This window comes from Methylobacterium sp. P1-11, assembly GCF_008329595.1.
In the GTDB taxonomy this organism is placed as follows: domain Bacteria; phylum Pseudomonadota; class Alphaproteobacteria; order Rhizobiales; family Beijerinckiaceae; genus Methylobacterium.
Genome location: NZ_NPKS01000016.1, coordinates 1 through 57,003, shown reverse-complemented (window position 1 = coordinate 57,003; position 57,003 = coordinate 1). Strand labels below are relative to the sequence as shown.

General features: G+C 69.6%; 50 protein-coding genes, 1 tRNA gene and 1 other annotated feature (1 of these 52 only partly in view). Of the genes, 34 read left to right on the top strand and 17 right to left on the bottom strand.

Going from position 1 to position 57,003, the window contains the following annotated elements; genetic code table 11:
- Together CIW48_RS17330 and CIW48_RS17325 are read left to right on the top strand one after the other, a co-directional pair.
- Positions 1-654, top strand: partial view of a PQQ-dependent sugar dehydrogenase gene (locus tag CIW48_RS17330; protein ID WP_149311883.1) — the 3' portion only. 630 nt of this gene lie to the left of the window's left edge; 654 of the gene's 1,284 nt are visible here — the last part of the coding sequence; its start codon lies off the left edge, out of view; the stop codon is at positions 652-654.
- Between the two features lie 223 nt (positions 655-877).
- Positions 878-1,195 (top strand): cytochrome c, encoded by a 318-nt coding sequence (locus CIW48_RS17325; protein ID WP_149311882.1) that lies wholly within the window; start codon positions 878-880, stop codon positions 1,193-1,195.
- Positions 1,196-1,248: 53 nt separating this feature from the next.
- On the opposite strand, the gene lepA is transcribed toward CIW48_RS17325, so the two are convergent.
- The 3 genes from lepA to CIW48_RS17310 all read right to left on the bottom strand — a co-directional run bounded on the left by lepA (position 1,249) and on the right by CIW48_RS17310 (position 4,431).
- Entirely contained in the window at positions 1,249-3,051 is a 1,803-nt protein-coding gene (lepA, locus tag CIW48_RS17320; RefSeq protein ID WP_149311881.1) for a translation elongation factor 4, read from the bottom strand.
- Positions 3,052-3,347: 296 nt separating this feature from the next.
- Entirely contained in the window at positions 3,348-3,548 is a 201-nt protein-coding gene (locus tag CIW48_RS17315; RefSeq protein WP_010682254.1) for a hypothetical protein, read from the bottom strand.
- A gap of 61 nt (positions 3,549-3,609) precedes the next feature.
- A complete protein-coding gene (locus tag CIW48_RS17310) occupies positions 3,610-4,431 on the bottom strand; it encodes a DUF2470 domain-containing protein (RefSeq protein ID WP_246695290.1) in 822 nt (273 codons plus the stop codon).
- Between the two features lie 305 nt (positions 4,432-4,736).
- Here CIW48_RS17310 and CIW48_RS17305 point away from each other — a divergent pair, with 305 nt between their 5' ends.
- From CIW48_RS17305 to CIW48_RS17290, 4 genes are all read left to right on the top strand, one after another.
- Positions 4,737-5,447 (top strand): response regulator transcription factor, encoded by a 711-nt coding sequence (locus CIW48_RS17305; RefSeq protein WP_020094607.1) that lies wholly within the window; start codon positions 4,737-4,739, stop codon positions 5,445-5,447.
- A gap of 17 nt (positions 5,448-5,464) precedes the next feature.
- Positions 5,465-7,270 (top strand): sensor histidine kinase, encoded by a 1,806-nt coding sequence (locus CIW48_RS17300; RefSeq protein WP_149311880.1) that lies wholly within the window; start codon positions 5,465-5,467, stop codon positions 7,268-7,270.
- Positions 7,270-7,710, top strand: a complete 441-nt coding sequence (locus tag CIW48_RS17295) for an aldolase (RefSeq protein ID WP_091778837.1) — start codon at positions 7,270-7,272, stop codon at positions 7,708-7,710. Before CIW48_RS17300 ends, CIW48_RS17295 begins: the two co-directional genes overlap by 1 nt.
- Positions 7,711-7,885: 175 nt before the next feature.
- Positions 7,886-8,287 carry a PTS sugar transporter subunit IIA gene (locus tag CIW48_RS17290; protein ID WP_010682249.1) on the top strand — a complete coding sequence of 134 codons (402 nt, stop codon included), beginning with the start codon at positions 7,886-7,888 and terminating at the stop codon, positions 8,285-8,287.
- 10 nt (positions 8,288-8,297) lie between these two features.
- Here CIW48_RS17290 and CIW48_RS17285 read toward each other — a convergent pair whose 3' ends face one another.
- The 7 genes from CIW48_RS17285 to CIW48_RS17255 form a co-directional block, all read right to left on the bottom strand.
- Positions 8,298-9,185 carry a DMT family transporter gene (locus CIW48_RS17285; protein ID WP_149311879.1) on the bottom strand — a complete coding sequence of 296 codons (888 nt, stop codon included), beginning with the start codon at positions 9,183-9,185 and terminating at the stop codon, positions 8,298-8,300.
- 322 nt (positions 9,186-9,507) lie between these two features.
- On the bottom strand, positions 9,508-10,821 hold the full coding sequence (gene hslU, locus CIW48_RS17280; protein ID WP_091778841.1) for an ATP-dependent protease ATPase subunit HslU: 1,314 nt from the start codon (positions 10,819-10,821) through the stop codon (positions 9,508-9,510).
- A gap of 100 nt (positions 10,822-10,921) precedes the next feature.
- Complete coding sequence (locus CIW48_RS17275; RefSeq protein WP_149311878.1) at positions 10,922-12,418, bottom strand: SulP family inorganic anion transporter; 1,497 nt, start codon at positions 12,416-12,418, stop codon at positions 10,922-10,924.
- Positions 12,419-12,477: 59 nt separating this feature from the next.
- Positions 12,478-12,533: a sequence feature (sul1 is cis-regulatory element that is thought to sense ions involved in sulfur or methionine metabolism; They are found in Alphaproteobacteria), on the bottom strand.
- Positions 12,534-12,711: 178 nt separating this feature from the next.
- On the bottom strand, positions 12,712-14,382 hold the full coding sequence (locus CIW48_RS17270; RefSeq protein ID WP_149311877.1) for a methyl-accepting chemotaxis protein: 1,671 nt from the start codon (positions 14,380-14,382) through the stop codon (positions 12,712-12,714).
- 154 nt (positions 14,383-14,536) lie between these two features.
- Positions 14,537-16,225, bottom strand: coding sequence for a CHASE3 domain-containing protein (locus tag CIW48_RS17265; protein WP_149311876.1), 1,689 nt, complete (start codon positions 16,223-16,225; stop codon positions 14,537-14,539).
- Positions 16,226-16,751: 526 nt separating this feature from the next.
- A complete protein-coding gene (gene hslV, locus CIW48_RS17260; protein ID WP_149311962.1) occupies positions 16,752-17,279 on the bottom strand; it encodes an ATP-dependent protease subunit HslV in 528 nt (175 codons plus the stop codon).
- 113 nt (positions 17,280-17,392) lie between these two features.
- Positions 17,393-18,163 (bottom strand): SGNH/GDSL hydrolase family protein, encoded by a 771-nt coding sequence (locus tag CIW48_RS17255; protein WP_246695289.1) that lies wholly within the window; start codon positions 18,161-18,163, stop codon positions 17,393-17,395.
- A gap of 368 nt (positions 18,164-18,531) precedes the next feature.
- On the opposite strand from CIW48_RS17255, the gene CIW48_RS17250 reads away from it, so the two are divergent.
- The 3 genes from CIW48_RS17250 (at position 18,532) to CIW48_RS17240 (ending at position 20,437) form a co-directional block, all read left to right on the top strand.
- Positions 18,532-19,770 (top strand): MSMEG_0565 family glycosyltransferase, encoded by a 1,239-nt coding sequence (locus tag CIW48_RS17250; protein WP_149311874.1) that lies wholly within the window; start codon positions 18,532-18,534, stop codon positions 19,768-19,770.
- On the top strand, positions 19,763-20,041 hold the full coding sequence (locus CIW48_RS17245; RefSeq protein ID WP_149311873.1) for an MSMEG_0570 family nitrogen starvation response protein: 279 nt from the start codon (positions 19,763-19,765) through the stop codon (positions 20,039-20,041). The genes CIW48_RS17250 and CIW48_RS17245 overlap by 8 nt, the downstream gene beginning before the upstream one ends.
- 96 nt (positions 20,042-20,137) lie before the next feature.
- A complete protein-coding gene (locus CIW48_RS17240; RefSeq protein WP_149311872.1) occupies positions 20,138-20,437 on the top strand; it encodes a hypothetical protein in 300 nt (99 codons plus the stop codon).
- A 161-nt stretch (positions 20,438-20,598) separates the two neighbouring features.
- On the opposite strand, the gene selB is transcribed toward CIW48_RS17240, so the two are convergent.
- Positions 20,599-22,539 (bottom strand): selenocysteine-specific translation elongation factor, encoded by a 1,941-nt coding sequence (selB, locus tag CIW48_RS17235; RefSeq protein ID WP_246695296.1) that lies wholly within the window; start codon positions 22,537-22,539, stop codon positions 20,599-20,601.
- 359 nt (positions 22,540-22,898) lie between these two features.
- Between selB and CIW48_RS17230 the strand changes: the two genes are divergently transcribed.
- The 14 genes from CIW48_RS17230 to CIW48_RS17165 all read left to right on the top strand — a co-directional run bounded on the left by CIW48_RS17230 (position 22,899) and on the right by CIW48_RS17165 (position 38,636).
- Entirely contained in the window at positions 22,899-24,416 is a 1,518-nt protein-coding gene (locus tag CIW48_RS17230) for a CYTH and CHAD domain-containing protein (protein ID WP_149311870.1), read from the top strand.
- A gap of 89 nt (positions 24,417-24,505) precedes the next feature.
- Positions 24,506-25,672: a carboxylate-amine ligase gene (locus CIW48_RS17225; protein ID WP_149311869.1), complete on the top strand. Its 1,167-nt coding sequence runs from the start codon at positions 24,506-24,508 to the stop codon at positions 25,670-25,672.
- 227 nt (positions 25,673-25,899) lie between these two features.
- Positions 25,900-26,361: a tellurite resistance TerB family protein gene (locus CIW48_RS17220; RefSeq protein ID WP_149311868.1), complete on the top strand. Its 462-nt coding sequence runs from the start codon at positions 25,900-25,902 to the stop codon at positions 26,359-26,361.
- A gap of 116 nt (positions 26,362-26,477) precedes the next feature.
- Entirely contained in the window at positions 26,478-27,734 is a 1,257-nt protein-coding gene (locus tag CIW48_RS17215) for a Zn-dependent hydrolase (RefSeq protein WP_173009299.1), read from the top strand.
- A gap of 199 nt (positions 27,735-27,933) precedes the next feature.
- Positions 27,934-29,217 (top strand): beta-ketoacyl-ACP synthase, encoded by a 1,284-nt coding sequence (locus tag CIW48_RS17210; RefSeq protein WP_149311866.1) that lies wholly within the window; start codon positions 27,934-27,936, stop codon positions 29,215-29,217.
- On the top strand, positions 29,214-29,981 hold the full coding sequence (locus CIW48_RS17205) for an SDR family NAD(P)-dependent oxidoreductase (RefSeq protein ID WP_149311865.1): 768 nt from the start codon (positions 29,214-29,216) through the stop codon (positions 29,979-29,981). Before CIW48_RS17210 ends, CIW48_RS17205 begins: the two co-directional genes overlap by 4 nt.
- Before the next feature lie 32 nt (positions 29,982-30,013).
- On the top strand, positions 30,014-30,304 hold the full coding sequence (locus CIW48_RS17200) for an SH3 domain-containing protein (RefSeq protein ID WP_173009295.1): 291 nt from the start codon (positions 30,014-30,016) through the stop codon (positions 30,302-30,304).
- Positions 30,305-30,312: 8 nt separating this feature from the next.
- The gene (locus CIW48_RS17195) at positions 30,313-31,335 is read left to right on the top strand and encodes a zinc-binding dehydrogenase (protein ID WP_149311863.1); all 1,023 of its coding nucleotides are present in this window, start codon (positions 30,313-30,315) and stop codon (positions 31,333-31,335) included.
- Between the two features lie 139 nt (positions 31,336-31,474).
- The gene (locus CIW48_RS17190; protein WP_149311862.1) at positions 31,475-32,491 is read left to right on the top strand and encodes a lipid A biosynthesis lauroyl acyltransferase; all 1,017 of its coding nucleotides are present in this window, start codon (positions 31,475-31,477) and stop codon (positions 32,489-32,491) included.
- Between the two features lie 7 nt (positions 32,492-32,498).
- A complete protein-coding gene (locus tag CIW48_RS17185) occupies positions 32,499-33,266 on the top strand; it encodes a DUF1223 domain-containing protein (RefSeq protein WP_149311861.1) in 768 nt (255 codons plus the stop codon).
- Positions 33,267-33,556: 290 nt separating this feature from the next.
- On the top strand, positions 33,557-34,273 hold the full coding sequence (locus tag CIW48_RS17180; protein ID WP_149311860.1) for a DUF1194 domain-containing protein: 717 nt from the start codon (positions 33,557-33,559) through the stop codon (positions 34,271-34,273).
- Positions 34,274-34,305: 32 nt separating this feature from the next.
- A complete protein-coding gene (locus CIW48_RS17175) occupies positions 34,306-35,814 on the top strand; it encodes a M81 family metallopeptidase (RefSeq protein ID WP_149311859.1) in 1,509 nt (502 codons plus the stop codon).
- A gap of 120 nt (positions 35,815-35,934) precedes the next feature.
- Complete coding sequence (locus CIW48_RS17170) at positions 35,935-37,005, top strand: malate/lactate/ureidoglycolate dehydrogenase (protein WP_149311858.1); 1,071 nt, start codon at positions 35,935-35,937, stop codon at positions 37,003-37,005.
- 107 nt (positions 37,006-37,112) lie between these two features.
- A complete protein-coding gene (locus CIW48_RS17165; RefSeq protein WP_149311857.1) occupies positions 37,113-38,636 on the top strand; it encodes an altronate dehydratase family protein in 1,524 nt (507 codons plus the stop codon).
- 37 nt (positions 38,637-38,673) lie between these two features.
- Here the strand turns inward: CIW48_RS17165 and CIW48_RS17160 are convergent, their stop codons facing one another.
- Positions 38,674-39,720, bottom strand: coding sequence for a saccharopine dehydrogenase NADP-binding domain-containing protein (locus CIW48_RS17160; RefSeq protein ID WP_149311856.1), 1,047 nt, complete (start codon positions 39,718-39,720; stop codon positions 38,674-38,676).
- Between the two features lie 141 nt (positions 39,721-39,861).
- Here CIW48_RS17160 and CIW48_RS17155 point away from each other — a divergent pair, with 141 nt between their 5' ends.
- The gene (locus tag CIW48_RS17155; RefSeq protein ID WP_149311855.1) at positions 39,862-40,674 is read left to right on the top strand and encodes a hypothetical protein; all 813 of its coding nucleotides are present in this window, start codon (positions 39,862-39,864) and stop codon (positions 40,672-40,674) included.
- Between the two features lie 367 nt (positions 40,675-41,041).
- Positions 41,042-44,728 (top strand): trifunctional transcriptional regulator/proline dehydrogenase/L-glutamate gamma-semialdehyde dehydrogenase, encoded by a 3,687-nt coding sequence (gene putA, locus CIW48_RS17150; RefSeq protein WP_149311854.1) that lies wholly within the window; start codon positions 41,042-41,044, stop codon positions 44,726-44,728.
- 15 nt (positions 44,729-44,743) lie between these two features.
- On the opposite strand, the gene CIW48_RS17145 is transcribed toward putA, so the two are convergent.
- The 3 genes from CIW48_RS17145 to CIW48_RS17135 form a co-directional block, all read right to left on the bottom strand.
- On the bottom strand, positions 44,744-46,336 hold the full coding sequence (locus CIW48_RS17145) for an ABC transporter substrate-binding protein (protein ID WP_149311853.1): 1,593 nt from the start codon (positions 46,334-46,336) through the stop codon (positions 44,744-44,746).
- A 149-nt stretch (positions 46,337-46,485) separates the two neighbouring features.
- Entirely contained in the window at positions 46,486-46,779 is a 294-nt protein-coding gene (locus CIW48_RS17140) for a DUF2218 domain-containing protein (RefSeq protein WP_091778894.1), read from the bottom strand.
- A gap of 258 nt (positions 46,780-47,037) precedes the next feature.
- The gene (locus CIW48_RS17135; protein ID WP_149311852.1) at positions 47,038-48,483 is read right to left on the bottom strand and encodes an FAD-binding oxidoreductase; all 1,446 of its coding nucleotides are present in this window, start codon (positions 48,481-48,483) and stop codon (positions 47,038-47,040) included.
- Between the two features lie 137 nt (positions 48,484-48,620).
- Here CIW48_RS17135 and CIW48_RS17130 point away from each other — a divergent pair, with 137 nt between their 5' ends.
- From CIW48_RS17130 to CIW48_RS17120, 3 genes are all read left to right on the top strand, one after another.
- On the top strand, positions 48,621-49,316 hold the full coding sequence (locus tag CIW48_RS17130) for a fumarylacetoacetate hydrolase family protein (protein WP_149311851.1): 696 nt from the start codon (positions 48,621-48,623) through the stop codon (positions 49,314-49,316).
- A 13-nt stretch (positions 49,317-49,329) separates the two neighbouring features.
- Positions 49,330-49,794 (top strand): NUDIX domain-containing protein, encoded by a 465-nt coding sequence (locus CIW48_RS17125; RefSeq protein WP_149311850.1) that lies wholly within the window; start codon positions 49,330-49,332, stop codon positions 49,792-49,794.
- Positions 49,795-49,901: 107 nt separating this feature from the next.
- Positions 49,902-49,976, top strand: a tRNA-Gly gene (locus tag CIW48_RS17120).
- 347 nt (positions 49,977-50,323) lie between these two features.
- Here the strand turns inward: CIW48_RS17120 and CIW48_RS17115 are convergent.
- Together CIW48_RS17115 and CIW48_RS17110 are read right to left on the bottom strand one after the other, a co-directional pair.
- Positions 50,324-51,316 (bottom strand): DUF808 domain-containing protein, encoded by a 993-nt coding sequence (locus tag CIW48_RS17115; RefSeq protein ID WP_149311849.1) that lies wholly within the window; start codon positions 51,314-51,316, stop codon positions 50,324-50,326.
- Between the two features lie 175 nt (positions 51,317-51,491).
- The gene (locus CIW48_RS17110; RefSeq protein ID WP_246695288.1) at positions 51,492-51,740 is read right to left on the bottom strand and encodes a hypothetical protein; all 249 of its coding nucleotides are present in this window, start codon (positions 51,738-51,740) and stop codon (positions 51,492-51,494) included.
- Between the two features lie 796 nt (positions 51,741-52,536).
- Here CIW48_RS17110 and CIW48_RS17105 point away from each other — a divergent pair.
- From CIW48_RS17105 to CIW48_RS17080, 6 genes are all read left to right on the top strand, one after another.
- Positions 52,537-52,827, top strand: a complete 291-nt coding sequence (locus tag CIW48_RS17105; RefSeq protein ID WP_149311848.1) for a hypothetical protein — start codon at positions 52,537-52,539, stop codon at positions 52,825-52,827.
- A 137-nt stretch (positions 52,828-52,964) separates the two neighbouring features.
- On the top strand, positions 52,965-54,119 hold the full coding sequence (locus tag CIW48_RS33305; RefSeq protein ID WP_246695287.1) for a hypothetical protein: 1,155 nt from the start codon (positions 52,965-52,967) through the stop codon (positions 54,117-54,119).
- 50 nt (positions 54,120-54,169) lie between these two features.
- Positions 54,170-54,574 (top strand): lysozyme inhibitor LprI family protein, encoded by a 405-nt coding sequence (locus CIW48_RS17095; RefSeq protein ID WP_149311847.1) that lies wholly within the window; start codon positions 54,170-54,172, stop codon positions 54,572-54,574.
- A 49-nt stretch (positions 54,575-54,623) separates the two neighbouring features.
- The gene (locus CIW48_RS17090) at positions 54,624-54,944 is read left to right on the top strand and encodes a YbjQ family protein (protein ID WP_149311846.1); all 321 of its coding nucleotides are present in this window, start codon (positions 54,624-54,626) and stop codon (positions 54,942-54,944) included.
- A gap of 169 nt (positions 54,945-55,113) precedes the next feature.
- Positions 55,114-55,569 (top strand): lysozyme inhibitor LprI family protein, encoded by a 456-nt coding sequence (locus CIW48_RS17085; RefSeq protein ID WP_149311845.1) that lies wholly within the window; start codon positions 55,114-55,116, stop codon positions 55,567-55,569.
- Between the two features lie 384 nt (positions 55,570-55,953).
- A complete protein-coding gene (locus CIW48_RS17080; protein WP_173009294.1) occupies positions 55,954-56,190 on the top strand; it encodes a DUF805 domain-containing protein in 237 nt (78 codons plus the stop codon).
- Positions 56,191-57,003 lie beyond the last annotated feature (813 nt).

Here is a 57,003-nt window from a genome sequence, read left to right as displayed (position 1 = left end):
GGCCAGCCCTACAACGTGCCGCCTGCCGAGAAGATGGACCTCTACAAGAAGACCGGCATCGGCGGCATCATCCGCATCGACGCCGACGGGAAGAATCGCGAAGTCTACGCGACCGGCATCCGCAACTCGGTCGGGATGGACTTCAACACCGACAAGTCGCTGTGGTTCACCGACAACCAAGTGGACGGCATGGGCGACGACAAGCCGCCGGGCGAGCTGAACCGCGCCGCCAAGGCGGGTGAGAACTTCGGCTTCCCGTGGTTCGGCGGCGGCTCTGTCCGGACGGTCGAGTACAAGGACCAGACCCCGCCGGCCGACGCGGTCGCCCCGCAGGCCGAGCTGCCGCCGCACGCGGCCGATCTCGGCATGACCTTCTACAACGGCAAGCAGTTCCCGGCCGCCTACAAGGGCGGGATTTTCATCGCCGAGCATGGCTCGTGGAACCGCACCGAGCCGGTGGGCGCCCGGGTGATGTTCGCCAAGCTCGGGGCCGACGGAAAGATCGAGTCGGTCAAGCCGTTCGCGGAGGGCTGGCTCACGGGCGACGGCGAGTATCTCGGCCGCCCGGTGGACGTGGCGGTGATGCTCGACGGCTCGCTGCTGGTCTCCGACGATTCCGCCGGGGCGATCTACCGGATCTCCTACGAGAAGTAGTTTTTTGTGACGGGGCGCCTTTCCCGAAGGGAGGCGCCCTTGTCGCGGACGAGCGCGGCGCGCCCCCTCTCCCGTGCGGGAGAGGGCTGGCGTGGGGGACGCGCGCTGTCCGGCCGGACCTGATCCCTCACCCTGTCCCTCTCCCGCACGGGAGAGGGGATCCGTGCTCCGTTCGGCGGCGCGCGGTCCAGTCTCCACCGGTCCGAGAGTTCGAGCCCGCCCGATGATCCGCTTGCTTCTCCTCCTTGCCTCCACGCTCGTCCCGCTCTCGGCCCAGGCCGGCGACGCGGCCGCGGGCAAGAAGCGCGCGACCGCCTGCCAGACCTGCCACGGCATGGACGGGCTCTCGAAGCTGCCGGAGGCGCCGAACCTCGCCGGGCAGGTGGAGCCCTACCTCGTGAAGGCGCTCACCGAGTACCGCGACGGCAAGCGGCAGAACGAGATCATGAACGTGGTCGCGAAGGAGCTGTCGGACGCTGATATCGCCAATCTGGCGGCCTACTATGCAGGCATCCAGATCGACGTGCTGCCGCCGAACTGAGAACAGCGCGACTCTCCCTCCCCCGGCGAGGGGAGGGGGCAGTGCGGAGTGGATCAATCGTCCATCTTCAGCGCCGCGATGAACGCTTCCTGCGGGATTTCCACGCGCCCGAACTGGCGCATCTTCTTCTTGCCTTCCTTCTGCTTGTCCAAGAGCTTGCGCTTGCGCGAGATGTCGCCGCCGTAGCACTTGGCGGTGACGTCCTTGGACAGCGCCTTGATCGTCTCACGGGCGATGATCTTGCCGCCGATCGCCGCCTGGACGGGGATCTGGAACAGGTGGCGGGGGATCAGGTCCTTCAGCTTCTCGCACATGGCCCGGCCGCGCGATTCGGCGCGGGTGCGGTGGACCAGCATCGACAGCGCGTCGACCGGCTCGGCATTGACCAGGATCGACATCTTCACGAGGTCGCCCTCGCGGTAATCCGACACGTGATAGTCGAAGGAGGCGTAGCCCTTCGAGATCGATTTCAGCCGGTCGTAGAAATCGAACACCACCTCGTTCAGCGGCAGGTCGTAGACCACCATGGCGCGCTTGCCGACGTAGTTGAGGTCGATCTGGACGCCGCGGCGATCCTGGCAGAGCTTCAGCACGCCGCCGAGATACTCGTCGGGCGTCAGGATCGTGGCGCGGATCCAAGGCTCCTCGATCGACTCGATCTTCATGATGTCCGGCATGTCGGCCGGGTTGTGCAATTCCTTGATCTCGCCGTCGCGCATCTTGAGGCGGTAGACCACCGACGGCGCCGTCGAGATCAGGTCGAGGTTGAACTCGCGCTCCAGCCGCTCCTGAATGATCTCCAGGTGCAACAGCCCGAGGAAACCGCAGCGGAAGCCGAAGCCGAGCGCGGCCGAGCTCTCCATCTCGTACGAGAACGAGGCGTCGTTGAGGCGGAGCCGGCCCATGGCCGAGCGCAGGTTCTCGAACTCGGCCGCGTCCACCGGGAACAGGCCGCAGAACACCACCGCCTGGACTTCCTTGAAGCCCGGCAGCATCTCGGTGGTCTGGCGCTTGTCCTCGGTGATCGTGTCGCCGACGCGGGTGTCGGCCACCTCCTTGATCGAGCCGGTGAAGAAGCCGACCTCGCCCGGGCCCAGCGCGTCGATATCGGCCATCTTCGGCCGGAACACGCCGATCCGGTCGACGCCGTAGACGGCGTCGGCACCCATCATCCGGATGGTCATGCCCTTCTTGAGGGTGCCGTCGATGATCCGCACCAGCACGACGACGCCGAGATAGGCGTCGTACCAGCTGTCCACGAGGAGCGCCTTCAGGGGCGCGTCGCGGTTGCCCTTCGGCGCGGGCAGGCGGGTGACGATCGCCTCCAGCACCGCCTCGATGTTGAGCCCGGTCTTGGCCGAGATCGGCACGGCTTCGGAGGCGTCGAGGCCGATGACCTCCTCGATCTGCTCCTTCACCCGGTCCGGCTCGGCGGCCGGCAGATCCACCTTGTTGAGGACGGGCACGATCTCGTGGTTGGCGTCGAGCGCCTGGTAGACGTTGGCGAGCGTTTGCGCCTCGACGCCCTGCGAGGCGTCGACCACCAGCAGCGAGCCCTCACAGGCGGCGAGCGAGCGCGAAACCTCGTAGGCGAAGTCGACGTGGCCGGGTGTGTCCATCAGGTTCAGGACGTAGTCCTTGCCGTCCTGCGCCTTGTATTCCAGGCGCACGGTCTGCGCCTTGATGGTGATGCCGCGCTCCTTCTCGATATCCATCGAGTCGAGCATCTGCTCGCTCATGTCGCGGAGCGCGACCGTGCCGGTGGCCTGGATCAGCCGGTCGGCCAAGGTCGATTTGCCGTGGTCGATATGCGCGACGATCGAGAAGTTGCGGATGGATTCGATCGGGGCTGTCATCGGCATTCCGTTCGGGCGCGCGCCGGCGCGCACCGTCTGACGTCGGGGCGTGTTCGGATGGATCGGCTCCCGCGCGAGATAGCAGCGCTGCGGGTAGGCGCCAAGCGCGGCCTAAGCGCCCGAGGCCAGGCGCAGATGGATCGAAGGTCCCGCGCCGCCACTCCGGGGCCGGCTGCGCGTCCCCGTGGGAACGGCAGACATGGGATCGGTCGCTCCGACAGGCAAAACGACGGGGGCCGGATCATGCCGGCCCCCGGTTCAGGGACAAGTCTGTCGCTGGGATCCGTCCGGTCCGCTCAGCGGCCGCGGTCGCGGATCAGGCGCTCGATCTCGGCTTCGCCGTGGGAGCGCGCCTTGGCCTCGGTCGGATGCTTCCGGTCAGAGCGCTGGTGCAGCTTGCCGTGCTTGCGGATGCTCCACTGAAAAAGCGAGCCGCTCTCGCCGACCGGTTCCACATCGAGGCTGAAGGGGTAGGTATCTGTCTGGGTGTCGCTCATGCGCCCGATATGGGGCACCCAGCGACCTTTCGCCATGCCTGATCGTGAAGTCCTTGCGCCTTCATGTGTGCGCACCGGTCGTGCGCGATCGCGCGGCCATGGCAACGAGGCTTTTGCGCAGCGCACCCATGTCGGTGACGCGTTCCGGATGGACAACCCGGATCGTGCGCTCGCCCGCGATCAGATCCAGACCCTCCGGGTCCAGGCCGGTGAGCCGCCAGGGCAGATCGGCCTCGCCGCCGGCGCCGACGGCATAGAGCGCCAAGGCGTCGGCGTGATCGGCGTTCATGTGCTCCACAGCGCCGCGCTCGCCGGCCACGATCGCCTGCGCGTCCGAGAGATCGAGGAGCAGCTGGTCGCGGGTCAGCGTCGCAGCCTTGGCGAAGCCGCCGTTGAGATGGCCGGTGCCCGGTTCGAGGGTGAAGAAGCCGAAATCCGGGAAGTCCGCATAAAGCTTGGCCTTCGGGTGGCGGGCCAGGAAGCGTTCCCGGATCCGCGGCTCGGCACTCTGCACGGCGCGGCCGACCACCGTCAGCCGGGGATGGGCGAGCGGGTCGCCCTTGCCCCCTTGCGAAAAAAGCAGCGAGCAGCGCGGATCGGCCAGCAGGTTGCGGGTATGGGCCGACAGCCGCGACAGCAGCATCAGCGGGGTGCCGTCCGCGTCGGTCGCCATGGTCACGAGGGAGGCGAACGGGGTGCCGTCCGGATCGAGGGTCGCGAGCGCACCGGAGCGGATGCTGCGCAGCAGGGTGCGCGCCAGCCCGATGGCATCGAACGGCGCCGCCTCGGCCGGCAGCGGCCGGGCCGGGCCGCTCGGACCCGGTCCGGTCTCGATGGTCGCGCCCGGAGCCTCGCCCCCTGTCCCGCCCCCCGTCTCGCTCATGCGCGAATCCTTTTCGGTTCGAATTGCCGCCGCATTCCGCCGCCACGTTAGCGGCGTGGCGCAGCGCGCGCGAGGCGTCCAAGCCGCGTCAGATGGGCCGACGCGCCCAGAGTGTTACGGCCAAGCTATGACCGCCGCTCGCTTTTTCCGATCGGTCGTACTAAAGCACCTGTCCCTTTGCGTGTGCCGGGCTGCGCCGAAACCGCCCGGTTCGCGTTATTGTCTGCCCCTCGGGGGCCGGGATGTGGCGCGGCCTGTGCGAAGAGCCGGGACCGCGCCTGAGCCCGTTTAGTCAGGGACCGCGCATGCCGACTATCGCCCTCGTCGACGACGACCGGAACATCCTCACCTCTGTGTCGATCGCGCTGGAGACCGAAGGCTACCGCATCCAGACCTACACGGATGGCGCCTCGGCCCTGGACGGTCTGCGCCATTCGCCGCCCGATCTGGCGATCTTCGACATCAAGATGCCGCGCATGGACGGGATGGAGCTTCTCCGACGCCTGCGGCAGAAATCCGACCTTCCCGTGATCTTTCTGACCTCGAAGGACGAGGAGATCGACGAGCTGTTCGGGCTCAAGATGGGCGCGGACGACTTCATCCATAAGCCGTTCTCTCAGCGCCTGCTGGTGGAGCGGGTGAAGGCGGTGCTCCGGCGCTTCGCCAAGGAGGCCCCCGGCAGCACGCCCCGCGGCGAGGCCGAGGTGGCCGCCCGCTCCCTGGAGCGCGGCGCGCTGATGATGGATCCCGAGCGCCACACCTGCACGTGGAAGGGCGAGCCGGTAACCCTGACGGTCACGGAGTTCCTGATCCTTCAGGCGCTGGCCCAGCGTCCCGGCGTCGTGAAAAGCCGGAATGCCCTGATGGACGCCGCCTACGACGACCAAGTCTACGTCGATGACCGGACGATCGACAGCCACATCAAGCGGCTGCGGAAGAAGTTCAAGGTCACCGACCAGAGCTTCGACATGATCGAGACGCTCTACGGCGTCGGTTACCGGTTCAAGGAGGCGTGATCTTCGGGATCCGCCGCGTGACCATCCGCACCGAAGCACAGACCGAGGATGCCCAACCAAGCACCTCGCTCGCCCAGTTTCTATCCCGACCGCTCGGCTGGCCCCGCACCCTCTGGGAGGCGGTGGGCCAGCGTGCCTCGTCGAGTCTGACGCGCCGCATCGTCGTCCTCAACCTCGTCGGGCTGATCGCGCTGCTCGTCGGGTTCCTCTATCTGAACCAGTTTCGCCAGGGGCTGATTCAGGCCCGGATCCAGAGTCTTGCCATCCAGGGCGAGATCATCGCGGGGGCGATCGCCGCCTCGGCCTCGGTGGATACCGACACGATCCGCATCGACCCCGACAAGCTGCTCCAGCAGCAGGCCGGCGAGGCAGCGGAAGAGGAATCGCAGCCGCTCGCCTTCTCGCTCAACCCCGAGAAAGTGGCGCCGCTCCTGTCGCGGCTCGTGACGCCGACGGGCAATCGGGCGCGGGTCTACGACCAGGAGGGCGGCCTCCTGTTCGACACCCGTACCCTGTTCAAACGCGGCGATGCGAGCCGGCCCGATCCGCTGGAGCCGAAGGCCCACAAGCCCGGGATGCTCGAATCCGCCTTCGAGGCGATCCAGGCCAAGCTCGGCGGATTGTTCCGCAGCCGGACCGAGACGACCGAGGAGACGGGGCCGGTGAACGGCCATTCGCTGCGGGAGGTTCAGGCGGCACTCGGCGGCAACCGCGGCAGCCTCGTACGCAGGAACAAGCTCGGCGAGACCACCGTCTCGGTGGCGGTGCCGATCCACCGGGCCGGCTCGGTCCGCGGCGCCCTGCTGATCTCGACCCAGGGCGACGCCATCGACCGCGTCATCGCCTCGGAGCGGTTCGGCCTGCTGCAGGTGTTCCTGGTGGCTTCGGCCGTGATGGTGGTGCTGTCCTTCCTGCTCGCCGGCGCCATCGCAGGCCCTGTGCGCCGCCTCGCGGAAGCCGCCGAGAAGGTTCGCATGGGCATCAAGACCCGCGAGGAGATTCCGGACTTTACCGAGCGCACCGACGAGATCGGCCACCTGTCGGGGGCGCTCCGCGACATGACCCAGGCGCTCTACCGGCGGATCGACGCCATCGAGAGCTTCGCGGCGGATGTCAGCCACGAGTTGAAGAACCCGCTGACCTCGCTGCGCAGCGCCGTGGAGACGCTGCCGCTCGCCAAGACCGACGAATCCCGCGGCCGGCTGATGGCGATCATCCAGCACGACGTGAAGCGCCTCGACCGGCTGATCAGCGACATCGCCGACGCCTCGCGCCTCGACGCGGAACTCGCGCGCGCCGAGGCCCGGCGCGTCGATCTCCGGCGGCTGCTCACCACCGTCGTGTCGGTGGCCAACGAGCGGCGACGCCCGAAGGATTGCCTGATCCAGCTCGACGTCGAGGCCGCCGGCGCGGATCCGGACTCGCCGTTCACGATCATCGGCCACGACAGCCGGCTCGGGCAGGTCGTGAACAACCTGCTCGACAATGCGAGGTCGTTCTCCCCAACCGAGGCGAAGGTCCGCGTCGTCCTGCGCCGGGTCCGCGGCGAGGTGGAGATGATCTGCGAGGACGAGGGCCCGGGCATCCCCGAACACGCCCTGGAGCGGATTTTCGAGCGCTTCTACACCGATCGGCCCGAGCAGGGCTTCGGCCAGAATTCGGGACTTGGCCTGTCGATCTCCCGCCAGATCGTTCAGGCCCATCGCGGCACCATTCGCGCCGAGAATCGGCCGGGCGCGCCCGATGAGGATGGCGAGCCGACGGTGCGCGGAGCCCGCTTCATCGTCCGTCTGCCGGCGGCCCCACGGCAGCTCCACGCCTGATGGTCACCGTTCACGGCGCCTGTATCGCGCTGTACGGGGCCGGCATCCTGATTCGCGGTCCCTCGGGCGCGGGCAAATCCAGCCTCGCGCTCCTGCTCGCCGCGGCGCCGGACGGGGCTTTCGTGGCCGATGACCGGGTCGTCTGCGCGCCGCGCGACGGGCGAATCACAGCCTGTCCACATCCGACACTCGCCGGACGCGTGGAGATTCGCGGCCAGGGGATCCTGTCTGCGGCCGATCTCGGCCTCACGGTGGATGCGGAGGCGGTGTTGCATCTCGCCGTCGATCTTGTGGAGACGGCGCTGCGCCTGCCCGAACCGCCCGACGATGCGGACATCTCCGGGATCGCCATCCCGCGCCTCGTGCTCGACCGCGGGGTGCGGGCGGCCGGCCTCGCGCCGCTCCTCATCCGTGCGGCACTGCGAAAGCACCTGCCGTGACTTCGCAGCCGCACAGGCGCACCGATTCACCCGAGACTGGTATACCCCCATGGCGCACACGCAGCGCCCGTGGCATGATCTCTGGAATGTCCAGGCAAAAAAGTCGCGTTCGCCTTGTGGGAGGCTGTGCGATGCACAACATGGCGGCACACACAGGACGTTGGAACACGTGTCGATGATTGGCATGGTGCTCGTCACCCACGGACTCCTGGCGACCGAGTTCAAGGCCGCTCTGGAGCACGTGGTCGGCCCGCAGGATCAGATCGAAACGATCACGATCGGGCCGGAGGACGATATGGAGCTGCGACGCCGGGACATCATGTCCGCAGTCTGTCGCGTAAATACCGGAGACGGAGTGGTCGTACTGACCGACATGTTCGGTGGCACGCCCTCGAACCTCGCGCTCTCCTGCATGAACGGCGGTTCGGTGGAGGTCGTGGCAGGGATCAACCTGCCGATGCTGATCAAACTGGCCAGCGTCCGCGACGAGGAGAAGCTCGGGGACGCCGTGCTTCACGCCCAGGAAGCCGGCCGCAAATACATCAACGTCGCGTCGCGCGTCCTGGCAGGTAAGTAGCTTTCCGTCATCAGGCTTCCAGAGCGGCCGCCGCGGGTGCCATCCGCCGCGCGCTCACGGTGATGCCGACGGACGCCGCGATCACCAGCCCGATCGCGAGCCATTGCACGGCACTGATTCGCTCCCCCAGTAGGACGAGGCCCGCGCAGGCCGCCACGGCCGGCTCCAGACTCATCAGGACGCCGAAGCTCTTGCGGTCGAGACGGCGCAGGGCGACCATTTCCAGCGAATAGGGCAGGGCGCTCGACATCAGCGCCACCGCGAAGCCTGCCGCCAGGATCCCGGGCGTGAGCAGGGCTGATCCGGCCTCCGCCAGGCCGAACGGGGCCACGACGATGGCCGCCGTGAGCATGCCGAGGGAGACGGCCTGGCCGCCATCGACGCGTCCGGCCCTCTGCCCGAACAGGATGTAGAGCGCCCAGCACAAAGCCGCGCCGAGATCGAGCAGGATGCCGACGGGGTCGAGCCCGTCCCGGCTGGCGATCGGCAACAGCAGTGCCAGCCCGGCGACCGCCACGCCGATCCACAGGAAATCTGAGCGGCGGCGCGACGCAATCAGCGCGACGGCCAGCGGCCCGACGAACTCGATCGCCACCGCCGGTCCGAGGGGCAGGCGTGCCAGGGCAAGATAGAACAGGAGGTTCATCAGCCCGAGGGCCGTCCCGTAGAGGGCGATCCAGCCGGCCTCGCGCGCCGGGAGGCTGCGTCGCCAGGGCCGCCAGACGGCGATCAGGATCAGCGCCGAGAAGCCGACCCGCAAAGCCGATGTCCCGGCGGCGCCGACCGCCGGGAACAGGCTCTTGGCGAAGGTCGCCCCGCACTGGAGGGAGAGCATGCCGGTGACCAGCGCGGCGACCGAGAGCACCGTGTCGCCGAGACCGAACCTGTTGCGTAACACGCGACGACTCTCTCAAGGATGCGGTTCGACGCCGATGGCGCGGGTGCTGCTTCCGCTGGCGGCGTCACGACGGATTGGACGGCGCTGCACGGCTGGATGCGCCGGTCTCTCTCCGGTCGCATGCAGCGCCAGCGGAATGCGACCCCCGGTCCAGCGCAGAACCTCGCGAAACGCCCCTGTTGCGCGATGCAGTGCCGCTTGCATGGCGCTTCCTATGCTGGGCCCCGGATGACCTTCCACTGCGTTCGAGGCGTCCGGGAAAGGGGAGGGCGTCTCGTCCGCCGCGTTCTCAGACCCCGCGATCCGATCGCCTCCCCCGCTCTCAGAGAATAAATCGGCTCAGATCCGCATTCGACGCCAGATCCTGCACTCGGTCCCGCACATAGGCGGCGTCGATCGGCACCGTCTCGCCGGACCGGTCGGTGGCGGTGAAGGAGATCTCGTCGATCACCCGCTCCAGGACCGTCTGGAGCCGGCGCGCGCCAATATTCTCCACCGAGGCATTCACCTCCACGGCGACGCGGGCGAGCGCGTCGACCGCGTCCTCCGTGAAGCTGAGGGTCACACCCTCCGTCTCCATCAGAGCCACGGTCTGCTTGATCAGGCTGGCCTCCGTGGCAGTCAGGATCTGCTTGAAGTCGTCCACCGTGAGCGGCTGCAGCTCCACGCGGATCGGCAGGCGGCCCTGCAACTCGGGCAGGAGGTCGGCCGGCTTCGAGACGTGGAAGGCGCCGGAGGCGATGAACAGCACGTGGTCGGTCTTCACCGGCCCGTGCTTGGTGGCGACGGTCGTGCCCTCGATCAGCGGCAGCAGGTCGCGCTGCACGCCCTCGCGCGAGACGTCGCCCGACGAGCGGCCCTCGCGGGCACAGATCTTGTCGATCTCGTCGAGGAAGACGATGCCGTTGTTCTCGACCTCGCGGATCGCCTCGCGGACCAACGCCTCGTCGTCCACGAGCTTGTCCGACTCCTCGGCCATCAGCGGCGCGTAGGCGTCCCGCACCAGGATCCGCCGCGGCTTGCCGCGCTGGCCGCCGAGCGCCTTGCCGAGCATGTCACCGATATTGATTGCGCCCATGGAGGCGCCCGGTACGCCGGGTATCTCGAACATCGGCATGCCCGCAGGCCCGCTGGAGGTCAGCTCCAGTTCCACTTCCTTGTCGTCGAGCTCGCTGTTGCGGAGCTTGCGCCGGAAGCTGTCGCGGGTGGCCTGGCTTGCCGTCGGTCCGACCAGCGCGTCGAGGAGCCGGTTCTCCGCCGCGGCCTCGGCCTTGGCCTTCACACCCTCGCGCTTGACCTGCCGGGTCAGGCCGATCGCGACCTCGACGAGGTCGCGGACGATCTGCTCGACGTCACGGCCGACATAGCCGACCTCGGTGAACTTGGTGGCCTCGACTTTTAGGAACGGCGCATTGGCGAGCCGGGCGAGCCGGCGGGCGATCTCGGTCTTGCCGCAGCCGGTCGGCCCGATCATCAGGATGTTCTTGGGCGCGACCTCCTCCCGCAGCGGACCGGTCAGCTGCTGGCGTCGCCAGCGGTTGCGCAGCGCGATCGCCACGGCGCGCTTGGCGTCGTGCTGCCCGACGATGAAGCGATCGAGTTCGGACACGATCTCGCGGGGAGAGAACGTCGTCACCGCTTAGCCATCCCTGTTCCCGGCCCGAAATCGGCCCCGCGCCGGGAATGGGGTCGCGCGCGGCCCCGCGCAAGGGGCCGCGTATCGGCCGGTAGCCGCCTCAATGTGTCGCCGGGACCGTCGCGGCATCGCCCTTGTCGTGCTGGCCGAACCGCTCCACCAGGGTCGCACTGGCCTCGTTCAGGCCGATGACCTCGACGTCGCGACCGCGAGCACGGGCCTTGAGGACCACCCGGTCGAGGGCCGCAATGGCCGAGATGTCCCAGAAATGTGCCGCGTGGACGTCGATCACGAGGCGCTCGACCGGCTCCAGGACGTCGATCGCCTCGCAGAAGGTGCCGGCGGAGGCGAAGAAGACCTGCCCGGTGATGGTGTAGGTCCGGATGCGGCCGTCGGCCGAGAGGGCGGAGGTGATCCGGTTGAGCCGGGCGACCTTCCCGGCGAAGAAGACGCCGGAGAGCATCACGCCCACCAGCACGCCGATGGCGAGGTCCTTCGTTGCGACCACGACCAGGACGGTCGCCAGCATCACCGCCGAGGAGGGCAGCGGGTTGGTGCGCAGCCGGAGCAGGGACCGCCAGGAGAAGGTGTTGATCGAGACCATGATCATCACGGCCGTCAGCGCCGCCACCGGGACGACCGCCAGCAGATCCTGCAGCGCCACGAGGAGCACCAGCAGGAAGGCTCCCGCCACCAACGTCGAGAGCCGGCCGCGGGCGCCCGAAGAGACATTGATCACCGACTGGCCGATCATCGCGCAGCCGCCCATGCCGCCGAACACAGCGGAGGCCATGTTGGCGACGCCCTGGCCCATGCATTCGCGGTTCTTGTCGCTCCCGGTGTCGGTCAGGTCGTCGACGATCTGCGCGGTGAGCAGGCTCTCCAGCAGGCCGACCGCGGCGAGCGTCGCCGCGTAGGGCAGGAGGATCCGTAGGGTCTCGACGGTGAAGGGCACCTCCGGCAGGGCGAAGCTTGGCAGCGCGGAGGGCAGGGCACCGAGATGGGCGACCGTGCGCACGTCGAGGTGGAACATCGCGGTGATCGCCGTCAGCACCGCGATGGCGACCAGCGGCGCGGGCACCGCAAGGGTGATCCGCGGGAAGCCATAGATGATCGCCAGACCGAGGGCGATCAGCCCGTAGGTCGCCGGCGTGACGCCGGAGAGTTCGGGCCACTGCGCCAGGAAGATGAGGATCGCCAGCGCATTGACGAAGCCGGTCATCACCGATTGCGAGACGAAGCGCATCAGCCGGCCAAGTCGCAGGAGGCCGGCCAGGATCTGGATCAGGCCCATCAGGATCGTGGCGGCAAAGAGATATTGGACGCCGTGCTCGCGCACGAGGTCGACCATCACCACCGCGGTGGCGGCCGTGGCGGCCGAGATCATCGCCGGGCGCCCGCCCGCGAAGGCGATGGTGCAGGCGATGACCACGGAGGCATAGAGGCCGACCTTCGGGTCGACACCGGCGATGACCGAGAAGCCGATGGCTTCGGGGATCAGCGCGAGGGCGACGACGATCCCCGACAGGGTGTCGCCGCGCAGGTTGGAGGTCCACGACCGGAGGAATCCGGCGTTCCCGGTGAACTTGTCTGACATCGATGAATCCGCACGAGCGGCGTGCCCGCGTCGGCGGCGGGTCGGGCGCGTCTCGAATGCGTGGTCCGGCGGATCGGCGGCCGGAAGAGCCACCCGGGCTTTCACCGGGTCCTTGCGAATGGCCCAACCGTAGGGGCGCTCGCGCTGCAATGCAACAACGTCCGGGATACGGCCTGCAACGCCGCCCCGTCATTCCGGGCTCGCCTCCGCCGCCCCGGAATGACGGAATTGCCGGTTTGGTACGCCGCGCAGGACTGTCGCTACGGTTGCGGAGCCCTGCGGTCGCGGTGAAGTCAGGCCGCGCGCACCTGGGAGACGAAGCCCGCCACCTCGCCGCCGAGCCCGTTCGAGCGGCGGGCGATGTCGGCGGCGGCATTCAGGACTTCCGCGGCGCTGGCGCCGGTCTCGCGGGCCGCACCCAGGACCAGCGCCATGGTCTCGGTGACCGCGCGGGTGCCGCTGGCGGCCTCGGAAACGCTGCGGGCGATCTCCTGCGTCGCCAATTGCTGCTCCTCGACGGCCGCCGCCACCCCGAGGGCGATCCCGTGGACCTGCTCGATCGTGCCGCCGATCTCCTCGATCGCGACGACGGCTTCGTGCGTCGCGGCCCGCATGGCGGCGATCTGCCCGGCGATCTCCTCGGTCGCCTTGGCGGTCTGCGTCGCCAGATCCTTCACCTCGGTGGCCACGACCGCGAAGCCGCGTCCGGCCTCCCCCGCGCGGGCCGCCTCGATCGTGGCGTTCAGCGCCAGCAGATTGGTCTGGCCGGCGATGGTGGAGATCAGCGAGACGACCTGACCGATGCCGTCAGCGCTCCGGGCAAGGGCCTGGACGCTCGTCCGGGTCCGCCGTGCCGCCTCGACGGCGCTCTCGGCGGCAGTCGAACTCTGCGTGACCTGGACGCCGATCTCGCTCGCGGTCGCCGCGAGTTCCTCGGTGGCGGCCGCGACGGCCTCGACATTGTGGGCGGTGGTCTCGGCGGCGCGGGTCACGGCCTGGGACTGCGTGCCGGCATGATCGGCATTGCCCGCCATGGTGGCGGCGGCACGCTCCAGCCCGGCGGCCGCTCCGGCGAGATGATCGACCAAGCCGCCGATGCTGCTCTGGAAGCGGTCGGCGAGACCGGCCATCTCGGAGCGCTTGCGCGTCGCGGCGTCGACCTGCAGCCGATCGTGCTCGTGACGCAGGATTTCGGATTCCCGCATCGTGTCGCTGAAGACCTGCATGCTCGTCCAGATCGCGCCGATCTCGTCACGCCTCGGCTTGACCGCCGGCAGGGTGGTGTCGCCGCGCGAGAGACGCTGGATCGCATCTGAGACCGCCCCCAGCGGCTGGGCGATCTGCCGCTGCCCGACGAACAGGCCGATGGCGCAGCAGATCAGCGTTCCGGCGACGGCCAGACCAAGCAGAAGCAGCGTGCGCGCGTGGAACAGGGCGTCGGTGTCGGCTTTGATCGCGGCCATCTCCGCCCGCCCCTGCTTCACCAGGGTATCGATGCTGGCCTGGAAGGCCTTGCGGTTCGCGCGGTTGGCGTCGTTGAACCCGAGTTCGGCGGCCGCCTTGGGGCCGGTCGTGTCGCCGGCCTCCGCGAGGGCGCTGCGGAGGGTGCGGAATGCGTCGGCGTGGCGCACCATGGTCTCGAAGAGCGGCCGCTCGGCCTCGGTCACCCGCGGCGCCCAATCCGCCTTGAGCGCGTCCATCTCGGCCAGACCCTTGCGGATGCCGGCCGTGTACTTGGCGGCCTCCGTCCGGTCGGCCGAGGCGTAGACGCCGCGCGAGTCCATCGTCACCTCGGCGGCGAGGCGGTTGAAGTTGGCCGCGTCGAGGGCCCGGATCGAGGCGCTCTCGACGCTCGTGAGGGAGCGCTCGAAGCTCTGCAGCGTCGCGACGCTCACCCCGGCCACGACGAGCGTCGTCAGACTGCAGGCGCCGACGAAGCTCAGGAGTTTTCCGCCGATTTTCATGCTGGTCCAACCGTCGTGGCTCGGTTGGCGCTAAAATGCCGGTTATTCGTCAAGGCGCCGTAAACTATCGCCATCCAGAATTATTTGTGTTCGCTGCTGAACAGTAACCCGGCCGCAGCTCGGCGCGGCACGGAGCGTGCCACGCCGAGCCTGCTCACGCCGCCCGCACGGTGTCGAGGAATCGGCTGACTTCGGCGGTCAGATGCTCGGATTGCCGCGACAGCTCGGAAGCGGCGTCGAGGACCTGGCCGGCGGCGACGCCGGTCTCTTCGGCGGCGCTGGCGACGCCGGAGATGTTGCTCGTCACCTCGCCCGCGCCGATGGCCGCCTGAGCGACGTTGCGGACGATCTCCTGGGTGGCCGCGCCCTGCTCTTCGACGGCAGCCGCGATCGAGGTGGCGACGCCACTGATCTCCCGGATCCGCTCGGTGATGCCTCTGATCGACGTGACCGCCTGGCCGGTCGAGGCCTGGATCTGCGCGATCTGGCCCGAAATCTCATGAGTCGCCTTCGCGGTCTGCTCGGCCAGCGCCTTCACCTCCGAGGCGACGACGGCGAAGCCCTTCCCGGCCGCTCCGGCGCGCGCCGCCTCGATCGTGGCGTTGAGTGCCAGCAGGTTCGTCTGACCGGCGATGTTCGAGATCAGGCCGACGACGTCGCCGATCCGCGAGACGGAATTGCTCAGCTCCTGGACGAGGGCACCGGTCTGATCGGCGTCGGCCACGGCCCTTTGCGCCAGATGCGCCGAACCGTCCACCTGCCGTCCGATCTCCTGAACGGAGGAGCCCAGTTCCTCAGCTGCCGCTGCGACGGTGTTCACATTGGAGGCGGCCTCCTCAGCGGCAGCCGCCACGGTGCTGGACTGGCCCGATGTCTGTGAGGCGGTCGCCGACATGGTCCGGGCGGTCGCCTGCAACTCGGTGGCCGAGGACGACACCATCCCGACGATCCCGCCCACAGCACGATTGAAGCTGTCAGCCAGCTCGATCATGGTCCGGCGCCGCTCGGCCGCAGCGGCGGAATCGGCGATCCGCTTCACCTCGGCCTCTTCGGCGGCCTTCTTGGCGACCATGGCCTTGATCCCGTCCACCGCGCGCCCGACGGCACCGATCTCGTCGCCGCGCGCGGCCTCCTTGATCTCGGCCTCGATCTCGCCCCGGGCCATGCGCTGGAGCACCGCGACGAGGCGGGCGAGGGGGCGGGTCAGCATCGCGAAGACGAGGAAGGCCAGCAGGCCCGCGATGACGACGCTGGCAATGCTGCCGAGAAGGCTGGCGAGGTAGGCGGCGCCGAAGGAGCGCGCCTGCTCGCCGCTCCGGGCGGTGAGGAGGTCCCGCTCGGCCTTCTCGGCGTCGCCGATCTTCGCGCGCAAGGCGTCCATGGACGCCTTGCCGGCGCCGCTCGCCTCGATTTGCCGGGCCTTGTCGAGGTTCCCCGCCTCGACGAGGGCGATCTCCTTCGCGGCGATGTCATTCGTCCACGTCTCGGCCGAGCTGCGCACCCCCTCTAGGCGCGCCTGCTGCGCGGCATTGTCGGCGGTGAGCGACTTGGCGCTCTCCAGGGACGCCTTGAAGGCCTTCTGTCCGTTGTGGAGCGGCTCAAGGAATTTTGCGTCGCCGGCGATCAGGTAACCCCGCAGGCCGGTCTCCTGATTGACCATCGACTGCGTCAGGCCGTCGAGGGCCGAGATGACCTGATAGGAGTGCTCGGTCAGGTGATTGACGCGTTCGATCGAAGATAAATGACTGTATCCGATAGCACTGATGCCGACCGTGACCGCCGCCAAGCTGCCGAATGCGGCAGTCAGCTTCGTTACGATCCGCACGTCATCGATCGAGCGCATAGTCTGTCCCCAGGGAGCCATTCAGGAATTTGAATACGGTTCCCTGCCGCGTGTGATAAATTATACGGTGTAAATTTTGTATTACTTCGAACTGTGTCGTTCTGAATAGACGGGCGCAAATGTGGTTGAAAAAATTCCGTTCGCAATCAAATGCCGGTGATCGCATCGCGCTCTGCTGTTGTCGGTTTGTACAACCTGAGATGAGAGACGCCATGTCGAGACACGTATCAGGGCGACGATTCCAGCGCGGATTCAGGACGGACATGTATCCATCAACGAACAACGCAGGATCGTAGTCACGCGCAGAGTAATTCGCGCAGAAGCTGTCGCGTCCCGCCTTCAGCCGGACGCTCCCCGCGCATTTGCCGACCGCGCCAGAGCAGCTATGGGCGAGAGGCGCCGCCAGGAAAGTGTCTCCGACGATGGTCGAGCAGGATCGACCGATCGTACGCTGCGTTCCGGCTCCACATCGAATCCGTGAGGATGACCCCAGAGCCGGCCAGACCCGGCCCTGCGAAGCCGGGCCTCAGGTGTCCAGCGACTCGATGACCAGATTGCCGTTGGTGTAGACGCAGATCTCCGCGGCGATCCCCATGGCCCGCCGGACGATCGCCTCGGCGTCGAGGTCGCCGTCCTCCAGCGCCCGGGCGGCCGCCAGGGCATAGTTGCCGCCCGAGCCGATGGCCATGACGCCGCTCTCGGGCTCCAGAACGTCGCCCGAACCCGACAGGAGCAGGCTGACCTCGCGGTCGGCGACCAGCATCATCGCCTCGAGGCGGCGGAGGTAGCGGTCCGTCCGCCAGTCCTTGGTGAGTTCGACGCAGGCTCGGGTCAGCTGATTGGGATATTGTTCGAGCTTGGCTTCGAGACGCTCGAATAGCGTAAAGGCATCCGCCGTCGCGCCTGCGAACCCGCCGATTACCGCACCCTTGGCGAGGCGCCGGACCTTGCGGGCATTCCCCTTGACGATGGTTTGGCCCAGGCTGACCTGGCCGTCGCCGCCGATGACCACCCGGCCGCCCTTGCGCACCATCAGGATCGTGGTCGCATGCATCTGGGGGATCGCGCCCCGGTCTTCGTACCTGAATGCGTCCTGGCTCAAGGTTCGGCTCCGCTCTCGACCGCGCCGAGATGGGGAGCTTCGCCGGCCGAGTCCAGCCGGCGGCTCTACTCCGCGACCGCCTCGGGGCTGCGCACCGGTCCGGCATCCTGGAGGATCGACCGCGCGGCGGCCTCGGCGAGGAGGGCATAACCGCGATCGGCCATGTGCAGGCCGTCCGAGGCAAAGAGCTGCTTGGTGGTCAGCTTCCCCTCGCGCACCCAGCCATGCATCAGGTCGGCCCGCCGAATCACCGGCACATCGAGCTCCGCGCCGATGCCGCGCACCGCGTCGCGGAAGCGGGAAGCGCCCGGCGTCGATTCAAGCTTCGGGCACCATTGCGGCTCCATCAGCACCACGTCGATCCCGGCTTCCCGGATCCGACGGATCGCCGAGACGGTCGCCTCGCGGAAATGCTCGATCGAGACCCCGCGCAGCGGATCGTTGCTGCCGGTCTGCCAGATCACGAGCTGCGGCTCGGCCGCGATGACATCGCGGTCGAGCCGGGCCAGCATGTCGTCGACGTGCTCACCGCCGATTCCGCGGTTGATGACCGCCACGTCCATCCCGTGCAACTGCTTGCGGAGGTTGATCTGCAGGCGCGCGGGATAGGCGTTGGCCGGGCTCGAGGCGCCGATGCCCTCCGTGGAGGACGAACCGAAGGCCACGATCTTGAGCGGCGCCCCGATGGCGATCTGGCGGGCGACATGCGGCAGGTCCGGGCTCTCGTTCAGGTCGAAGCCCAGCATGTCCAACGAGTCGGGGAGAAGGTCAGCGTAGGCGAGAACCGCCGTCGGCAGGAGCAGCAGGCCAGCCAGCAAGCCGAGGCGACGCAGCATCCTACGGGCAGGCCAGGCGGGAAAGACAGTGTTCGGCGATTGTGACACGGGACCGTCGGCTCCGGCTCTCGTGAGCGGTAGATACAATCTGACACAGGCCGCTGAAAAGAGCGGTTCCGTGCTGAGTTTAAAATCGCAATGAATTCGTAACACAAAATTAGGCGGTTGTTGGGAAGCGGCCGCTTGCCTGCCGTTTATCGGCAACAGCGCCCCGAGATGTCGGCGCCCGCAGGGGCGCGTTTCCGCTTTTCGGGACCCACGCCGCCCGATCCGGCACGAACCATGCGACCGGGACCGTGCGCATCTCCGGACCGACGGCGGGGAGCGTGATCGGGGCTTCGGCGCGCCCCGGTCGGCCGCGGGCCTCCATGAACCGTCCCAGGGTCGACCGCTTGCGTATCGCGATCCTCACGCATTCGACCGACCCGCGCGGCGGCGTGGTCCACGCCCTCGCTCTCGGAGAGGCCCTGTGCGGACTCGGTCATGAGGCGGTGGTGCATGCGCCCGACCCGACCGGCCGCGGCTTCTTCCGCGCGGCGCGCTGTCCGGTCATCTCGGTCGCGGCCAAGCCCGTCGCCGGACCGTCCGCCGTGGTGGTCGGCAGCCGGATCGGCGATTACCTCGCGCATTTCTCGACCCCCGCCGCCTGCGACTTCGACATCTTCCATGCGCATTGCCGCATCAGCGGCAACGCGCTCGCCACCCTGACGCGGCGACGCCTCATCCCGGGCTTCGTCCGCACCGTCCATCACATCGAGACCTTCGCCGACCCGCAGCTGGCGCACTGGGAGGAGCGGGCGTTTCTCGATGCCGGGCGCCTGCTCTGCGTCAGCCGCACCTGGGCGGCGACGCTGGCGGCCGAGTACGGCGCCCGGGCCGACGTGGTCGGCACCGGCGTGGACGCCTCCTCCTACACGCCCGATCCCCAACCCGAGGACGAGGCGCTGCGCGGTCGCTTGGGTCTCGGCGGCGGACCGGTCTTCCTCAGCGTCGGCGGCTTCGAGGCGCGCAAGAACACGCTGGCGATCATCGGGGCCTTCGCTGCCCTGCGCCGGACCTGCCCCGGCGCGCAGCTCGTCGTGGCCGGCGGCGCGTCGCTCTTCGATCATGCGGGCTACGAGGCAAGGTGCTGCGCCGCCCTCGAACGGGAGGGGCTCGAAGTCGGCCCGGGCCGGCCGGTGATCCGCACGGGCGCGGTGGCGCAGTCGGACATGCCGGGCCTCTACCGGCTCGCCGATACCCTGGTCTTTCCGTCGCTGATGGAGGGCTACGGCCTGTGCGTGCTGGAGGCCATGGCCTGCGGCACGCCGGTGATCGTCTCGAGGCGCCCGCCCTTCACAGAGTACCTCGCTCCCGGGGAAGCCCTGTCAGTGGATCCGGAGAACACGGAGGCCATCGCGGCATCCATGCAGGCGAGCCTGGACCCGCGCCGGCGGGCACGGCTGCGCAACGCCGGCCGGGAGGTCGCGCGGGCCCATGTCTGGGAAGCCTGTGCGGCGCGCCACCTGCCGACCTACGCGGACCTCGCGCCCGGGGGGCCGCCGTCGATGCCGGCCGCCACCGGCGCGGCAGCCTGGAATACCCTGCGGATCCCTCGCGATGCCTGAGATGCGCTTCCACATCCGCTGGCCGGACGGCACCAGGGAGGCCTGCTACGCGCCCTCCCTGGTGATCAAGGATCACCTCGCCGTCGGCCAGGATTACCCGCTCGACGAGTTCGTCGCCCTGAGCCGGCTCGCCCTGGGCATCGCTAGCGAGCGCGTCCGCGCCCGCTACGGATTTCCCTGCGGCCGCGCCCTGGCGCAGCTCGCCCGGATCGAGGAAGCCGCGCGCCGACAGGAGCCGGGGACCGTCCATGTCGAGTCCTTCGAGCTGTGAGGCCCGGCTCCGGAGCGTGCGGCGAGGCGACGCAGGGCAGAGCCGCGTCCGGTCGGGTTGTTCGGATCACTCACGGTTCGAGCGAAGGCGCAGGCGATGATGACCCGGATTGCGGTGACCCTGATCCTGGCCGCGTCGCCGGCTGCGGCGCAGACGCGTCCTTCCAGCACGGACATGACCTGTCAGCAGACGATCCGCCTCGTTCAGGCGCGCGGCGCCCTGGTCCTCGGCACCGGCGGCATGACCTATGACCGGTTCGTCCGCGACCGCTCCTTCTGCGAGCCCACCGAACTCGCCAAGCGCGCCTTCCGGCCGACCCGCGACAACCCGAACTGCCTGATCGGGTACACGTGCTACGAGCCGGGGGCCGGCGACTGGTTCGGCGCGGATGACTAGACCGGGCCTCGACCCGCATGACCGGCTGACCCCGCGCTCATCCAGGGGCCGGGCAGCGGAGCCCGGGATCCCCGGACGCTCCAGCCTGTTCCTCCGGGTCCGGGATCGCCGCCGGGGCCCGGAGCCTGTTCGGAACGGGCGGAGCAATCACGACAACCGCGTCAGCCTTGGTCCGGGGCAGCGCGCCCGGCTTCGAGGGATACGATCATCCGGCGATCCCCGGCCCGCCGGGTGAACCCCGTCGCGTCGAGGTGCTCCAGCAGCGGGATCGAGAACTTGCGCGAGATTCCCAACGTCGCCCCTGCCTCCCGGGCCAGAAACCCGGCTTCCGGGGTCTTCGCCTCCGGGAAGGCTTCGACGAGGCGTGTCTTGGCGCCGGCCACCGCTTCCCGATGGAACAGAACGGCCCGGCGCTGAACCCGGTCGACGGCGCGGATCACCGTGCCGGCCCCGACCAGATAGGTGAGCGCCTCGCGGCGCCGCACGTCGCGGCCGACGGCGTCGGCTTCGTCGGGCGGGTTGAGGCCGGCCCGGCGGAAGATCTGCTCCAGCCTCCGGGCGGCCTCGCTCTCGTTGCGCGCCGGGTCGAATTCCGCCCGCCGCCACAGCGTACCCGCCTGAGCGACGGAGCCGGCGGCCGCAAGGTCGCGCAGCACCGCGCCGGTCACCGCCTCGGGTAGCACCAGGGTGCGCGCGAGGCGCTCGAGGGCGATACCGTGATCCATCGGGTTGTCGCGGTGATGGTGGGACAGCGCCGCCAGCGTGCCGGTGCGCAAGGCCTCGAAGGCTGCCGCTCCCACGTATCGGTCGCCGATCCCACGGGCGCCCCCATCGGACAGCATCTGCCGGACCCGATCCGGCGATACGCCGGCAATCCGGGCGAGGTCGATCAGGGGCGCTCCGGCCGCGCCGAGCTGTCCGAGGCGGACCGTAATCGCCTGCGCGGCACTTCCCGTCGTGAGGGCGGCGAGATCGGCCATGACCCGCGGGTCGTGGCGCCGCCGACGGCGACTCACCGGGTCGAGGATCCGCCCGCCCGCCACAGTGACGGAGGGCGAATCAAGCCGCAGTACGAATGGCTCCCGCGCCGGCACCGCGACGGATTCCGCGAGATGCACCTGCGCCTGGGTGCTGGCGCCCGGCTCGAGGACGTCGCGGTCGAGCAGCCGCAGCCGCGCCTCGACCTCGGTGGTTCCGAACAGCAGGCGACAGCGCATGCCGCCTGCCAGAGCCTCCGGCACGGTCGTGGCCGCGGTGATCGCGACATCGAGCCATGAACTCGGAGCGAGCAGGCCCGGCAGCGACAGCGCCTGCCCGCGGGCGATCTCGTCGAGGTCGATCCCGCGCAGCGCGACCGCAGTGCGGCGTCCCGGCTCGGCGCGCTCCACCGGACGTCCATGGATCTGGAGGCCGCGCACCACCGCCGTGCGACCGCCGGGAGCGATCTCCACGGTGTCCCCGACAGCGAGCGGCCCGCGCCGCAGCGTCCCGGTAACGACGGTGCCGAAGCCCGGTCGCGAGAAGACCCGGTCGACCGGCAGGTAGGGGAAGCCGTCGTCGCGGCCGGGTTCCGTCTCCGCCAGCAGCGCCGACAGGGCCGCCGACAGCTCCGCTAGGCCGGCGCCCGTCACCGTCGATGTGGCGATGACCGGACCAGCCTCAATCCCGGCGCGGAGAGCGGCGGCGGCGATCTCGGCCGCGCGGGCCGCCAGGGTCTCGGGTGTCGCGAGATCCGCCTTGGTCAGCGCCAGAACGCCGCGGCGCACGCCGATCAGCCGGGCGATCTCGAGATGCTCCACGGTCTGCGGCTTGATCCCTTCATGCGCGTCCACCGCCAGCAGGACGGACCGCATCCCGGTGGCGCCCGAGATCATGGCGCGGACGAACCGCTCGTGACCCGGCAGGTCGACGAGGTCGATCTCGCCCGGATCGGCGTTCAGCAGCGCGAAACCCGGCACGATGGACACGCCGCGGGTGCGCTCTTCCTTGAGCCGATCGGTCTCGACGCCTGTGAGGGCCCGCACGAGGGCCGTCTTGCCGTGATCGACGTGCCCGATCACGCCGACGAGGAGTGTCTTCAAAGCAGTCACCGACCGGACCATCTCCGCGATACCGCCGTCCACCCGGGGCGCACCGCTCGCTCGGAAGGGAGATCCGCCGCGCCGGCGCGTTGCGGCGCCGTAGGTCGCCGGACGGTCGGGGCCGACGCGTGCGAGGCAGATGGATTGTGGACAATCTGTCTTGCCATGTCGTGCCGTTTTGGGAAAGCGCGATTTTAACGCAGCGCAGCAAGCATCCGCAGCACCGGCGAGCCATCCTCTCCGCTTGACGCCGGTAGCGCTGCCGCCTTTGCTGGGGCGCATGTGTCGGACGGTCACGCCCCGATGCCGGTTTCGCCCGCCGCGTTGCAACCGGAGGGCATCCCTGCCTCGTTAGCGAGGCGGGTGACGAAGAGGAGCGTATGAGCGACACCGATAGCAACGCCGCGGCGGAGCCCCGCGAGATCGAGCTGAAGCTCGACTGCGCCGGGCCGAACCTGACGGCGCTCGCGTCCCATCCCCGGCTCAAGGACGCCGCGGCCACCGAGCCCGAACTCCTTGTTTCGACCTATTACGACACGCCGGACCGCGCGCTCCGCGAGGCCGGCCTGACCCTGCGTGTCCGCGCCAAGGGCGGACGGCATATCCAGACCGTGAAGGCCGGAAGCGGCGGCGTCGGCCTGTTCGATCGGTCCGAGTGGGAAACCGAGATCGCCGGGGAGACACCGGACCCCGCGGCCTGGGCCGACACCGCGGCCGAGCCGGTCCTGCGCGAGGCCGACGCCGCGCTGGAGCGTCTCTTCGCCACCGTGGTGATGCGCCGGGAGATCCCGGTTGAGCAGGGCGCATCACGCGTGCTCGTGACCCTCGACGAGGGCCGGGTCGAGACCGCGAAGGGCGACGCGCCGCTCTGCGAGATCGAGCTGGAACTTCAGGCCGGCGAGCCCGGGGACCTGTTCGCTCTGGCGCGAACGCTCGCTGAGACTGTGCCGCTGCGCCTCGGCGTGAAGGCCAAGAGTGCCGTCGGTTACGCGCTGCTCGACGGCACTGGCCCGGCGGTGGTGAAGGCCGAGCCGGTGGAACTGCCGGAGGGAGCGAGCGCCGGCGAAGTCTTCCGCCAGGTGGCACGCGCCTGCCTGCGCCATATGCGGCTCAACGAAACTGCCTTTCTGGAGGCGGGGCGCCCGCCCGAGGCCCTGCACCAGATCCGCGTTTCCCTGCGCCGCCTGCGCTCGGCGCTGTCGCTGTTCGCGCCCATGCTGGGCAGCGATCCGCGGGCGGCGGACTTCAACGACGAGATCAAGCGGGTCACCGAGCCGTTCGGTCACGCCCGCAACCTTGACGTATTCCTGAGCGACACGCTGCCGGATCTCGCCAAGCAGCGTCCCGACGAGCCGGGGCTCGACGAGTTGCGCGAGCGGGCCGAGGCGGAGCGCGCCGTCGCCTACGACGCCGTGATGGGGATCCTGGAAAGCCCCCAGTGGCGGGCGCTCATCATCGACTTCGCAGGCTGGGTCGAGACCGGTTCCTGGGCCGCCGGGCCTGACGCTGCCGTCGACGGACGGCACTTCGCGGCCCAGGTACTCGACACGGCGCGGTCACGGCTGAAGAAGCGCGGGCGGGGCCTCCGGCACCTCGACCCGCATACCCGCCATCGGGCGCGGATCGCCGCCAAGAAGCTGCGCTACGGCGCGGAATTCTTCGCCGGCCTCTACCGGAAGAAGAAGGCGCTCCGCCGGCAGGCGAAGTTCGGCGACGCGCTCTCGGACCTGCAGGACCATCTCGGCGCCCTCAACGATCTGGAGACGGCCCGGGCCATGACCGAGAGCCTGTCCGGGCCGCCGATGCCGGGTCCGGATGATCCCGGAGCACAGAAACTGCTGGATGCGGCCGCGGAGGCCCGGACCGAACTTCTCGACGTGAAGCCCTTCTGGCGCTGACGCTCTTCGTGCCGTCGCGCGGCCCGGATTCGGGGCCGCGCGGCGGACTTCGCCGGACAATCCGCCCGGGGCGCGGGCAGGGAGCGCGAATGGCTCACGCCTACAGGTTCGGCATCGAGGAGGAGTTCTTTCTCGCTGATGCCCGCTCGCGCGGCACGCCGCGCGCTGGACTCCGGGCCTTCCACGCTGCCGTGCGTGCCCGTCTCGACGCGGCCGAACGCGAGCAGCTCCAGTGCCAGGTTGAGGTGGCCTCGCCGCCGACCGCCGATCTCGCTGAGGCCCACGCGCATCTCGCGGAACTCCGCAGTGCCCTCGCCGAGATCGGCGCTGAGCGGAACATCCTGATCTTCGCGGCCGGCACGCATCCGACCGCCCGGTGGCACGACCAGCGGCCCACCGACAAGGCCCGCTACCATGGCATCATGGCCGACCTGCGGATGCTCGGCCGGCGCAACCTCGTCTGCGGCCTTCACGTGCATGTGGAGGTTCCGGACCCGGAGGCGCGGATTGGGCTGATCAACCGGCTGCTGCCGTATCTCCCGGTGCTCCTCGCGCTCTCGGCCGGATCGCCGTTCTGGCAGGGTCAGCAGACGGGTCTCGCCGGCTACCGGATGCGCGCCTATGCGGAGTTGCCGCGCACCGGCGTGCCTGAGCTGTTTGCCGATCCCGCCGACTACGCACGCTACGTCGACGTGATGACCCGGACCGGCGCCATCGCGGATGCCAGCTATCTCTGGTGGCACCTGCGCGCGTCGCTGAAATACCCGACCCTTGAGCTGCGGGTCGCCGACAGCTGCACGCGCCTCGACGACGCGCTCTGCATCGCCTCCCTGTTCCGCTGCCTCGTCCGCCGAGTGGTCCGGGACCGGCGCCTCAATGCCGGCCTCACCGCCGCGTCCCGCGGCTTCGTGATGGAGAACCTCTGGCGAGCCGGCCGCGACGGCGTCCGCGCGACGCTCATCGACGAGGTGCAGATTCGGGCCGTGCCGGTCTCCGAGCTGGTCGAGACCCTCCTCGCCGACATCGCCGAGGATGCGGACGCGCTGGGCTGCCGCCCGGCCTGCGAACAGGCAACCCGGATCGTCTCGGAGGGAACGAGTGCCGACCGGCAGATGGCGGTGTTCGCGGCGGCGTGCCGCTCGGGCGCCCGGGCGCGCGCGGCGCTGTCGGCCGTGGTGGACCAGCTCGCGGCCGAGACCGCCGCCGGCTCGAAGTGCGGGCCTGGGGGGCACCCGAACATCGCTCCGGCGGCGTGACGATAAGCGCGGACCCGGCTGAGGGGGGATCGCCGAGGCCGCGTTCCGTCGGCCGCGCTTGAGAACGCGGTCGAACCAATGAGTCGCATGCTCATGTTGCCGAAGGATGTCTGGTCGTCGCGGTCGCGTGCGATTATGGCCGGTCCCGTGCGGGTGGGTTCCCTCCGCGCCGCGCTCTGCTATCCCTCCCGTTCAAGCAGCCCCCGACCGTCGGCCGATCCTCCGGAATGAGCCTCCTGCGCGACCTCTTCGGCCATGTCGGCCGTACCGTGACGGCCTATGCCGGCGACAAGGTGCTGATGCTCGCGGCGGTCTCGGCCGCCGCTAACGTCATCGTGGCCGACGGCGAGGTCGCCGGGCCGGAATTCGACGCGGCGCTGCACGGCTTGAAGGCCGACCCGGTCCTGATGAAGGGTTACGACGCGCTGATGCTGGAGACCGAGCTCTACGCGGGTATCGCCCGGGCGCGCACCCGGCTCGGCCGGGCCGAGAACCTGCGCCACGTCACGGCCATCGCGGACCGGCCCCCGAACCAGCGCGAGAACGTCTTCCTGATCGCCGCGGACGTCGCCGATCAGGACGGGATCAGCAATATCGAGGCGAGCGCCCTCGGCGAGATCGCTGTGGCCCTCCGGGTCGACGCGATCAGGCTGCTCCGCGCGAATCCGGTCCGGCGCCCGCCGGCCTGACCATTCCGGTTGGCATTGCGGTTGCTCGCCATGGGAGCGCTGCCAGATCGGCCGCGCCCGCCTATAAAGACCCCGTCGCACGGCGACCCGCCGTCAAAGGAACCGGCATGGCCGAGATGACCCTGAGCAAGACCCACAACCTGCGCGCCAACGGCGCGCGACTCTGGGCGACGATCCTGGAGACCGCGGAATTCGGCGGCACGCCCGCCGGCGGCATCAATCGCCTGACGCTCTCGGCCGAAGACGGCCAGGTCCGCGACTGGTTCCGGGAGGCGTGCGAGGCGGCCGGGCTGACGGTCTCGGTCGACGCCCTGGGCACGCAATACGCCCTGCGGCCGGGCCGGGACATGAACCGCAAGCCGATCGCCTTCGGTTCGCACCTCGACACACAGCCCACCGGCGGCAAGTTCGACGGTGTCCTCGGCGTCCTGGCCGGCCTGGAGGTGATGCGCAGCCTGAACGATGCCGGGATCGAGACCGAGGCGCCGCTCCTCGTGGTCAACTGGACCAACGAGGAGGGCTCGCGCTTCGCCCCCGCCATGATGGCCTCGGCGGCCTATGCCGGCGACTTCACCACCGACGAGATCCTGGCCAAGCGCGACGCCGCCGGCACCACGGTGGCGGAGGCGCTCGACGCGATCGGCTATCGCGGGGTCGAGGCCGTCGGCACGCGGGAGATCGGCGCCTTCGTCGAGCTGCACATCGAGCAGGGGCCGATCCTGGAGGCCGAGGGCAAGACCATCGGCGTGGTCGAGGGCGGCCAGGGCATCATGTGGTTCGACGGCGTGATCACCGGCTTCGAGAGCCATGCCGGCACCACGCCGATGCCGCGCCGCCGCGACGCGCTGCTCGCGCTCTCGGAATTCGCCCTGGCGGCCGAGAGGATCGCGCTGAGCCACGCGCCCTCCGCGGTGGCGACGATCGGCGAGGCCGCGATCCTCGCGCCCTCGCGCAACGTCGTGCCGGGCCGGGTCGCCTTTACGGTGGATGTGCGCGATCCGCGCGCCGCGACGCTCGACGCCATGGAGGCGGCGCTCAGCGAGGCGGCGGCCGAGATCGCCGTGCGGCGTCACCTGGACATCGCGCTGACCCGGATCTGGCGGAAGGAGCCGGTGCCGTTCGATCCGGCCATCGTGGCGGCGATCGACGCGTCCGCCGAGAGCCTGGGGCATGCGCGCCGCCGGATCATCTCGGGCGCCGGCCACGATGCCTGCAACCTCGCCGCGAAGGTACCGGCTGCGATGATCTTCGTGCCGTGCAAGGACGGGATCAGCCACAACGAGGCGGAATCCGCCACGCAGGCCGACTGCGCGGCCGGCGCCGACGTGCTGCTGCAGACGGTGCTCCGCCTCGCCAACGCCCCGCGCGCCTAGGGCCGCCTTCCGGGACAGCACCGCGTCGTCCCGGGGCCGCGCAGCGGCGCCGGGATCCGGACTGGCCGACGGAGCGGAGGCGGGCACCGAGCGGTTCCGGATTCCGGGCTCGCCTGCGGTGCCCCTGACGGACGGCGGCGTGGACCGGCAAGCCTGTGCGGAGGTGTACCGCGGCGGAAAATCCCGTAAGGACCGCTCCATGAGCGCGCGATCCTACCGCGACGCCAAGGGCCGGCCGCTCGTCGCGGTCACCGGCATCGGCGTCGTTTCCTCCCTCGGTCAGGGCCAGGCCGACACCTGGGCGGCCATGACCGAGGGCCGGTCGGGCATCCATTCCATCGGGCGGTTCCCCACCGACGGTCTGCGCACGCGCATCGCCGGAACCGTGGATTTCCTCGACACCGAGCCCCTCGTCGCGCCGCTCCTGTCGGAGCGTTTCGCCGCGGTCGCCGCCGAGGAGGCGGTGGCGCAGTCCGGAATCGGCGCCAGGGGCGACTTTCCGGGCGCTCTGTTCATCGCGGTGCCGCCGGTCGAGATGGAGTGGCCGCAGCGTCAGGCCCTGGCGGCGGCCGCCGGCGGTGACGGACCGGTCGATTATGCCGGTCTCCTGCGGGCGGCGGCGACGCGCCGCTTCGATCCGTGGCACGATCTGTTCATCTTCGGCACGGTCGCCGACCGCATCGCCGACCGGTTCGGCACCAAGGGCTCGCCCATCTCCCTCTCGACAGCCTGCTCGTCGGGGGCCACGGCGATCCAGCTCGGCGTCGAGGCGATCCGGCGCGGCGAGACTGCGGCAGCGCTCTGTATTGGCACCGATGGGTCGGTGAACCCGGAATCGCTGATCCGCTTCTCGCTCCTCTCGGCGCTCTCGACCCGCAACGACGAGCCGGAGGCGGCCTCGAAGCCGTTCTCCAAGGACCGGGACGGCTTCGTGATGGGTGAGGGCGCGGCCGCGCTGGTGCTGGAGGATGCCGAGGCCGCCGTCGCCCGGGGCGCGACGATCCTCGGCTACGTTCTCGGCTGCGGCGAGAAGGGCGACGGCTTCCATCGCACCCGCTCCAGTCCCGACGGCGCGCCGATCATCGCGGCGATTCGCGCGAGCCTGGAGGATGCCGGCGTCGGCGCGGAGGCGATCGACACGGTCAACGCCCACGGCACCTCGACGCCGGAGAACGACAAGATGGAAGCGCTGGGTCTGGGAGCGGTGTTCGGCGAGCGCGCCGCCGCGCTGCCGGTGACCTCCAACAAGTCGATGATCGGCCACACCCTGACGGCGGCCGGCGCGATCGAGGCCGCAATCTCGCTGCTGACCATTCGCCACGGCCGGATCCCGCCGACCATCAACCACCGGGTGCCGGACCCGAGCATCGCCCTCGACATCGTCGAGGCCGCCCGCGACCTGCCGGTGCGGATCGTGCTGTCGAACTCGTTCGGCTTCGGCGGCCAGAATACCTGCCTGGTCCTCGGCGCGGAGCCCGCGTGAGCGCCGGGATGGAACCCCGCCGGGTCCTGGTGACCGGCGGCGCGTCCGGGATCGGCGCGGCGATCGTCCGCGCCCTGGCGGAATCCGGACTGGCCGTCGACTTCACCTATCGCGCCTCCGCCGAGGCCGCGCAGGCGCTGCTCGCCGATCTGCGCGGGGCGCATCCGGACCGGGCCTTCGCGGCCCATGCCCTCGACCTCGCGGATCGGGCGGCGCTGGAATCCTTCTGCGAGACCGCGGAGGCGGCGGGCTATTACGGCCTCGTCCACAATGCCGGCCAGTCCTGCGACGCGCTCGCGGCGATGCTCGATCAGGAGCGGGCCGAGGCGGCCATGCAGGTCAATTTCTTCTCGCTGACCCGGCTCGCCAAATCCCTGGTGCGGGAGATGACCCGGGCGCGGTCCGGCCGCATCGTGGCGATCGGGTCCGTCGCCGCCCTGCGGGCGAATGCCGGAAATGCTGCCTACGCGGCGACCAAGGGCGCCCTCATCGCCTATTGCCGTACCCTGGCGATCGAGACAGCCAAGCGCGGCGTGACCGTCAACGTGATCGCGCCGGGCTTCGTCGACACCGCCATGATGGAGCGCTACGCCGCCTACCGGGACGGCATGGCGCGTCAGATCCCCGCCGGCCGGTTCGGGCGGCCCGAGGACGTGGCGGCGCTGGCCGCCTTCCTGATGGGCGCGGGCGGATCCTACATCACCGGTGCCGTGCTGCCCGTCGATGGTGGCCTGACCGCCATGATGGGTGTCCACCGGTCCTGACGGTGGTGCCGCCGAACCGGACGATTCTGCCGATGCGCGCCAGCCTCGCCCTCACCGCCGCCCTCTGCTGCGCGGCTCTCCTGGCCCCGGGCCACGCACGGGCGGAGCCCGAGGCCTACCGGATCTCGGGCCTGCCGCCGGGCGAGCCGCTGAGCATCCGCGCCGAGCCGGACCCGTCCGCCGAGCAGATCGGCGAGATCCGCAGCCGCGCCCTGGTCTTCGGCTGCACCAACGACACGCCGAGCCGTACCACGTGGTGCCGGGTGAAGGCCGGACGGGTCCTGGGCTGGGCGCGGCGGCGATACCTGGCGCCCGAGCGATGAGAGAGACGATGCAAGCCCTCCAGCTGTTCGGCGACCGCGACCTGCGCCTGACCGAGATCGAGCCGCCGCCCGCACCGGGCGCCGACGAGGTTCGGATCCGGATCCGCGCCGTCGGCCTCAACTTCATCGACGTCTGGGGCTTTCGCGGCATGGCCTTCGCCAAGCGGAAGATGCCGCTGATCGTCGGCGCGGAAGCGGCCGGGATCGTCGAATCGGTCGGGGCGGGCGTCACCGGCCTCGCGGTCGGCGACCGGGTCGTTCCCTACGGGGCCATGACCTGCGGCCGGTGCCGGGCCTGCCGCGAGGGCCGCGACAACCTCTGCGAGGACGTGTCCGGGGTGATGGGCTTCCATCTCGACGGCTTCGCGCGGGAATTGGTGACCGTGCCGTCCCGCCTGGTCGTCAGGGTGCCGGACGGCGTCAGCGACACCGACGCCGCCTGCGCCGGCATCGCCTTCGGCACGGTGCAGCACATGCTGTTCGACAATGCCCACCTGGAACCCGGTGAGAGCGTGCTGGTCCATGCCGGCGGCTCGGGGATCGGCACCGCGGCGATCCGTATGGCCAAGGCGATCGGCTGCACCGTCTACGCGACCGTCGGCGACGACGAGAAGGGGCGCAAGGCCGCCGAACTCGGCGCCGACCACGTCATCAACTATCGCACCGAGCGCTTCGAGGGCGAGGTCCGCCGGCTGACCAAGCGCAAGGGCGTCGACGTGGTATTTGAGCATGTCGGTGCCGATACCTGGAACGGCTCCCTGCTTTGCCTGAAGCGCGGCGGCCGACTCGTGACCTGCGGGTCGACCTCGGGCGTCTCGGCGACCATGAACCTGATGCAGCTGTTCCAGCAGCAGTATCGCATCACCGGCTCGTTCGGCTGCTCCCTGGCGAATATCGGTCAGGCACTCGCCAAGATGGATGCCGGCATTCGACCGGTGGTGGATACGGTGTACCCGCTGGCGGATTTCGCGCAGGGTCTGGAGCGCCTCGAATCGCGCCGGGTCTTCGGCAAGATTCTCGTGAGCCTGTAGCGTCGACGACGGTGCGCCCGCTCGGTACCACAACGTCTCCGAGTGCGTCGGTCTTCATTTCGCGCTGCGAGAGACTTGGCGTAAACGTTGCCGTACGGGTCGCTGGGGGGCCGCCCGTACCGTAGTCCTGGAAGTGATTGTGCTGCGTCTCGCCCTCCTGCTGAAACGGTCTTACCCGCGCCTCGCGGGCTTCGCCATGATCCCGGTGATCCGGGCTCTGGTCCTGCTGGCGCGGGGCCTCGGGCCGGTGCGCTCCACGGCGCTCGGCGCCGCGTTGCTGCGCACGCTCGGGCCGTTGCTGCCGGCGCACCGCACCGCAATGGCGAACCTGCGCGCGGTCTTTCCCGACATGACGGATGCGGAGCGGAGGCGGATCGCCCTGGAGGCCTGGGAGAATCTCGGGCGGACGGGGGCCGAATATGCCCATCTCGACACCCTGTTCGATTACGATCCTGCCGGCGCCGGGCCGATGCGGACCGAGGTCTCGGGGATCGAGCACTTCTACGCCCTGCGCGACGACGGCCGGCCGGGTCTGATCTTCTCGGCGCATCTGGCGAACTGGGAATTGCCGGCGATCTGCGCGGCTCGGTTCGGCCTGAATGCGACCGCCGTGTTCCGCCCGCCGAACAATCCCGCGGCCGCGCGCCTAGTCGAGGAGGTCAGGCGGCGGACGATGGGCGGGCTCGCCGCATCGACGCCGGGCGCCGTCTTCGCCATGCGCGACGTGGTCGAGAATGGCGGCCATCTGGGCCAGCTGATCGACCAGCACTTCACCCGCGGCGTCGTGGTGACCTTCCTGGGCCGGCCGTGCCTCGCCAACCCGCTGCTCGCCAAGCTCGCCCGCCACTACGACTGCCCGGTGCACGGCGTGCGCGTCGTCCGCCTCCCGGAAGGCCGCTTCCGCCTCGATCTGACGCCGCCCCTCGACCTGCCCAGGGCCGCCGACGGGACCGTCGACGTCGCCGGCGCCATGCAGGCGATGACATCCGTTGTCGAGGGCTGGGTGCGGGAGAATCCCGGCCAGTGGCTTTGGATGCATCGCCGCTGGCGGCCCGACATGCTGCCCAAGCCGAAAGTGGCGCCGGCGCCACTTCAACCGATGGTAGAGGCCTCTCAAGCCAACGTGATTTCACCTTCGGCCTCCCAGACGGTCTGATGGATCGATGACGCCCCGGCACCGCGCCCCGACCCGCGACCGCCGCGCGCTCCGCGCTGCGCTGCTTGCCTGCGCGACGATGGCCGCGATACCGGCGCGGGCCGAGCCGGTTCGCGCCGTGGTGGAAATGTTCACCAGCCAGGGATGCGGGGCCTGCCGGTCCGCCGATCCGGTTCTGCGCGACCTCGCCCACAAGCCCGGAGTCATCGCGCTGACTTTGCCGGTGACCTACTGGGACTATCTCGGCTGGAAGGACACGCTGGCGCTGCGGCCGCTGACCGAGCGCCAGCGCGCCTACGCGCGGGGGCGCGGTGCCCGACAGGTTTTCACGCCCCAGGTCGTGGTCGATGGCAACAGCTTCGCCGTCGGGTCCGACCGCCCGGCCCTCGACCGGCTGGTCCGCGAAGCCTGCCAGCGCGGCGGGCTGCCGGTGTCGGTGCGTGGGGAGACGAAGGGCGACCGGATCCTCGTGGAGGTCGGCGCTGCCCCGGAAGCCAAGACCGAAATCCGCGGCGATGTGTGGCTCGTGCCGGTGCTGCGCAGCCGTGCCATCGCCATTGCGGCCGGGGAGAATGGCGGCCGGACCGCGACCTACGTCAACGTTGTGCGGGGCATGCAGCGCCTCGGACCCTGGACCGGCCAGCCGGCCCGGTTCGAGGTGCCCGACACCCAGGCCCGCGTCGCCGACGCGGATAGCTGGGTCGTCCTTCTGCAGGGCGCCGCCGACGGCAAGCCGGGCCGCATCCTCGGGGCCGCGAAAGGGCCGGGATTGTAGCGCGCAGCCTCCCCGCGACGCTGTTTCAGCGGGGTCGGGTCGATCTTCCCGCGACCTTCCAGCGACCTTCGCGCTGACGGCGCGCCCGGGATTCGCGGACGAGCGCCGCAGCCGCCCGTCGAGGCGGCCGAAGGCGGCGCGGATCTGCACCAGTGGAGCGGAAACTTTCGGCGACGGGCCGCGCGTCTGCGCAGGGCGGCGGGCCGGCGCGAACCGGCCGGTCGGCAGGCTCGTTGCATCAGGGTGGCCGTCCGCCGTTCCGCGCGGGCGCCCTTCATCGAGGGTCGGCCATGCGGCGACGCCGCCTGCTGTCCGGGGTGTTCGCCGTTCTGTCGCTGGCCGGCCGCCGTGTCCGCGCGGCCGATTCGGGCGTGGACCTGCTCCTTGTCCTGGCGGCGGACGTGTCGCTCAGCATCAGCGAGGCGCGCTTCGACCTCGAGCGCAGGGGCTATGCCGAGGCTTTCAGTGATCCGCGCGTGCTGCGCGCCATCGGCGATGGCCCGACCGGGCGCATCGGCGTCGCCCTGTTCGCCTGGGCCGGCCCCGGCGAGCAGCAGGTCGCGGTCGACTGGATGGTGGTCGGCTCGGCGCGGGATGCGGCGGATTTCGCCGCGCGTCTGCTCGCCGTGCCGCGTCCGTTCTACGGCCGTACCGCGATCGGATCGGCGATCGGATTCGCCACCGACCTGCTGGCCCGCGCGCCGTTCCGCGCCGAAAGGCGGGTGATCGACATCTCGGGGGACGGCACCGGCAATGCCGGACGCTCCATCGCCGAGGCCCGCGACGCCGCCGTGGCGGCGGGCATCACCGTCAACGGCATCGTCATCCTCACCGAACCGGAGGGGATGCCGGCTTTCCTGAAGGAGCACACCAATCCGGCGGGCGGTCTGGCGGCGTATTACCGGAGCGTCGTGATCGGCGGGGAGGGCGCCTTCGTGATGACCGCAGAGAGCTTCGCGGCCTTCGGCCGCTCGCTGATCGCCAAACTGGTGCGCGAGATCTCCTGACCGTCACCCGGATTCCAGAGGGCCGACCATCGATGCGCCTTGCCGTTCTCCAGTTCACGCATGAGACCGTGACGTTCCTGCCGAACGACACGACCCGGGACGACTTCCTCTATCCCGGCTCGCCGGCCGCCGGGGCGGCACTGCTCGCCACCGATCCCAAGGGCTACATGGGCGGCTTCGTGCAGGTGGCGCGGGAATATGACGGTGTCGAGCTGGTGGGCATCACCTCGCCGCTCTGGCCGCGGACCGGCACGGCCTCCGGCTGGATCACCGCGGACGCCTACGCGCATTTCCTCGGGCTCATGGTCGCGGAATTGCGGGCGCAGGGGCCCTTCGACGGCGTCTATCTCGCGCTTCACGGCGCGATGGCGGTGCGCGGCGTCTCCCGGCCGGAGGCCGACATCGCCCGCCAGGTCCGCGCGGCGGTGGGCGAGCGGGCGATCCTGGTCGGGACCTTCGACCTGCACGGCAACGAGGATGCGGCCTTCCTCGACCATGCCGACATGGCCTTCGCGGTGAAGTACTTCCCGCATTACGACGGTCACCTCCAGGGCCAGCGCGCCGCCCGGATGATGGTCCGCGCCGTGCGCGGCGATTTCCGACCGGCGCATCGCACCCTGAAAGTGCCGATCCTCTCGCCCACCGCCGTGCAATGGACCGGCGCCCCGCCCTGGTCCAATCTCGTGCAGCGGGCCCTCGTCTGGGAGGCGCGCGAGCCGGACGTGTTCGTCAACGTCTTCTTCGGCTTCCCGTGGGGTGACGCGCCGGATGGCGGGATGACCGTCCAGGTCATCACCAACGACGACCCGGGCCTCGCCGACCGGGTCGCCCGGGACGTCGCGGATTTCGCGTGGCGGCATCGGCGCGCGCTGCTCGAGGCGACACGGATCCATCCAATAGCCGAGGGCGTGCGCCTCGCCCGGGAGGCGGTCGCCGACGGCGCCGCGCCGGTCGTCCTCGCCGACCATAGCGACCGGTCCGGCCGGGCGACCTGGCTGCTGCGCGAGATCCTCCGGCAAGGCCTGCCGCGCGCGCTCATCGCCACCGTCGCGTCGCCGGAGATCCTAGCGGCGATGGACGGCGTTGCCACCGGCGACCCGTTCGACGCATCGGTCGGCGGCGGCGGCGATCCCTCTGCGGGTGATCCGGTGCGGATCACCGGAACCGTGCTGCGCGTCGTCGCGGCGCCGGAGCCCGGCGTTGCCGGGAGCGGCGGTGGCGGTGGGCGCTGGATCTGCGTCGCCTTCGGGAGCGGCAACGTGCTCGTCTTGAGCCCGCAACTCGCGCAGGTCGTCGAGCCCGACGAGTTGTGGCGCCTCGGCCTGGAGGCCGCCGATTTCGATGTCGTGGCGATCAAGTCGCGGGTCCATTTCCGGCGGGGCTTCGACGACAGCGGCTATGCCCGCACGATCCTGCTGGTTGAGCCCCCGGAGCCGTTCATCGGCACGGTGCGGCTCGATCACCTCGCCTACGAGACGATGCGGGCCGCCGACTTCTACCCCTACGGCGATCCGGCCGGCCCGGTCCCGTCCGGTCGCTGACCGGTCCCGCGGGGACGACAGGTGGCGGCCGCCGTCACCTCCGGGTGCTCGCCCTGCACGTCCGGGAACGCTAGGCTCATCCCGCACGCGCTCGGTGAAGCGCGGCGAGGGAGAGACGGAATGCGGATCTCGGCCGACCGGCTGACCGACTATGTGCGGGATATCTTCGTGCGCGAGGGCTGTGCCGAGCCCGAGGCCGAGCGGATCGGCCGGTTCCTCGTGGGGGCGAACCTCACCGGCCACGACAGCCACGGCGTCGTCCGCGTCACCCGCTACGTCGAATGGCTGCGCGCCGGGGAGGTCGAGGGCGGGCGCACGCCCGAGATCGTCACGGACGCCCCGTGCTTCGCCCTCTTGGACGCCCATTACGGGTTCGGTCAGACAGCCGGCCCCTACGCCACCGATCTCGGAATCGCCAAGGCGCGGGAGAACGGGGTCGCGATCGTCGCCCTCCGGCATGCCGGGCATCTCGGCCGCATCGGCGAGTGGGCCGAGCGGGCGGCGGCGGCCGGCCTGGTCTCGGTCCATTTCGTCAACGTGGCGGGCAGCCTTCTCGTGGCGCCCTTCGGTTCGGTGGAGCGCCGGTTCTCCACCGCACCCTTCGCGGCCGGCTTTCCGGTCCCGGGAGGCGAGCCGATCATCCTCGACTTCGCCACCTCCCTGGTCGCCGAGGGCAAGGTGCTCGTCGCCTCCCGCGGCGGCAAGCCGCTGCCGGAGGGCGCGCTGATCGAGCCCGACGGCCGCCTGAGCGCCGATCCGGCGACCTTGTTCGGACCGCTGGAGGGCGTTGAGCGCGACAACCAGCGCGGCCGCGGGGCGATCCGGGCCTTCGGCGAGCACAAGGGGTCGGGCCTCGCGCTCATGTGCGAGCTGCTCGCCGGCGCGCTCACCGGCTCCGGCACCGCCGGGCCCGGGCAACGCCGGATCTGCAACGGCATGCTGTCGATCTACGTCACGCCCGCCGCCCTCGGCACCGAGGATGCGCTCGCGACCGAGACCCGGGCCTATCTCGACTTCTTCAAAAGCGCCAAGCCGATGCCCGGCGCCGAGGTCCTGCTGCCGGGCGAGCCGGAGCGGCGGATGCGCGCCGAACGCCTCGCCGAGGGCGTGCCCCTGCCCGAACCCGTCTGGGAGACCCTTCTCGCCGCCGGCCGGCCGCACGGCCTAGACGGCAATGCCTACCGCGCCTGAGCCGGCCAAGTCCGGCCGGCTTTGACGTCGAAGGCCCGCGCCCCGGCCCTGCGCCCCGTGGCGGCGCGCTGATGGCGGGCGGCCCGAGCACATCCCAGGAGAGTTCGATGTCCAGCTACCCCGTGATCACCCTCCGGCCGGCCGACGGCGTGGCCGTGGCGCGCGGCGCCATCGCGCCGGGCACCCCGGTCGCCGACGGCGTAACGGCCGCGGAGCGGATCCCGGCCGGCCACAAGGTCGCAATCCGCGATCACCGCAGCGGCGAGCCGGTGACCAAATACGGCCAGATCATCGGCTTCGCGAAAGACGACATCGCGGCCGGCCAGCACGTCCATGGCCACAATCTCGGGATGGGCGAGTTCGCCCGGGACTATGCGTTCGGGGTTGATGCCACACCGACGCGGCTCGTCGCGCCGCCGGCGACCTTCCAGGGCATCCGCCGCCCCGACGGGCGCGTGGCCACCCGAAACTATGTCGGCATCCTCACCTCGGTGAATTGCAGCGCCCACGTGGCCGACCTGATCGCCGACGCGTTCCGGCGCCACCCGATCCTGGGCCTCGACCCGCTCGCCGCCTACCCGAACGTCGACGGCGTGGTGGCGCTGACGCACAAGACCGGCTGCGGCATGGCGATGGGCGAGCCGCTGCGGCTCCTGCGCCGGACGCTCGCGGGCTACGCGCGGCACGTCAACTTCTCGCACATCGTGATGATCGGACTCGGCTGCGAGGTGAACCAGATCGGCGCCTTCCTGGAGGAGCAGGGGCTCGGCGACCGGATCCGCAGCATGAACATCCAGAGTCTCGGCGGCACCCGGAAGACCGTTGAGGCCGGGATCGACTTCGTGAGGGGCATCCTGGCCGAGGCGGACGTGGTCCAGCGCGAGCCCGTGCCCGCGAGTGAGCTGATCGTTGCCCTGCAATGCGGCGGCTCGGACGGGTATTCGGGCGTCTCGGCCAACCCGGCGCTGGGAATCGCCAGCGACCTCGTGGTGCAGAACGGCGGCACGGTGATCCTGTCGGAGACCACCGAGACCTACGGGGCCGAGCACCTGTTCACCCGCCGCGCCGTCAGCCCGGAGGTCGGCCAGAAGCTCGTCGACCTGATGCATTGGTGGGAGGAATACACCCGCAAGGAGGGGTCGGAGATCGACGCCAACCCGTCGCCGGGCAACAAGGCCGGCGGCCTGACCACGATCCTGGAGAAGTCGCTCGGCGCCATGGCGAAGGCGGGCAGCACCAACCTCGTCGACGTGCTGCGCTACGCCGATCCGGTCACCGCCAAGGGCTTCGTGTTCATGGACACGCCCGGCTACGATCCGGTCTCGGCCACCGGGCAGGTGGCGGGCGGGGCGAACCTCGTCTGCTTCACCACCGGACGCGGCAGCGTCTTCGGCTGCAAGCCGTCACCGTCGATCAAGATCGCCACGAATTCCGCCATGTATCGGCGGCTCGAAGAGGACATGGACGTGAATTGCGGCACGATCCTCGACGGCGAGGAGACCGTCGAGCAGGCCGGGCGCCGGATCTTCGACCTGATCCTGCGGGTCGCCGGCGGCGAGCGGACGAAGAGCGAGCAGTTCGATTTCGGGTCATCGGAATTCGCGCCCTGGCAGATCGGCGCGACCGTGTGAACCGTCGTGGCATCGCCTCTCGCGGCCGTCGGGAGACCTACAGATCCGTTCGCACCACGTGCGGGAAGCCCAGGATGAAGTCCGGGCCGAAGGCGGTGACCGGCGTGTGGAATCCCGGGGCGACATGCCCCGCCGCGACGCGACGCGCGGCCTCCACGGCCGTCCAGACCGTCAGGGTGTAACCCTCCGCGGTCTCCATCCGGCTCGCCGCGCGGCGGCCGGCGCCATCCCAGGCTTCTGCCAGGAAGGTGCTGCGGGCTCTCTGCCGCGCGGCCGCCGACGGGCCGGCGGGCAGCCGGTCGATGCCGCGGTTGATCAGGCGCTGAGCGGTGCCGCCGGCTATGATCTTCCGGAGGCCGGCGGGCAGGCCGGCCGCGGCCGCCATCGCCGGAAAGGCCTCGAAATAGACGTCGATGTTCGGGACCCGGGTCGAGTACCACGCGCTCGACACGTCGCCCCAGCCGAGGCCCACGGTCCGGCGCGGGCCGTAGCCGAAATCGGCGGTGGCGCGGGGCGGGCTCGGCAATTCGACGATGCGCCCATCGCGGCGCACCCGCGTCCCCCAGGCGATACCCTCCACCATGGTGCGGGCCGTGCCGCGGCTGAAGCCGCCGAATCCGCCGATGGAGATGCGCAGATGCGTCGCGCCGGGCAGGCGCCCGGCCACATGGGCGGCGAGGCAGTCGCTCGGCACCACGTCGAAGCCGGCAGCGGGCAGGAGGACGATGCCGGCCGCCTTCGCCGCCGCATCCCGGGCCGCGAGGGCCTCCAGAACCGCGATCTCGCCGGTGATGTCGATGTAATGGGCGCCTGCGGCGAGACAGGCTTCCGCCATCGGTTGCGCCGTCTTCGAGAACGGGCCGGCCGCGTGGATCACCGCCGCCACGCCGGCGAGCGCAGCGCGCAGGGCTTCGGACTCGTCGAGCCCTGCGACCCGCATCTCCAGGCCCAGCCGGCCCGCGATCGGCCGCAGCGTATCCGCATTGCGCCCTGCCAGGATCGGTTTCAGGCCCTGCTCGACGGCGTGGGCGGCCAGGAGCTGCCCGGTATAGCCGGTGGCCCCGTAGATCAGGATCTCGCTCATGGGGCGCTTCTGCCACCGCTTCCGCGTGTGTCAAAGCGCGCGGCATACGGCCTCTGCCGAGGGTAGGGATGCACCCATCGGAGCGCGACATGGCGGGCGACCCGGGACGTCGGACCCGCCGCCATCGGGAGCAGCGGTAGCATGTTCAAGCGAAACACCCGGCCGAGTGCATGGCGGGCCGGCGGAAGGGCTGCCGGCTGGAGCGCTGTTCTCCTGGCTCTGGCCACGCCCACCTGGGCGGGTGATGGGCCCGCCATCTTGAAGGCGCCGTCCGATCTGACCGCCGGCATCGCGGCCATGCCGCAGATCGCTGCGCCGGCCGACGATGCCGAGCGGCGGATCAACGCGGCGGTGAAGCGCCTCGACGCGAAGGCCCTCGAGGCGGCGCGGGAATGCAAGTCCGAGGGTGGACAGTATGATTACTGGGAGCGGGCCGTCGATGCGCCGATGCGAGGTCCGCGCTTCCTGAGCTACGTGATCACCGACAGCTGGCTCTGCGGCGGCCCGCACCCGAACAGCAACACGATGTCGATCGTCTACGACCTCACCACCGGCGCCCCGGTGGATTGGACCACGCTGCTGCCGGCTTCCCTGACCGGGAAGCTCGCCCTCGCCGAGGGCCCAGGCAGGACCAGGATGGTGACGCTCGCCTCCAAGACGCTGCACGCCCTCTACCTCGCGGGCTATCGCCCCAAGACGGCCGGTCCGAAGACGGACGACGCGGACAAGGAATGCCGTGAAGCGGTCACCGAGACCTATGATGGCCAGCCACCGGCCATGATGGCGTGGCTCGACGCCAAGGCCGGGGGCCTCGCGGTGCAGTTCGACCTGGTGCATGCCGTCCAGGCCTGCGCCGATACGGTGGTGATCCCCGTCGCCACGCTGCGCCGTGAAGGGGCCCGGCCCCTTCTGGCGGACGCGCTGGAGGCCGCCCATGCGCAAGCCGTGAAGTGACGGGATCGCGCGTCCAGCCTGTGGTCGTCCCGCGCCCTCCTTCGCGGCCGGGTGGCGCATCCCGTCTGTCGGCGCGCGCCACCAGGACTTTCGGGCCCTTGGCGGCGGTCGCGAGACGATTTGCGCGGGTGGAAGCGCATCGTTGGACCGAGTTCACCAGCGGGTGCGCTTCATCAATCCGGATCCGCTTCTGCGCGGACGGGTGCGCCGTCCCGGTGACGGAAGGTCGCGCTCGGTCGCCACGGACCATGACAGGTCGGTCGGGCCGGGCCGCCCGGACGGCCCTCGGGCTTCGAACTGGACCCCAGAGGGTGTAGCCTCATGCCGTGACGGCGCGGCGGCACCGTCCCCTGTCGGAGGGCGGCCCATGTCCGGAACCGGCATTGTCGAAGCTGCGGCGATGGGGGCAGACGGTCCGTTCCGTGCCTTCGCGGCAGACCTGCCTGATCGGTCGGCCCTGCGGCAGGCCGTGGTCGCGGCCTGCCGGCGGCCCGAACCCGATTGCGTGGCGCCGCTCCTCGAACAGGCGCGCCTGTCGCCCGAGGCCGCCCGGCGCGTCGGCGAACACGCACGGCGCCTCGTCGAAACCCTCCGTCGCCGGGGCCGCCGCGGTGGCGTCGAGGGTTTGATTCACGAATACGCGCTGTCGAGCCAGGAGGGCGTGGCCCTGATGTGCCTCGCCGAGGCGCTGCTGCGCATCCCCGACACGGCGACGCGGGATGCGCTGATCCGCGACAAGATCGCGGGCGGCGACTGGGCGGCCCATCTCGGGCACAGCCCGTCGCCCTTCGTCAACGCGGCCACCTGGGGCCTGCTCGTGACCGGGAAGCTGGCCGCGACCCGAGACGAGGCGGGGCTGTCGGCCGCGCTCTCCCGGCTGATCGCCCGCGGCGGTGAGCCGCTGATCCGCACCGGTGTCGATCTGGCCATGCGCATGATGGGCGAGCAATTCGTGGCGGGGCGGACGATCGCCGAGGCGCTGCGGCACGCGGCGTCGCTCGAAGCGAAGGGCTTCACCTACTCGTACGACATGCTCGGCGAGGCCGCGGTGACCGCGGAGGACGCCGAGTGCTACCGGCGCGCCTACGCGGATGCGATCCGGGCGATCGGGGCGGCGTCGGCCGGGCGCGGCGTGCTCCTCGGACCCGGCATCTCGATCAAGCTGTCGGCGCTCCATCCGCGCTATGTCCGGTCGCAGCGCGACCGGGTTCTGGCGGAACTCTATCCCCGCGTGCTCGATCTCGCCCGGCTCGCCCGGGCCGACCGGATCGGCCTCAACATCGATGCCGAGGAGGCCGACCGTCTCGACCTGTCGCTGGACATCCTGGAGCGGCTCGCCCTCGATCCGGATCTGTCTGGCTGGGACGGACTCGGCTTCGTGGTCCAGGCCTACGGCAAGCGCTGCCCCTTCGTCATCGACGTGCTGATCGATCTGGCCCGCCGCAGCCGGCGGCGGCTCATGGTGCGCCTGGTCAAGGGGGCTTACTGGGACAGCGAGATCAAGCGGGCACAGGTCGACGGAGCGGCGGACTTCCCGGTCTTCACCCGGAAGGTTCACACCGACGTCGCGTATCTCGCCTGCGCGCGCCGGCTGCTCGCGGCGCCCGACGCGGTCTTCCCGCAATTCGCCACGCACAACGCCCAGACCCTGGCGAGCATCGTCGAGATGGCCGGCCCGGATTTCCGGCTCGGCCAGTACGAGTTCCAGTGCCTGCACGGCATGGGCGAACCGCTCTACGAGGCGGTGATCGCCGGAGAGCTCGCACGGCGCCCCTGCCGCATCTACGCGCCGGTGGGCACGCACGAAACCCTGCTGGCCTACTTGGTCCGGCGGCTTCTGGAGAACGGCGCCAACACCTCCTTCGTCAACCGGGTCGCCGACGATTCGGTATCGGTCGCGGCCCTGATTGCCGACCCCGTCGCCGCCGTCGAGGCCATGCCGCTCCCCGGAACGCCGCACCCCCGGATCGTGGCGCCCCGGGACCTCTACGGCCCGGCGCGCGCCAACGCCGCCGGTCTCGACCTCGCCGACGAGGCGGCGCTCGCCCGTCTGTCGGAGGGGTTGCTGGCGAGCGGCCGCATCGTCTGCCGGGCCGTGCCGTCAGGGGAGGAGGATGCAGCGGCCGGCGAACCGATCCGCAATCCCGCCGACCACCGGGACATCGTCGGGTACTGCCGACCGGCGACACCCGCGGCGGTGTCACGCGCCGTGGCGCAGGCGGAATCGGGCGCCGTCCGCTGGGCGGCGACGCCGGCGGAGGCGCGCGCCGCCTGCCTGCGGCGGGCCGCCGATGCCTTCGAGGCGCAGATGCCGTGTCTGGTCGGGCTCATCGTGCGGGAAGCCGGCAAGACCTACGGGAGCGCCGTCGCGGAGATCCGGGAGGCTGTCGATTTCCTCCGCTACGACGCCGCCGAGGCCGAGCGGATCCTGAGCGGAGTACACGAACCCCTCGGGCCGATCGCCTGCATCGCACCGTGGAATTTCCCGCTGGCGATCTTCGTCGGGCAGGCCGCCGTCGCCCTGGCGGCGGGAAACACGGTCCTAGCCAAGCCCGCGGAGGAGACACCCTTGATTGCCGCCGCGGCGATCCGGTTGCTCCACGCCGCCGGAATCCCGGAAGAGGTGCTGCATCTCCTGCCGGGTGACGGCCGTGTCGGCGCTGCCCTGGTCGAGGATCCGCGCGTGCAGGGCGTCATGTTCACTGGCTCGACGGCGGTGGCCAAGGACATCCAGCGCGCGCTGGCGAGACGGCTGAACCGCTTCGGCGAGCCGGTGACGTTCGTGGCCGAGACCGGCGGCCAGAATGCCCTCGTGGTCGACTCCTCGGCGCTCACCGAGCAGGTGGTGGCCGACGTGATCGCCTCCGCCTTCGACTCCGCTGGACAGCGCTGCTCGGCGCTCCGGATCCTCTGCCTGCAGGAGGAGATCGCTGACCGCACGCTGCGCATGCTGAAGGGAGCCCTGCGGGAACTGCGGGTGGGCGATCCGCGGCGCCTCGCCGTCGATGTCGGGCCGGTCATCACCGCCGAGGCCGCCGACCGGATCTCCGGGCACGTGGCGAGGATGCGCGCGCGGGGCTTCCCCGTAGAGCAGTACCACCTGCCGCCGGAGGCCGGCGCCGGGACCTTCGTGCCGCCGACCCTGATCGAGATCGGGGCCGTCGCCGATGTCGAGCAGGAGGTGTTCGGGCCGGTGCTGCACGTGCTGCGCTACCGCCGCGACGGCCTCGACGCGCTCCTCGCGGCGATCGATGCCACCGGCTACGGCCTAACCTTCGGGCTGCACAGCCGCATCGACGAGACCATCGACCACGTCCTCGACGACGTGCGGGCCGGCAACCGCTACGTGAACCGCAACATCATCGGCGCGGTGGTCGGCGTGCAGCCCTTCGGCGGCTCCGGGCTGTCAGGAACGGGCCCGAAGGCCGGCGGTCCGCTGGCCCTCGGCCGCCTGCTGCGGCGATCGCCCGCCGCCGCCAGCGACGGGCTGCCCGCCGACGATGCGGCGCTGCGTCCCTACACGGCGTGGTTGCGGTCACGGCACCGCCACGACCTCGCGGATAGGATCGAGGCTGTCCACTATCCCGGCCGCGACGCGATCGCGCTGGCCGGTCCCGTGGGCGAGCGCAACCTGTACGCGCTGCGTCCCCGCGGGCGGTTCGCGGCCGTCGCGGCGACCGAGACGGGGCTGCTGCTCCAGATCGGCGCGATCTTCGGCACCGGCAACGCGGCGGTCGTCATCGGGCCGGACGGCTGGGGTCCGGTCCTGGACGATCTGCCGGCGACGTTCGCGGCGCGGGTCGCTCGGGCTCCGGATCTCGACCGCGCAGGCGATATCGACGGCATCCTGTTCGCGGGCGAGTCTGCCGACCTGCGGGCCCTGAACAGGGTCGTCGCGGGCCGCGACGGGGCGATCCTGCCGATCCAGACGCGCAGCACGGACGCGCTGGCCGCCGGCGACCTCTACGATCCGGCCGGCCTCGTGGAGGAGATCTCCACCGCGATCAACACCGCGGCGGCCGGCGGCAATGCCAGCCTGATGAGCGTCGGGTGAGCCAGCAGCCCGCGGTCAGGACGAACGGCGCAGGTTCCAGAACAGGGGAAGCCCGGTCAGCATGCCGTCGAGGTCGCGCCGATAGGCGGTCGGCTGGAAATACTGGCCGCAGGGCAAGTAGGCGCCGACCTCCAGCGCCCGCGCCTGGATCCGCGCCGCCAGGGCCTTCTGGGCGTCGAGGTCCGGCGCGTCGAACCACGCGCCGCGCAGCTCCTCAAGGGGCGCGTCCGTCAGCCAGCTCGGCACGCCGGCCCGGCCGTTCCCGCGGGCGGCCAGATGGTAGGCCGGCGAGAGGTGGTCGAGCCCGCCGGAGAAGATGCCGAACATCGACCAGCCGCCCTGGTCCAGGGGCTTGGCGTTCAGGATCCGCTGGTTGACCGTCCCCCAGTCGGTGGCGACGACGTCGAGGTTCATCCCGATCTTGCGGCAGGCATCGGCCATCACCTCGCAGATCGCGTTGATCCGTGGCACGTCGGTCCCGGAGAGCAGCACGACGCGCTCGCCCTTGTAGCCCGCCGCCGCCAACGCCCGCTTCGCGGCGGCGAGGTCGCGGGGGCCGGTGAGCGCCTCCATTCCCGCGGAGGATGCCATCGGTCCGCCGGACGTGAAGATGCCGACGGGACCGCGCCGGATCGTCGGGTCGCTGCCGGCCACGGCGTCCATCATCTCGGTCTGGTCGACGGCTGCGAGCAGCGCCCGGCTGATCGCGGGATTGTCGAAGGGCGGCAGGGTGTGGTTGAGGCGGATCTGGCCGATCAGCCCGGCGGTCTCAACCAGATCCACGCGCAAGGCGGGCTGGCGGTTCAGGTCCGGCACGAGATCGACGAGGGGCTGCTCCCACCAGTCGATCTCGCCCGAGCGCAGGGCGCCGGCCGCGGTCGCGCCGTCGGGGATCGTGCGCCACTCCACGCGGTCGAAATGCGCGATCCGCGGTCCGGCCGTGAAGCTCGGCGTGCCCTCGGTGCGCGGTCGATAGGCCTCGAACCGGCGGTAGACGTTGAGCGAGCCGGGGACCCGCTCGTCGGCGACGAAGCGGAACGGGCCGCTGCCGACGATCTCCGGTACCGGCTGCGTCGCGGGCGTCGCGCTCAGGCGCTCCGGCATGATCACTGGGACGTAGGAGGTCGGCTTCGCCAGGGCGTCCGGCAGGAGCGGGAAGGGGCGCTTGAGGCGGAACTGCACCACCGTGTCGGAGGGCGCCGTGAGTTCGTCCACCGTCGCGAACAGGGCGCCGCCGTAGGCATCGCGCTGCGCCCAGCGCTTCAGGCTCGCCACCACGTCGCCGCCGCGGACCGGCGTCCCGTCGTGGAACCGCAGCCCGTCCCGCAGGGTCAGGCGCCACGTGAGGCCGTCAGACGCAACCTCGTGGCCCGCCACCATCTGCGGCTGCGCGCGGTAGGCGGTGTCGAGGCTGTAGAGCGTGTCGAACACCATCAGCGCGTGTGTGCGCGTGACGTAGTTTGTGGTGACGATCGGATCGAGGAGCGCGAGATCCGCGTAGGGCACGAACCGTAGCGTCGTTGCCGAGGCCGCCCGGACCAGGGCTGGCCGCGCGAAGGCCCCGGCCATCAGGGCTCCGGCGCCTGTCAGCAGGGTGCGTCGCTTCATGAATCGATCCCGGTCACGACGGCGTGCGATCCGGCCGCAAGCCGGGTACGCTTGCAAGTGGTGCGCCACTGCCGCGCTTCGATCGGGATACGAAAACCCGCCCGGTCCAGGGGCCGGACGGGTCGGTCGTGATCGCCCTACGCGGGCCCTCAGGCGGCGCGCGACCAGCGGATGTCGCCGAGGCTCTCGCGGAAGGCGAAGCGCGCGAGGTGATCGGCCACGACGTTCTCCAGCCGGGTCAGATTGACGGGGTCGGAGCTGTCGATGCGCATCACCAGGGCGTCGGGCTCAGCATCGAAGGTACAGACGCGGTCCTCGCCAAAAGGCACGGTGCCGTGATCGGGGGTCGCCTCGACCTTGAACTTGTGGCTCCAGTGCCGGCAGAGCTGCTGCAGGTAGCGGCTCGCCTCGGTGGTCTGCACGCGGGCCTGAGAGGTGGGCATTCCGTCGGTCTCCAGATGGATGTGAAAACAGCCTGTCGGTGACGGTTCGTCGCTCGATCTCGCAGGTGCGAGATAGGGTGGCCTCTGAGCAATTGCCATGCCCGGCGCCGACGGATCCGTCTTCGCCGCCTGTGTTGAAGGTCTGTCCGAAGCGTTAGCAGCGGCTTAACGCGACGGGCCACCGCAGCGCTTGGCGGCGCGGCGTTGCTGTCCTGCACCCGTCTCCGCGCCGAATTATGGCGCGATGCACAAACTTCCTCAGGCTGGCGGCGCGGCGCGGTCGGTCCGGACGATGACCTTTCCGGGGTTGAGCAGGTCCTCTGGATCGAGGGCGGCCTTGAGGCGCCGCATTAGGTCGAGCCCGACCGGATCGCCGTAGCGCGCGAGTTCCTCGCGCTTTATCAGACCGACCCCGTGCTCAGCCGCGATGGAGCCGCCCAGCGCGTGCACGAGGTCGTGAACGATCCGGTTGAACCGGCCCCATTCGGCCAGGAACTCCGCGGGCGGCGTACCGGGCGGCTGTGACAGATTGAAATGGATGTTGCCGTCGCCGAAATGGCCGAAGCCGCAAGGCCTCAGACCCGGCATCTCGGCAAGGCAGGCCGCGCCTGCCCGCTCAAGGAACTCGGGGAGGCGGGAGAGCGGCACCGACACGTCGTGCTTGATCGACGCACCCTCGCGGGTCTGCGCTTCGGGAACGCCTTCGCGCAGGCGCCAGAGTGCGGCGTTCCGGGCCCCGCTGGTCCCGATCGTGGCGTCGGCGATCAGTCCGTCCTCAAGGGCTTGCCCAAGGGCCGATTCCAGCTCGGCCCCCGTGTCGGCGTCCGGGCGCGCGGATGCGACCTCGATCAGCGCGTAGGCGCCGTGCGCGCCCTCCAACGGACGAACCGTCCCCTGGACGTGGCGCAGCACGATCTCCAGCGCGAAGGGCGGCAGGTACTCGAACGCCGTGAGGTCGCGGTCCATCCGGGTGCGCAGGAAAACGAACAGGTCCAGGGCTGCCCTGGCCGAGTCGAGCCCCACGAAGGCGACGCTCGTCGAGCGCGGCCGCGGGAACAGCTTCAACACCGCCGCGGTGACGATGCCCAGGGTGCCCTCAGAGCCTATGAAGAGCTGTTTCAGGTCGTATCCGGCATTGTCCTTGCGCAAGGCCCTGAGCCCATTCCAGACGCGCCCGTCGGCGAGCACGACCTCGAGCCCGAGCACGAGGTCGCGGGCGTTGCCGTAGGCGAGCACCGCGATCCCGCCGGCATTGGTGCTGACACCGCCGCCGATCCGTGCGGAGCCCCGCGACGCGTAGGAAAGCGGGAACAGCATGCCGGCGGCCTCGGCCGCCTCCTGCACATCCTGCAGGATCATCCCGGCTTCCACCGTGATGGTGGCGCCCACCGGATCGACCGCGCGCAGGCGGTTCATGCGCTCCAGGGACAGGACGACCCCGCCTTGCGGCACGCCGGCGCCGGTGAGGCCGGTATTGCCGCCGAGCGGCACCACCGCGACGCCGGCCTGCGTGCAGGCGCGGACCGCGAAGGCGACCTCCTCGGTGCTCTCCGGCCTCAGCACGGCCAGCGCCGACCCAGTGAACAGGCGGCGGCTCTCGGTCAGGTAGGGTGCCAGCGCGTCCGGATCCGTCAGCACGTGCCGCGCGCCGAGCCCGTCCCGGAGCGCGGTCAGCAGGGTGTCGAGGTCGGCTGTCGGCGTCATCGCGACAATTGTGTAGGCCAGAGGAGGCCGGACGCAAGCGCCGGTATGGCGCACGCCGATGCGGACCTTACAACGATGATGTAGGGCACGGGCGTCGTCGCGCCGGGCCAACCGGACAATCCACCGCAGAGGCAGAGATGCTCTCCGTCATCCAGAACCCGCCCCGCATCGCGCTCCCGATCATCGGCAGCAGCGACTTCTTCCCCGTGCGCCGCGTCTACTGCGTCGGCCGCAACTACGCCGCCCATGCCCGCGAGATGGGTGCCGACCCGGACCGGGAGCCGCCCTTCTTCTTCATGAAGCCCGCCGACGCCCTGCAGATCGTCGGTTCGGAGCCTACGGCCCACGCCTACCCCCCGAAGACCGCCAACTACCATTTCGAGGTTGAGATGGTGGCCGCCCTCGCCAGCGGTGGCAGCGACATCCCAGCTGAGACCGCCCTGGAGCACGTCTACGGCTACGCCATCGGCCTCGACATGACCCGGCGCGACGTCCAGGACGAGGCTAAGAAGATGTCGCGGCCCTGGGACACCGCCAAGGCCGCCGACGGGTCGGGGCCGATCGGTGCGCTCCACCCTGTCTCCGTCATCGGCCACCTGGAGAAGGGCGCTATCACCCTGTCGGTCGACGGCGAGACCCGCCAGAAGGGCGACCTCGCCGACATGATTTGGTCGGTCGCCGAGCAGATCGCCTACCTGTCGGGCTACTTCGCCCTGCAGCCGGGCGACTTGATCTTCACCGGCACGCCCTCCGGCGTCGGTCCGGTCCTACGCGGCCAGCGCATGGTCGCGGCGATCGCCGGCCTCGGCGCGATCACCCTCGACGTCGTCTGAGCAGCGCACCCGCATGCTCCTCGATCGGCCGCTGCTGCGGCGCTTGTTCCATCTCGGGGCGCTCGCGTCCCGCGGCATGACCCTCGGCGTGCGCGGCGTCGCCCTCGACGGCGCCGGGCGCGTGGCCCTGGTGCGTCACACCTACGTGAGTGGCTGGCATCTCCCGGGCGGCGGCGTCGAGCGTGGCGAGACCGCGCGCGACGCGATGCTGCGGGAGTTCCGCGAGGAGGCGGAGATCGTCCCTGAGGGAGAGCCGCGCCTGCACGGTCTCTATCAGAACGTGGTCGCCGCGCCCCGAGACCACGTCGTCCTGTTCGTCCTTCCGGCCTTCACGGTCCTGCGCCCCAAGGCGCCGGACCGGGAGGTCGCCGAGTGCGCCTTCTTCCCAGTGGACGCGTTGCCCGAAGGGACGACGCGGGGGACCCGCGCCCGGCTCCGGGAGATCCGCGACGGCCTCCCGCCGGAGCCGAATTGGTAAATCGGCACGGTTCGCGAAAAGGGCGCTTGCGTCGCCCGGCGGAATGGTGTTTAGAGAGCCGCGCCGGGGGCCGCCGGCACGGAAGTCCAGGCGGCGCGGCACAGTGAGCGGGTGTAGCTCAGGGGTAGAGCACAACCTTGCCAAGGTTGGGGTCGAGGGTTCGAATCCCTTCGCCCGCTCCAGTTTTCCCAACCAGACGAACGACTTACAAGGCCGCAGCCCTGCAGCCTTAGTCGTTCTTAATCGACTTCGAAATCATTTTCGATGGCCGGCCGCTTCGTCCCTGAAGCAGGCTGGACCGTCGTTGTTCCGATCGATCGGTCTCCCCTTAACCAGCGTAGATTTCCGGATCGGGCGGTGCGGCTCGGCGGGCGGAGAGCGGTTCGGGTTGAAGGCGGAGATCCTTCGGCGTGCTGCCGGGTAATCCTACTGGATGCGGGCGATCATTACTGGCAGTTGCGCCGGCTGGTGCGTGATACGTCGGTCGGTCGACGCGTGAGGTTTTCGGCCCACCGCACCGGGCGTCGCGTCACGCATCCCGTTTCCATAGCGCTGCCAGGGGCTGCCATGCTGGGGCCAGCGCGAAGCGCGTCAGCGGGATCAGCAGGCCGCCGACCGCTAACCCTATCAGGCCCGACGCGATCGCGGTGACCAGCCATTCGACGAAGCCCGTGGCGAACGGCACGCGTGATACGACGGCTGCCGCGGCCTCATGGGCGGCATGTGCAGGTGCAGACAGGCCGTAGGTCTCCAGCCCATGCATCAGGATCCCGCCACCGACCCAAATCATTGCCGCCGTACCGATGATAGCCAGGATCTTGAGTAGGATCGGCATGCTGCGGACCACGCCGCGCCCGAGACCGCGGATGAGGCTTCCGAGTGGCGGTGTTGCGGTGCTGCGTGCGAGGGCGAGACCGACGTCGTCGGCCTTCACGATCAGCGCGACCACACCGTAGACGCCGGCGGTGATGCCTACGGCGACGACGGCCAGAATGCCCGCGCGCATCCAGAAGCTGCCCTCCGGAAGGGCCGCGAGTGTGATGGCCATGATCTCGGCCGAGAGGATGAAGTCGGTCTTGATCGCGCTCGCCACGCGGCGGTCTTCGCGCGACCGATCGCCTTCGGCGCATCCCTCACGGTCATCTTGATCGCCGTGTGCGCGATGCGGGACAAGGGTCTCGTAGACCTTCTCGGCGCCTTCATAGCAAAGGTAGGCGCCACCCAGCATCAGGAGTGGCGTGATCGCCCAGGGTGCAAAGGCGCTGAGAGCGAGGGCGCCTGGGAGCAGGAATAGAAGTTTATTGCGGAGCGAACCGACCGCGATTTTGCCGACGATCGGCAACTCGCGTTCCGCCGCGAAACCGACGACGTAGCGCGGTGTAACCGCCGCATCGTCGATGACGACGCCAGCGGCCTTCGTACCCGCCTTTGCCGCCTGCGCTGCGACGTCATCGAGGGAGGCCGCCGCAGCCCTGACCATGAAGGCGACATCGTCCAGTAAGGCAATCAGTCCGACGCTCACACGTCTCCCCTCATCCGCGATCAATCCGCCAGACAGACGATCCGCAGCTGGGTTTGATCCGTTGCCGTTAAAAAACGGGACCTCAGAGCGTGCTCAACTGCTTGCCCTCTCATCGATGCCAGGCTTCGAGGAGCAACAGCAGGCTTTGCACGACAGCGAGCAGCAGCGTCAGGGCCTAGATGGCCAGGAACGCGATCAGCACCCAGCCAGTCATGGTCACCATGTGGAGCAGGTTGCCGATGTCGTGACCGGCGACCAGGCAGGCATACGTATGCGCCTCGTTGATTCGGCACCCGGTGACGCTCGTCAGCGCGAGGCCAGTGGCGAAGGACGCTGTCGGCAACCACGTGATCAGCAGCAGGATGAGGATGACGCGCAGGCGTCGACGGGACGGGCTCGGTCGCACTGGATCGCGGCCACTCAACGGTCGGTCACCTCCAGACCGGTGCGGATCAGTGGGGCGTGCGCGTCCGGCACGCCGGGTGCTTCGGGCGATAGGGCCTCAGGATCACCACCCCGTTCACGGGTGGCGGCGATTGATGCCGCGGCAGGGGACGTTGACGCCGTCACAACAGTGATCGAAGAGGCCGAGGGTGCGGACGACACGGTACCGGGTGGCGTTCTGGAGGTTGCCGTAGATGGCGCCCTTGTCGAGGTGGACACCGAGAGACTCCTGATCGATGCACGGTCGAGCGCTCGCCTGGGCGTGAGCTAGGCGGCGGCGGCGCGAAGAGCGGCACTGGTGAGTACGAGAATCGCCCTGTGGGTTACGTTGCATCGCCGAACTTGCGTGATCGCGTGTCCGTCTCGACAGGGATATGGGCACGGACCGCGCGGCAGCGCATTTCGTCGCGCGACGACGATGAGACTGATGAACCGCGCCCGCTGCCACAGTCTTCGGCCTGTCTCTGACGACGGCGTAGGATGCGAGACGCCCGGCGCCGCGATCCGGATTCGCTTCGCTGAGATGGCCTCTCCCGAACCCGGCCTATCCGGCTCGCCTGAAACGAATCCATCAGAGTAGCTCGGCAATCGATAATTCGATGCAAACGAGTGGCGCGCGACATGCAATGCGGGACCACTGACCGAACCGGTAACAATGTTCCCGACGATTCGTTGACCTGTCGGCCGACAGGCGCCATCAAATAATCGCCCGACCGGTTAGATATCGTTCGGTAGGAGCACAGGTTTCGTTAATTATTACAGGTATAGAGAAAGTCGTGGCGATGAAGACAATTATCATTGCGGGTTTCGGTGCGCTGTTGAGCACCGCCGCCTCGGCGCAACCGGCAACCGAGTTCCTCGGGCGCGATCTGCGCGACCGCGGCGCGGCCTACACCGCTACGGACCGAGCGCGCGAGGATTTCGGCGTCGCCCGTGAGCGCGCAGCCGAAGGAAATTATGTGGGTGCCGCTATCGCCCAGGAGCGCGGTGCGGTCGAGCGCGACCGGGCCGACCGCGATGTTCTCGCGGCCGACCGTAATCGCGAAATCTATCGCCGGACCCGCTGAGGAGTCTCGCGCGGCGATCGCCCTGCGATGGCTCGCCGCGCCAGCGCGGTCGCGAGCTGGTTGCACGAAGCCGTTCACAGCGCCGACGCTTCTTGGCGCGGCGTCGCCGAGGCAATGATCTCTTCCCGGGGGACCGGATGCGCCAGGCATTGCAAAGTACTGTGGTGGGCGCCTGCCCACCCGTTCGATCGCGCTTCCGGCACATGCAGCTGTTTTTCGCTCTCCTGAGCCTGGGCCTTGTTGGGGCAGGGCTGTTGGAACCGACAAAATCGGCCAAAGCCCAGGAGGGGCCGAGCTACGCGGACGATCAACGCGGCATCTTCCTGCCGTTTCTGAACGCCCCGGAAGCCGGTGACGTGATCACCAAGTCGCCTCGTCTCGGCCTTTCCTTCGGCGGCGCGGTGCGACCCGTTTTAGTGGACACCGGCTCCACCGGCATCGTGGTCTCGGCTGGCCGCATTCCCGCCAATGAAACGCTGCCCAGCGAGCCGGGGCGCCTGACCTATTCGAGTTCCGGCCGGATCATGATCGGACGCTGGATCCGTGTGCCGGTCACCCTGTGGGGCCGCGATGGCCAGAGCGTGGCCACGCAGCCCATCCGGGTTCTCGCGGTCGACCGTATCGACTGCGCCGAACGCGCCCGCAACTGCACGCCCGAAGAGGCGCCCAGCCACGTGGCGATGATGGGCATCGGATTCGGCCGCGAAGACGACAGCCAGACCCAGAGCACGCCGGACACCAACCCCCTGCTCAATGCGGAACCGCCCGGTCCCGGCGCATTGCGTCGCGGCTACGTGCTGACTCGGCGGGGCGTGCATGTCGGCCTGACGCGCGCCAATACGCGCGGCCGCTACCGCTTCGTGAAGCTCGATCCGCACCCGCGCGCACAGGGGGACTGGCTTGGCGTCCCCGCTTGCATCACCGTCGACGGGCGGGAGCCGGGCGTCTGCGGGCGCGCGCTTCTCGATACCGGCGTCACCGGCATGTTCCTGACGCTGCCGCCCGCACAGGTCGCGGACAGCGTCCGGACCGATGCAGCTGGTCACGACGTACTCCGATCCGGAACGCGCCTGAACTTCCGCTTCGGCGACTCGGCCGGCTACGCGATCATTGTCGGCGATCACGCCTCGCCGCTCGCGCCCGAGCGCATCGTCCTCAATACGACCCGCCCGCAGCCCTTCGTCAACACGGGTCTGCACGTCCTCAATGGCTTCGACGTCCTCTACGACGCCGACCGCGGATATTACGGGTTCCGCCCTCGCAGCACGCTTTCGGCGGCCGACGATCGATGACCGGCAGGCTGGCCACCCATCCAATCTGCAGTTCGATGCCCGAGTCTTCCATGTTACGCAAAGCCCTTGTCGGCATCCTGCTTCTCGTCCCCACAGCCGGGTTCGGAGCGCAAGCGGATTGCAACCAGCCCGCAAACCAGATGGAGGCGGGTTTCTGCACGGGGCAGGCATTCGATCGGGTCGATGCAGAACTGAACCGAAGCTACACGACCTTGAGTAGCAAACTCGACGACATTGGCCGGCGCAATCTGGTTGCCGCCGAGCGGGCGTGGATCACGTTCCGGGACCTCGAGTGCAACCTGCGGACCGGATACAACACGTCGAAGCCCGACGACAATGGAAGTCTCTCGCCGATGCTCCTGGGCGAATGCAAGATCACACTGACGCGCCAGCGCATCCAGGACCTGGCGGCGCAGATCAAATGCCCGGGTGGCGATCTCTCCTGCCCGCCGTGACCGGCACGTCACCCCGTCCCACCAACCCCCTGCTCAGACGTGGCATCTCATGATTATCGTTACGACCGAGAATATTCCGAACTACCATGTGCGTGAGGTGCGGGGCCCGTGCTTCGGCGCCGTGGTGCACAGCCGCGGCGCAGTGGGCAATTTCACCGCGGGGCTGCGCAGCCTGATGGGTGGTGAAATCAACGAATACAGCCAGTTGATCGAGCAGGCCCGGTCTCAGGCCATCGACCGCATGGCACAGAACGCGGCGCAACTCGGCGCCAATGCCATCGTCATGATGCGCTTCGATACGGCCGACACCGACCAGTCCATGATGGGCGTCGTCGCCTACGGCACGGCTGTGATCGTCGAGACTCGTTAAGTCGCACGTCACGAGCTCAGGCCCAGACTGAACGAGCAACCTCGCTCCGGGGCCATGCCGCTCGGTCTGGCCGCGGTAAGGTCCCCAACAGACTGTCTTAACCCTCTGTTGCCCGCGCTTTCCGGTCGCATCCGGTTGACGCGGAGCGCATGAATCAGGCTCGACAACCATGTCCCACACTCACCATAAGCCCTTTCGGCTGCTGAACGCCGCAGTTCCCACCCTCGTCGGGCTGCTCGCCTGTGGGGTCATGGCGGCAACGGCGCGCGCCGATCAGCCCTCGGCGAAACTGTGCCTGAACGAAACCTCGACGCCTGGCACCACGGATTGCATGTCGCGCGCGCTTCAGGAGGCCGATGCGAAGCTCAACGCGGTCTACAAGAAGGCGATGTCCGTGATCGACCACGATGATCGCACGCAGGACCCGAGCGCCAAGGCCGTCTGGAAGACTCAACTGGAGAAGGCGCAGCGGGCCTGGATTGCCTTCCGGGACGCCGATTGCGGCGACCTGACCTACAGTGAGTGGTCCAACGGGAGCGGAGCGAACCCGGCTGTCCCCGCGTGCCGCTACGACAAGACGGTGCAGAGAACCGCCGACCTTCTCAGCCGCTATCCGCTGCACTGAAATCCGGCCGGAACGGTGTTGGCAATGTAGACGGATGGACAGGTCGACGCCCTGAACGCCACCACCAACATCTCGTAATACCAAGGGTGCCCTAAAGAGCCACGAAAATCTGCGCGCAATCCGATTGATTGCCGGTCGTTATTTCGTAAAAACTATTCCAGGTAGACATGCCCGGCACGGATGCCGAACTATCTCGGCCATCGCGTCGGAGATAGAGATGCATTATTACGCGAATGCGATGAGAAACTATGCCAGTTTTTCAGGTCGAGCGTCGCGATCTGATTACCGGTATTGTGTTCTTATTTGCGTTGTAATTTGCTTCCTGGCCGGCTTCGGTGATGGATTTATACCTGAATTTTCAGGACACATGAGAACCCAAATATATTGTCTGCGATCGTTCATCTCGTGCACTCCGTTCCTTCTCTCTCCATATTTGTTCGCAGGCTCCACGATACCGACCGGTCCGGTTGGTGGTATTTCGCGGCTGTTACGATCGTGGGGCTTATTCCGCTCTTCATCTTCTCGGTGATCCGCGGAACTGCCGGCCCGAACAGGTTCGGGCCGGATCCGGTGAATACCGAGGCCCCTCTTGCTGGCGGGCCAACGGTTCGTTTCGGTTGAGCGTCCATATCTGGATCGCGCCGTAGAGATAGAGAAATGAATTCGGCGGGATTGCACGTAAGACATTGGGGCCTGCCAAGATCCAGCGCTGGGCGACAGGGTTCAGGCGATGGCCCATGATGCGGCAATGTCGGCGGCAGCAGGGCGGCACGTCCTCCGGCTTCTCGGCGTGGCGGGGCCCGGTCTTACCGGCAGCGCGACAATAAGAACCTTGCGCCGTCGGTCGTTCGGTCAGTCTCCGGTGCGCATCCCGGGATGGGCGCACCGGCACAAGCCCTTTTCGACTGACCGGGTCTTCCGCTTTTCGGGCACGATGACCGGAAGCGAACCGTCCCCGGCCCTATCCTTCGGCAAGCGGACCGATCAGGGCCACAGCATCGGCGCCCGGTCCTCAGGTGGCGTTGTTGGAACCAAGCGGTTCCGACGCCAGTCGCCGCGCGCAGGCATGATTTCTCCTTGACCAGCACCCGCTCTTGCCGGCGCGGCCGCTCGACCTCCCGCGAAGATCCTCCATGCCCATGACCCTGGTGCTCAGCCGGAGCGCGCCCGGGCTAACACCTGCCGGCACCTGGATGCGAGGAGGCGCTTCGGATCCCGACCGGTTCGCGTGCCGTCGAGTCGAGCCGGGTATTCGGCGGTATCCAGAGGCGCGCACCCTCAATGCAAACGGCCGGAGCTGTGCTCCGGCCGTTGCGTCGATGACGAGAGAGGTATTTACCGCAGGAGCTGGAGAACGCCCTGCTGTGCGGAGTTGGCCAGGGACAGGGCCGAGATGCCCATCGACTGACGCGTCGACAGCGCCTGCGAGTTGGC

Coding starts and splice junctions, on each gene's coding strand:
- CIW48_RS17220 (WP_149311868.1), top strand. CDS start 25,900: ATGAGCCTCCTGCGCGACCTCTTCGGCCATGTCGGCCGTACCGTGACG.
- CIW48_RS17125 (WP_149311850.1), top strand. CDS start 49,330: ATGCTCCTCGATCGGCCGCTGCTGCGGCGCTTGTTCCATCTCGGGGCG.
- CIW48_RS17295 (WP_091778837.1), top strand. CDS start 7,270: ATGGTCACCGTTCACGGCGCCTGTATCGCGCTGTACGGGGCCGGCATC.
- selB (WP_246695296.1), bottom strand. CDS start 22,539: ATGGTCCGGTCGGTGACTGCTTTGAAGACACTCCTCGTCGGCGTGATC.
- CIW48_RS17180 (WP_149311860.1), top strand. CDS start 33,557: ATGCGGCGACGCCGCCTGCTGTCCGGGGTGTTCGCCGTTCTGTCGCTG.
- CIW48_RS17085 (WP_149311845.1), top strand. CDS start 55,114: ATGTCCCACACTCACCATAAGCCCTTTCGGCTGCTGAACGCCGCAGTT.
- CIW48_RS17090 (WP_149311846.1), top strand. CDS start 54,624: ATGATTATCGTTACGACCGAGAATATTCCGAACTACCATGTGCGTGAG.
- CIW48_RS17265 (WP_149311876.1), bottom strand. CDS start 16,225: ATGCGCTCGATCGATGACGTGCGGATCGTAACGAAGCTGACTGCCGCA.
- CIW48_RS17210 (WP_149311866.1), top strand. CDS start 27,934: ATGAGCGCGCGATCCTACCGCGACGCCAAGGGCCGGCCGCTCGTCGCG.
- putA (WP_149311854.1), top strand. CDS start 41,042: ATGTCCGGAACCGGCATTGTCGAAGCTGCGGCGATGGGGGCAGACGGT.
- CIW48_RS17230 (WP_149311870.1), top strand. CDS start 22,899: ATGAGCGACACCGATAGCAACGCCGCGGCGGAGCCCCGCGAGATCGAG.
- CIW48_RS17290 (WP_010682249.1), top strand. CDS start 7,886: ATGATTGGCATGGTGCTCGTCACCCACGGACTCCTGGCGACCGAGTTC.
- CIW48_RS17270 (WP_149311877.1), bottom strand. CDS start 14,382: ATGAAAATCGGCGGAAAACTCCTGAGCTTCGTCGGCGCCTGCAGTCTG.
- CIW48_RS17255 (WP_246695289.1), bottom strand. CDS start 18,163: ATGCTGCGTCGCCTCGGCTTGCTGGCTGGCCTGCTGCTCCTGCCGACG.
- CIW48_RS17135 (WP_149311852.1), bottom strand. CDS start 48,483: ATGACGCCGACAGCCGACCTCGACACCCTGCTGACCGCGCTCCGGGAC.
- CIW48_RS17305 (WP_020094607.1), top strand. CDS start 4,737: ATGCCGACTATCGCCCTCGTCGACGACGACCGGAACATCCTCACCTCT.
- CIW48_RS17200 (WP_173009295.1), top strand. CDS start 30,014: ATGCGCGCCAGCCTCGCCCTCACCGCCGCCCTCTGCTGCGCGGCTCTC.
- CIW48_RS17225 (WP_149311869.1), top strand. CDS start 24,506: ATGGCTCACGCCTACAGGTTCGGCATCGAGGAGGAGTTCTTTCTCGCT.
- CIW48_RS17145 (WP_149311853.1), bottom strand. CDS start 46,336: ATGAAGCGACGCACCCTGCTGACAGGCGCCGGAGCCCTGATGGCCGGG.
- CIW48_RS17325 (WP_149311882.1), top strand. CDS start 878: ATGATCCGCTTGCTTCTCCTCCTTGCCTCCACGCTCGTCCCGCTCTCG.
- CIW48_RS17130 (WP_149311851.1), top strand. CDS start 48,621: ATGCTCTCCGTCATCCAGAACCCGCCCCGCATCGCGCTCCCGATCATC.
- CIW48_RS17155 (WP_149311855.1), top strand. CDS start 39,862: ATGTTCAAGCGAAACACCCGGCCGAGTGCATGGCGGGCCGGCGGAAGG.
- CIW48_RS17250 (WP_149311874.1), top strand. CDS start 18,532: ATGAACCGTCCCAGGGTCGACCGCTTGCGTATCGCGATCCTCACGCAT.
- lepA (WP_149311881.1), bottom strand. CDS start 3,051: ATGACAGCCCCGATCGAATCCATCCGCAACTTCTCGATCGTCGCGCAT.
- CIW48_RS17165 (WP_149311857.1), top strand. CDS start 37,113: ATGTCCAGCTACCCCGTGATCACCCTCCGGCCGGCCGACGGCGTGGCC.
- CIW48_RS17215 (WP_173009299.1), top strand. CDS start 26,478: ATGACCCTGAGCAAGACCCACAACCTGCGCGCCAACGGCGCGCGACTC.
- CIW48_RS17275 (WP_149311878.1), bottom strand. CDS start 12,418: ATGTCAGACAAGTTCACCGGGAACGCCGGATTCCTCCGGTCGTGGACC.
- CIW48_RS17175 (WP_149311859.1), top strand. CDS start 34,306: ATGCGCCTTGCCGTTCTCCAGTTCACGCATGAGACCGTGACGTTCCTG.
- CIW48_RS33305 (WP_246695287.1), top strand. CDS start 52,965: ATGCGCCAGGCATTGCAAAGTACTGTGGTGGGCGCCTGCCCACCCGTT.
- CIW48_RS17095 (WP_149311847.1), top strand. CDS start 54,170: ATGTTACGCAAAGCCCTTGTCGGCATCCTGCTTCTCGTCCCCACAGCC.
- CIW48_RS17195 (WP_149311863.1), top strand. CDS start 30,313: ATGCAAGCCCTCCAGCTGTTCGGCGACCGCGACCTGCGCCTGACCGAG.
- CIW48_RS17170 (WP_149311858.1), top strand. CDS start 35,935: ATGCGGATCTCGGCCGACCGGCTGACCGACTATGTGCGGGATATCTTC.
- CIW48_RS17160 (WP_149311856.1), bottom strand. CDS start 39,720: ATGAGCGAGATCCTGATCTACGGGGCCACCGGCTATACCGGGCAGCTC.
- CIW48_RS17185 (WP_149311861.1), top strand. CDS start 32,499: ATGACGCCCCGGCACCGCGCCCCGACCCGCGACCGCCGCGCGCTCCGC.
- CIW48_RS17315 (WP_010682254.1), bottom strand. CDS start 3,548: ATGAGCGACACCCAGACAGATACCTACCCCTTCAGCCTCGATGTGGAA.
- hslV (WP_149311962.1), bottom strand. CDS start 17,279: ATGCATGCGACCACGATCCTGATGGTGCGCAAGGGCGGCCGGGTGGTC.
- CIW48_RS17240 (WP_149311872.1), top strand. CDS start 20,138: ATGATGACCCGGATTGCGGTGACCCTGATCCTGGCCGCGTCGCCGGCT.
- CIW48_RS17245 (WP_149311873.1), top strand. CDS start 19,763: ATGCCTGAGATGCGCTTCCACATCCGCTGGCCGGACGGCACCAGGGAG.
- CIW48_RS17310 (WP_246695290.1), bottom strand. CDS start 4,431: ATGAGCGAGACGGGGGGCGGGACAGGGGGCGAGGCTCCGGGCGCGACC.
- CIW48_RS17140 (WP_091778894.1), bottom strand. CDS start 46,779: ATGCCCACCTCTCAGGCCCGCGTGCAGACCACCGAGGCGAGCCGCTAC.